The sequence below is a fragment of the Bacillus sp. 103mf genome (assembly GCF_900116295.1).
Classification (GTDB): domain Bacteria; phylum Bacillota; class Bacilli; order Bacillales; family Bacillaceae_G; genus Bacillus_A; species Bacillus_A bruguierae.
Genome location: NZ_FPAF01000001.1, coordinates 1,224,227 through 1,281,897, shown reverse-complemented (window position 1 = coordinate 1,281,897; position 57,671 = coordinate 1,224,227). Strand labels below are relative to the sequence as shown.

Annotated in this window: 53 protein-coding genes and 2 pseudogenes (2 of these 55 running past the window's edge); 42 read left to right on the top strand and 13 right to left on the bottom strand. The window is 37.6% G+C overall.

Annotation, left to right across the window (positions count from 1 at the left end):
- On the bottom strand, window positions 1-442 hold the 5' portion of the coding sequence (locus tag BM350_RS06470) for an HAD family hydrolase (protein WP_090918866.1). Its footprint begins 224 nt before the window's first position; only the first 442 of its 666 coding nucleotides appear in the window; the start codon lies at window positions 440-442; its stop codon lies beyond the left edge, outside the window.
- Between the two features lie 198 nt (window positions 443-640).
- On the opposite strand from BM350_RS06470, the gene BM350_RS06465 reads away from it, so the two are divergent.
- Complete coding sequence (locus BM350_RS06465; protein WP_090918868.1) at window positions 641-1,636, top strand: alpha/beta hydrolase family protein; 996 nt, start codon at window positions 641-643, stop codon at window positions 1,634-1,636.
- A gap of 271 nt (window positions 1,637-1,907) precedes the next feature.
- On the opposite strand, the gene BM350_RS26815 is transcribed toward BM350_RS06465, so the two are convergent.
- Both BM350_RS26815 and BM350_RS26810 read right to left on the bottom strand, forming a co-directional pair.
- The gene (locus BM350_RS26815) at window positions 1,908-2,111 is read right to left on the bottom strand and encodes a hypothetical protein (RefSeq protein WP_244547939.1); all 204 of its coding nucleotides are present in this window, start codon (window positions 2,109-2,111) and stop codon (window positions 1,908-1,910) included.
- A 453-nt stretch (window positions 2,112-2,564) separates the two neighbouring features.
- Window positions 2,565-2,726 carry a glycine zipper domain-containing protein gene (locus tag BM350_RS26810; RefSeq protein WP_170857650.1) on the bottom strand — a complete coding sequence of 54 codons (162 nt, stop codon included), beginning with the start codon at window positions 2,724-2,726 and terminating at the stop codon, window positions 2,565-2,567.
- Between the two features lie 787 nt (window positions 2,727-3,513).
- Here BM350_RS26810 and BM350_RS06460 point away from each other — a divergent pair.
- Together BM350_RS06460 and BM350_RS06455 are read left to right on the top strand one after the other, a co-directional pair.
- Complete coding sequence (locus BM350_RS06460) at window positions 3,514-5,178, top strand: M4 family metallopeptidase (RefSeq protein ID WP_090918870.1); 1,665 nt, start codon at window positions 3,514-3,516, stop codon at window positions 5,176-5,178.
- A gap of 452 nt (window positions 5,179-5,630) precedes the next feature.
- The gene (locus BM350_RS06455) at window positions 5,631-6,344 is read left to right on the top strand and encodes an SDR family oxidoreductase (protein ID WP_090918872.1); all 714 of its coding nucleotides are present in this window, start codon (window positions 5,631-5,633) and stop codon (window positions 6,342-6,344) included.
- 212 nt (window positions 6,345-6,556) lie between these two features.
- On the opposite strand, the gene BM350_RS06450 is transcribed toward BM350_RS06455, so the two are convergent.
- Entirely contained in the window at window positions 6,557-7,153 is a 597-nt protein-coding gene (locus BM350_RS06450; protein ID WP_090918907.1) for a nucleotidyltransferase family protein, read from the bottom strand.
- Window positions 7,154-7,186: 33 nt separating this feature from the next.
- Window positions 7,187-7,618 (bottom strand): annotated as a pseudogene (locus tag BM350_RS06445) (VOC family protein); the annotation flags it as partial.
- Window positions 7,619-7,697: 79 nt separating this feature from the next.
- Between BM350_RS06445 and BM350_RS06440 the strand changes: the two are divergent.
- The 9 genes from BM350_RS06440 (at window position 7,698) to BM350_RS06400 (ending at window position 17,587) form a co-directional block, all read left to right on the top strand.
- On the top strand, window positions 7,698-8,561 hold the full coding sequence (locus BM350_RS06440; RefSeq protein ID WP_090918874.1) for a YtnP family quorum-quenching lactonase: 864 nt from the start codon (window positions 7,698-7,700) through the stop codon (window positions 8,559-8,561).
- A gap of 234 nt (window positions 8,562-8,795) precedes the next feature.
- Entirely contained in the window at window positions 8,796-9,653 is an 858-nt protein-coding gene (locus tag BM350_RS06435) for an ABC transporter permease subunit (protein WP_090918876.1), read from the top strand.
- Complete coding sequence (locus BM350_RS06430; RefSeq protein WP_090918878.1) at window positions 9,643-10,689, top strand: ABC transporter permease subunit; 1,047 nt, start codon at window positions 9,643-9,645, stop codon at window positions 10,687-10,689. The genes BM350_RS06435 and BM350_RS06430 overlap by 11 nt, the downstream gene beginning before the upstream one ends.
- A gap of 120 nt (window positions 10,690-10,809) precedes the next feature.
- A complete protein-coding gene (locus BM350_RS06425) occupies window positions 10,810-11,622 on the top strand; it encodes a TrmB family transcriptional regulator (RefSeq protein ID WP_090918880.1) in 813 nt (270 codons plus the stop codon).
- A 61-nt stretch (window positions 11,623-11,683) separates the two neighbouring features.
- Window positions 11,684-12,562: a DMT family transporter gene (locus tag BM350_RS06420; protein WP_090918882.1), complete on the top strand. Its 879-nt coding sequence runs from the start codon at window positions 11,684-11,686 to the stop codon at window positions 12,560-12,562.
- Window positions 12,563-12,843: 281 nt separating this feature from the next.
- Entirely contained in the window at window positions 12,844-14,406 is a 1,563-nt protein-coding gene (locus BM350_RS06415) for a fatty acid--CoA ligase (protein WP_090918884.1), read from the top strand.
- Window positions 14,403-15,548 carry an acyl-CoA dehydrogenase family protein gene (locus BM350_RS06410; RefSeq protein WP_090918885.1) on the top strand — a complete coding sequence of 382 codons (1,146 nt, stop codon included), beginning with the start codon at window positions 14,403-14,405 and terminating at the stop codon, window positions 15,546-15,548. The genes BM350_RS06415 and BM350_RS06410 overlap by 4 nt, the downstream gene beginning before the upstream one ends.
- 18 nt (window positions 15,549-15,566) lie before the next feature.
- Window positions 15,567-16,439, top strand: a complete 873-nt coding sequence (locus tag BM350_RS06405; RefSeq protein WP_090918887.1) for a 3-hydroxyacyl-CoA dehydrogenase family protein — start codon at window positions 15,567-15,569, stop codon at window positions 16,437-16,439.
- Window positions 16,436-17,587, top strand: coding sequence for a thiolase family protein (locus tag BM350_RS06400; protein ID WP_090918889.1), 1,152 nt, complete (start codon window positions 16,436-16,438; stop codon window positions 17,585-17,587). Before BM350_RS06405 ends, BM350_RS06400 begins: the two co-directional genes overlap by 4 nt.
- 304 nt (window positions 17,588-17,891) lie before the next feature.
- On the opposite strand, the gene BM350_RS06395 is transcribed toward BM350_RS06400, so the two are convergent.
- On the bottom strand, window positions 17,892-18,203 hold the full coding sequence (locus BM350_RS06395; protein WP_090918891.1) for a PepSY domain-containing protein: 312 nt from the start codon (window positions 18,201-18,203) through the stop codon (window positions 17,892-17,894).
- 142 nt (window positions 18,204-18,345) lie between these two features.
- Between BM350_RS06395 and BM350_RS06390 the strand changes: the two genes are divergently transcribed.
- From BM350_RS06390 to BM350_RS06315, 16 genes and pseudogenes are all read left to right on the top strand, one after another.
- Complete coding sequence (locus BM350_RS06390; protein WP_090918893.1) at window positions 18,346-19,419, top strand: M42 family metallopeptidase; 1,074 nt, start codon at window positions 18,346-18,348, stop codon at window positions 19,417-19,419.
- A gap of 50 nt (window positions 19,420-19,469) precedes the next feature.
- A complete protein-coding gene (locus BM350_RS06385; protein WP_090918895.1) occupies window positions 19,470-19,979 on the top strand; it encodes a DUF84 family protein in 510 nt (169 codons plus the stop codon).
- Window positions 19,980-20,180: 201 nt separating this feature from the next.
- Window positions 20,181-20,495, top strand: a complete 315-nt coding sequence (locus BM350_RS06380; protein WP_090918897.1) for a thioredoxin family protein — start codon at window positions 20,181-20,183, stop codon at window positions 20,493-20,495.
- Between the two features lie 222 nt (window positions 20,496-20,717).
- The gene (locus BM350_RS06375; protein WP_090918899.1) at window positions 20,718-21,530 is read left to right on the top strand and encodes a DUF1444 domain-containing protein; all 813 of its coding nucleotides are present in this window, start codon (window positions 20,718-20,720) and stop codon (window positions 21,528-21,530) included.
- Complete coding sequence (ytpR, locus tag BM350_RS06370; protein WP_090918901.1) at window positions 21,527-22,141, top strand: YtpR family tRNA-binding protein; 615 nt, start codon at window positions 21,527-21,529, stop codon at window positions 22,139-22,141. Before BM350_RS06375 ends, ytpR begins: the two co-directional genes overlap by 4 nt.
- A 479-nt stretch (window positions 22,142-22,620) precedes the next feature.
- On the top strand, window positions 22,621-22,980 hold the full coding sequence (locus BM350_RS06365) for a thiamine transporter (protein WP_090918903.1): 360 nt from the start codon (window positions 22,621-22,623) through the stop codon (window positions 22,978-22,980).
- A gap of 9 nt (window positions 22,981-22,989) precedes the next feature.
- Window positions 22,990-23,820, top strand: coding sequence for an N-acetylmuramoyl-L-alanine amidase family protein (locus tag BM350_RS06360; protein WP_090918905.1), 831 nt, complete (start codon window positions 22,990-22,992; stop codon window positions 23,818-23,820).
- Window positions 23,821-24,246: 426 nt separating this feature from the next.
- On the top strand, window positions 24,247-27,738 hold the full coding sequence (locus tag BM350_RS06355) for a DNA translocase FtsK (protein WP_090948217.1): 3,492 nt from the start codon (window positions 24,247-24,249) through the stop codon (window positions 27,736-27,738).
- 61 nt (window positions 27,739-27,799) lie between these two features.
- Window positions 27,800-28,921: a nicotinate phosphoribosyltransferase gene (locus tag BM350_RS06350; RefSeq protein WP_090920548.1), complete on the top strand. Its 1,122-nt coding sequence runs from the start codon at window positions 27,800-27,802 to the stop codon at window positions 28,919-28,921.
- Window positions 28,922-29,237: 316 nt separating this feature from the next.
- The gene (murC, locus tag BM350_RS06345) at window positions 29,238-30,551 is read left to right on the top strand and encodes a UDP-N-acetylmuramate--L-alanine ligase (RefSeq protein WP_090920545.1); all 1,314 of its coding nucleotides are present in this window, start codon (window positions 29,238-29,240) and stop codon (window positions 30,549-30,551) included.
- A gap of 359 nt (window positions 30,552-30,910) precedes the next feature.
- Complete coding sequence (locus BM350_RS06340; protein WP_090920542.1) at window positions 30,911-31,324, top strand: MerR family transcriptional regulator; 414 nt, start codon at window positions 30,911-30,913, stop codon at window positions 31,322-31,324.
- Window positions 31,314-32,222, top strand: a complete 909-nt coding sequence (locus BM350_RS06335; protein WP_090920539.1) for a DMT family transporter — start codon at window positions 31,314-31,316, stop codon at window positions 32,220-32,222. The genes BM350_RS06340 and BM350_RS06335 overlap by 11 nt, the downstream gene beginning before the upstream one ends.
- Window positions 32,223-32,282: 60 nt before the next feature.
- Window positions 32,283-32,834, top strand: coding sequence for a GNAT family N-acetyltransferase (locus BM350_RS06330; protein WP_090920538.1), 552 nt, complete (start codon window positions 32,283-32,285; stop codon window positions 32,832-32,834).
- Window positions 32,835-32,900: 66 nt separating this feature from the next.
- A complete protein-coding gene (locus BM350_RS06325; protein WP_090920535.1) occupies window positions 32,901-33,311 on the top strand; it encodes a PH domain-containing protein in 411 nt (136 codons plus the stop codon).
- Between the two features lie 163 nt (window positions 33,312-33,474).
- A pseudogene (locus tag BM350_RS06320) lies at window positions 33,475-33,591 on the top strand (histidine phosphatase family protein); the annotation flags it as partial.
- A gap of 258 nt (window positions 33,592-33,849) precedes the next feature.
- Window positions 33,850-34,323 carry a histidine phosphatase family protein gene (locus BM350_RS06315; RefSeq protein WP_090919936.1) on the top strand — a complete coding sequence of 158 codons (474 nt, stop codon included), beginning with the start codon at window positions 33,850-33,852 and terminating at the stop codon, window positions 34,321-34,323.
- A gap of 47 nt (window positions 34,324-34,370) precedes the next feature.
- On the opposite strand, the gene BM350_RS06310 is transcribed toward BM350_RS06315, so the two are convergent.
- The 4 genes from BM350_RS06310 to BM350_RS06295 form a co-directional block, all read right to left on the bottom strand.
- Complete coding sequence (locus BM350_RS06310; RefSeq protein WP_090919938.1) at window positions 34,371-35,606, bottom strand: NAD(P)/FAD-dependent oxidoreductase; 1,236 nt, start codon at window positions 35,604-35,606, stop codon at window positions 34,371-34,373.
- Window positions 35,603-35,935 (bottom strand): (2Fe-2S)-binding protein, encoded by a 333-nt coding sequence (locus tag BM350_RS06305; RefSeq protein WP_090919941.1) that lies wholly within the window; start codon window positions 35,933-35,935, stop codon window positions 35,603-35,605. The genes BM350_RS06310 and BM350_RS06305 overlap by 4 nt, the downstream gene beginning before the upstream one ends.
- Window positions 35,932-36,204 (bottom strand): (2Fe-2S)-binding protein, encoded by a 273-nt coding sequence (locus BM350_RS06300; protein WP_090919944.1) that lies wholly within the window; start codon window positions 36,202-36,204, stop codon window positions 35,932-35,934. The genes BM350_RS06305 and BM350_RS06300 overlap by 4 nt, the downstream gene beginning before the upstream one ends.
- Before the next feature lie 72 nt (window positions 36,205-36,276).
- Complete coding sequence (locus tag BM350_RS06295; protein ID WP_090919976.1) at window positions 36,277-37,950, bottom strand: sigma-54 interaction domain-containing protein; 1,674 nt, start codon at window positions 37,948-37,950, stop codon at window positions 36,277-36,279.
- A gap of 206 nt (window positions 37,951-38,156) precedes the next feature.
- On the opposite strand from BM350_RS06295, the gene BM350_RS06290 reads away from it, so the two are divergent.
- The 9 genes from BM350_RS06290 to BM350_RS06250 all read left to right on the top strand — a co-directional run bounded on the left by BM350_RS06290 (window position 38,157) and on the right by BM350_RS06250 (window position 49,860).
- Window positions 38,157-39,332 carry an NAD(P)/FAD-dependent oxidoreductase gene (locus tag BM350_RS06290; protein ID WP_090919947.1) on the top strand — a complete coding sequence of 392 codons (1,176 nt, stop codon included), beginning with the start codon at window positions 38,157-38,159 and terminating at the stop codon, window positions 39,330-39,332.
- Entirely contained in the window at window positions 39,329-40,366 is a 1,038-nt protein-coding gene (locus BM350_RS06285; RefSeq protein ID WP_090919950.1) for a proline racemase family protein, read from the top strand. The genes BM350_RS06290 and BM350_RS06285 overlap by 4 nt, the downstream gene beginning before the upstream one ends.
- Window positions 40,363-41,310: a proline racemase family protein gene (locus BM350_RS06280; RefSeq protein ID WP_090919953.1), complete on the top strand. Its 948-nt coding sequence runs from the start codon at window positions 40,363-40,365 to the stop codon at window positions 41,308-41,310. The genes BM350_RS06285 and BM350_RS06280 overlap by 4 nt, the downstream gene beginning before the upstream one ends.
- A 272-nt stretch (window positions 41,311-41,582) precedes the next feature.
- Window positions 41,583-42,479 carry a 4-hydroxy-tetrahydrodipicolinate synthase gene (gene dapA, locus BM350_RS06275; RefSeq protein ID WP_090919956.1) on the top strand — a complete coding sequence of 299 codons (897 nt, stop codon included), beginning with the start codon at window positions 41,583-41,585 and terminating at the stop codon, window positions 42,477-42,479.
- Window positions 42,480-42,612: 133 nt separating this feature from the next.
- On the top strand, window positions 42,613-44,097 hold the full coding sequence (locus BM350_RS06270; protein WP_090919959.1) for an aldehyde dehydrogenase family protein: 1,485 nt from the start codon (window positions 42,613-42,615) through the stop codon (window positions 44,095-44,097).
- A 563-nt stretch (window positions 44,098-44,660) separates the two neighbouring features.
- The gene (locus tag BM350_RS06265) at window positions 44,661-46,274 is read left to right on the top strand and encodes an APC family permease (RefSeq protein WP_090919962.1); all 1,614 of its coding nucleotides are present in this window, start codon (window positions 44,661-44,663) and stop codon (window positions 46,272-46,274) included.
- Window positions 46,275-46,601: 327 nt separating this feature from the next.
- Window positions 46,602-48,428, top strand: a complete 1,827-nt coding sequence (locus tag BM350_RS06260) for a M3 family oligoendopeptidase (RefSeq protein ID WP_090919965.1) — start codon at window positions 46,602-46,604, stop codon at window positions 48,426-48,428.
- The gene (locus BM350_RS06255; RefSeq protein WP_090919967.1) at window positions 48,422-49,336 is read left to right on the top strand and encodes a phosphotransferase family protein; all 915 of its coding nucleotides are present in this window, start codon (window positions 48,422-48,424) and stop codon (window positions 49,334-49,336) included. Before BM350_RS06260 ends, BM350_RS06255 begins: the two co-directional genes overlap by 7 nt.
- Before the next feature lie 26 nt (window positions 49,337-49,362).
- The gene (locus tag BM350_RS06250) at window positions 49,363-49,860 is read left to right on the top strand and encodes a GNAT family N-acetyltransferase (RefSeq protein ID WP_090919970.1); all 498 of its coding nucleotides are present in this window, start codon (window positions 49,363-49,365) and stop codon (window positions 49,858-49,860) included.
- Between the two features lie 143 nt (window positions 49,861-50,003).
- Here BM350_RS06250 and BM350_RS06245 read toward each other — a convergent pair whose 3' ends face one another.
- A complete protein-coding gene (locus tag BM350_RS06245) occupies window positions 50,004-50,369 on the bottom strand; it encodes a hypothetical protein (protein ID WP_090919973.1) in 366 nt (121 codons plus the stop codon).
- Window positions 50,370-50,916: 547 nt separating this feature from the next.
- Here BM350_RS06245 and BM350_RS06240 point away from each other — a divergent pair.
- The gene (locus BM350_RS06240; protein ID WP_090918263.1) at window positions 50,917-51,348 is read left to right on the top strand and encodes a VOC family protein; all 432 of its coding nucleotides are present in this window, start codon (window positions 50,917-50,919) and stop codon (window positions 51,346-51,348) included.
- Between the two features lie 293 nt (window positions 51,349-51,641).
- Here BM350_RS06240 and BM350_RS06235 read toward each other — a convergent pair whose 3' ends face one another.
- Entirely contained in the window at window positions 51,642-52,757 is a 1,116-nt protein-coding gene (locus BM350_RS06235; RefSeq protein ID WP_090918261.1) for an aminopeptidase, read from the bottom strand.
- Between the two features lie 468 nt (window positions 52,758-53,225).
- Complete coding sequence (locus tag BM350_RS06230) at window positions 53,226-54,242, bottom strand: trypsin-like serine peptidase (protein WP_090918259.1); 1,017 nt, start codon at window positions 54,240-54,242, stop codon at window positions 53,226-53,228.
- 360 nt (window positions 54,243-54,602) lie between these two features.
- Here BM350_RS06230 and BM350_RS06225 point away from each other — a divergent pair, with 360 nt between their 5' ends.
- The 4 genes from BM350_RS06225 to ccpA form a co-directional block, all read left to right on the top strand.
- Window positions 54,603-55,151 (top strand): DUF948 domain-containing protein, encoded by a 549-nt coding sequence (locus BM350_RS06225; protein WP_090918257.1) that lies wholly within the window; start codon window positions 54,603-54,605, stop codon window positions 55,149-55,151.
- Between the two features lies 1 nt (window position 55,152).
- Window positions 55,153-55,479, top strand: a complete 327-nt coding sequence (ytxJ, locus tag BM350_RS06220) for a bacillithiol system redox-active protein YtxJ (protein WP_090918255.1) — start codon at window positions 55,153-55,155, stop codon at window positions 55,477-55,479.
- Window positions 55,480-55,706: 227 nt separating this feature from the next.
- Window positions 55,707-56,777 carry a bifunctional 3-deoxy-7-phosphoheptulonate synthase/chorismate mutase gene (locus BM350_RS06215; RefSeq protein ID WP_090918253.1) on the top strand — a complete coding sequence of 357 codons (1,071 nt, stop codon included), beginning with the start codon at window positions 55,707-55,709 and terminating at the stop codon, window positions 56,775-56,777.
- A gap of 304 nt (window positions 56,778-57,081) precedes the next feature.
- Window positions 57,082-57,671: the 5' portion of a catabolite control protein A gene (gene ccpA, locus BM350_RS06205; RefSeq protein WP_090918265.1), read on the top strand. Its footprint extends 409 nt past the window's final position; only the first 590 of its 999 coding nucleotides appear in the window; the start codon lies at window positions 57,082-57,084; the stop codon falls past the right edge of the window.

The window sequence follows — 57,671 nt, the reverse complement described above, 5'->3', positions numbered from 1 at the left end:
TATCGAGCGTTTGTATTTGCTGAATACTAAATGTTTCGGTAACCCAATTATCCAAATTATAATAACTTACAATTGCTTGTAAATATTCCGTTAAACCATTACTCGCTATGTAAATGGAACGATTATTTTCTTTTAAATAACTAAAAACTTCCTCTACATTAGGATATAAAGCACCTTTCCCATTTCTTATGTTTTCAACTAATCTTTCCAGAAAATAAGCATCTGTTTGTTCCCTTACTTCAATAGAATGATTAGGTAACAAAGCTTCCCAAACTTTTGGTAAAGGTACACCCATAATTTCACGGTATTTATCAATAGGGGTTACTGTATCCCATAAATTTAGTGACCGTAAATGGTTAAAAGTATCATCAAGTGATAATTCTAGAATTTTTTCAGTTTGAAATAGAGTTCCATCCATATCAAAAATCAATGATTGTAACATTGCTTTCTCTCCCTTTTTCCCATTGCCTAATAATTCACCTAATTCTTATTCAACAAATCTGACTCATCAGTTTAAGTACAAATTCTCACAATCTTTAAATAAATTTTAGCATAAATTTACAATACCCTTTCTCTTTTTTTCATTGAACTATCATATTATTTGGTGAGAAAAAGAATGTCATAACAAAAGGAGGAAAAAATGAAAAGGATTTTACTCGTGTTAGGAATTGTAATACTGGGAGCGATAGGATGGATTTTCTACCAAAATTCTTATGATTTGAAGCAAGAAGAAGTAACGATTCAAACGAAAAAAAATACATTACACGGTGCCCTCGCCTTACCTAAAGAAAAAGAAAATCCGGGATTAATTATTTTTGTTCATGGTGATGGATCTGTAAATGTAACATATGATGATGGTTATTTACCTTTATGGGAGGAATTAGCGAAAAAAGGGTATGCCTCCCTAGCATGGGATAAGCCTGGTATTGGAAAATCAACTGGAGATTGGCTAGATCAATCGATGGAAGATCGCGCAAATGAAGTAATCGAAGTGATTCAATGGGCGAAGAAAAATCTTGATATTGATCCTAAAAAAATAGGATTATGGGGAGCAAGTCAAGGTGGATGGGTTGTCCCAAAAGTAGCAAATGCTAGCGATGATGTTTCATTTAGTATTTTAGTATCACCTGCGATTAATTGGATCGAACAAGGAAAGTACTATACGGAAAAAAGTATGGCTAGTGCTGGCGCAACAAAAGAAGAAATCAACCAACGAATGAAAAACAATGAAAAAGTTTTAGAATTACTTTTGAAAAATAGTAATTATGAAGACTACCAAAACTTAACGAATGATAAAGGCGATATCTCTAAAGAAAGATGGAATTTTATTAAAAAGAATGTAAATAGCGATGCAACAAAGGATCTCTCAGAAACAAAAAAGCCTGTTAAGTTAATTGTTGGAGGCCGTGATGAAAATGTAGATGTCAAAAACACGATGGAAGTTTACAAAAAAGAAATACGGAAAGAGTTGTTATCAGTATCTTATTTACCAGAAGCAAATCATTCCATGTTGAAACCGCAATATGTAAATTCGGAATTTGGCTTGTCGGTGAAATCCATATTTGACCCAAGAGGGTTATTTGACGATGAATATGTGAAGTCGGTTAGTGAGTTTGTCGATAAAATGAATAGATGATGTAAATACAGGAAATTTTTGGGAAGGGATTGCCATATTTGTCCCTCAACTTAAGCGGTTTTCATATGATTCAAATTCCTAACTATCCTCTTTTCTTAGAGAATGATGAATTTAGTTATAGGATAACAAAACACCGTTTGAATCCTAAACGGTGTTTTGTTTATTTTCTTTCTAATATATTTTTAATTCACATAATTCTTGTCATTGGAAGTGTGTGACATTAATTATTGAGTCCATAAGAAAAATTGGCTTCCTTAGCTAACTAAAGGTGTCAGATTTTAAAGTATTCAATATCAATAAGTATGTATCCTATGAAAGTTACAAGAAGAACAAGGGTAAAAAAGATTGCTTTTTGTTTTTTACTTCCCTTTTTAAACCATCCCCATCTTTTACTATCCATATCTAACCAATAGTAATCAGCCAGAACAGCTAATATAATGAGTAAGAGATACCAAAAGATTATCAATATAATCATCTCCTTTATTAGCTACATAGATGTATAGCATCTTCCTTTTACTTCCATTTTAACAAAAATAATGCTATGTTACATTATAAATATTCTATTCATGTCAACTTTACATAATACAACCTATGGCTCGAAATTACATGTATCTCGGTTGATCATCTATTTGGTAAATAAAGTGAAACTTTAATCAGTGGGGGTTTTCTTCATCCCCCACTGATTATCAGCCCTCACCAATCGGGCGCATGCCAGCAGTCTATCTCCCACCTAACTTCTTAAGAAAAGCGGAATAAATTAGAATTTAATAATAGAAAAAAGAATCGATTTTTATCTATTCATATATAAGAATTTCCCTTTTTTGATTACCGGTAACAAAGATTATGGTAACTAAATTTTATAAGAATAACCCCTTACCATTTCAAAGGTAAGGGGTTATTCTACTGCTGTTATTTATCATAAATAAAGTTATTTCTTTCGTTTTATTTTAGAAACTCCAAATCCAATAGCAACACCAATCATTATACCAAGAGCAAGGTTATGAATAAGCAATCCGAAAGTTGTCCCCAAACACATTCCTATAGATATTCCAATTACCGTTTTTGCATCACTTTGTTTATTTTTATTCAAGAAGATATATCTCCTTTCTGCAGAATTATGAAGTGTAAGTTTTAAGTACATGATTCATTTATAGTATGGTAAAGATGAATAACAAATCATTAGTTTAATTATATAATAAGATTTGTTTACACACTCTTTATGGCACATAAAATTTTAAATAGCAATAAAAAAACAAACCCTCATAGTAGAGAGTTTGTTCTCGCGTACTTTGCTATTGAAAAAACAGTTTATGGGGAACTGCTTAATCCATTTTACCATATAGGTAATGGAAATTATGTTGAGAAAATCCAATTTTAGTTAAGAAAATTGTAAAATGACGGGAAACCCTCTTAAAAGTACAACTAAGTTCGTGATTTTTTATAAAGTGAAACTTCCATTTGTTTTAAACCTTGCATGTGGCAGAAAAAGGCCCTGACCGCTTCTATGCACAGCCAGATGCTCTCGTCCGCCTAAAAAGAAAGAGGGTTTTATGTCGATTTTTTAATTTGTGTTTATATAATTATTAAATGATATTTGATGAATTCCCCTTCTCACTTAAACCATCATTTGAATTTTTTATAGAATATTTATTTCTCAATTTATATTTATATAATATGCAAAATTGCATATTAATTATACAAACCTAGCAAACTCAACACTTTTAAGGCTTGTAGAAATAAAATTAGTAGAAATAATATGAACTATTTTACATTTTTAACAATTATCAACCTTTACACTATGTGCATCTAAAAATATAATTCTCTGTAAATTCAAATATTCTGTCAAATAAAAAGATAGAAACAAAGGAGAATGGAATATGAAAACAAAGAAACAAAGTTTAGCAGTTTTATTGTCAGCTGGTATTGTTGCCACATCAATTAGTTTACCGACATCTAGCTATGCAGCTACATCAAATAATGTGCTGTCTACAGAGAAGTATAATGAGGCTATCAAGTCTACAGAGTTTATTTCTGGACAGCTGACTACACCATCTTCAACAAAAACTGAGGATGTAGTATTTCGATATGTTGATGAAAATAAGGACAAATATAAACTGGGTACCAAAAGTGCTAAAGAATCATTCACTGTAAAGAAACAAGAAGATGATACGTTAGGAGCAAAAGTTGTTCGATTACAACAAACATATAATGGTGTTCCAGTATGGGGATCTACACAAGTTGCGCATGTTGATAATAAGGGAGTATTAACTGTTTTTTCAGGAACTGTTATTCCTGATTTAGACCAAAAATTACAACAAGCAAATCAAAAAATTTCTGCTAATGAAGCAGTGTCTCTTGCTGAAAAGGAACTAGGATTTAAACCAAACTATACTGTAGAACCAACATCTGAACTTGTAGTATATGCAAAAGATGACACAGTATCCTATGCATATCATGTTCATTTAGGATTTTTATCCCCACAACCAGGTAGCCATGATTATTTTGTTGAAGCAGAGACTGGAAAAATCCTAGATCATATTGAAGTTTTACATGCAGCAAAAAATCCAAGAAATATTACCGGAACAGTAACAACTGGGACAGGAAAAGATTCATTTGGAAATACTAGAAGCTTGAATCTCTTAAAATCTAATAATACTTATTATTTAGTAGATAAAACACGTGGACAGGGAATTTATACGTATGATGCACAAAATAAAGGAAGCGAAGATGACACTTCAGTCCTTCCAGGTGTCCTTTTTAATAATAGCACGAACAGTTTTATAAGCAAAAATGCACAAGCGGCTGTAGATGCTCATACTTACGCAGGAAAAGTATATGATTATTATAAAAAGGTTCATGGAAGAGATTCTTATGACGGAAACGGTTCTAAAATTGTTTCAACTGTTCATTTTGGACAACAGTATGAAAACGCGTTTTGGGATCCAGAGCTAAAACAAATGGTATATGGAGATGGAGATGGATCAACACGTTCATTTACAGCCGCAATTGATGCTGTTGGTCATGAACTAACACATGCAGTTACAGATTCATCATCCAATTTAATCTATCAAAACGAATCTGGCGCACTTAATGAAGCAATGTCAGATGTTTTCGGCACATTAGTTGAATATTATAATAACTCAAATCCTGATTATTTAATTGGGGAAGATTTATTCTTCCAATCGGGACAAGCCCTTCGTTCTATGAGTGATCCAACAAAATACGGTGATCCAGATCATTATTCTAAACGTTATACAGGAACGAATCAAAGCCAATTAGTACACACAAATAGTGGGATTATCAATAAAACAGCGTATCTCATTGCAGAGGGTGGTACTCATTATGGAGTAACTGTAAATGGTATTGGTAAAGATAAAATGGGCAAAATCTTTTATCGCGCAAATACTCAATATCTAACAGAATCAGCAACATTTTCTCAAGCAAGACAAGCCCTTGTACAGTCAGCCGCAGATTTATATGGAACGCAATCAGCTGAGGTTACCTCTGTAAACAAAGCATTTGATGCTGTTGGTGTTAAATAATTTTTATTTAACATAAAAAGATCCCTGAAATAATAAAAAAGTTTCTATAGTGCTAAAAAACGATATTCTTTTTGTACTTTTCTACAAAAGGAATATCGTTTTTTCATAAAATGAAAATTCTGATCATCTATTCTCATCTTACACCATTCATCTCTGAATTATTGTGTAATTTTTGTGTTTCCATCCTCAATGATTCTCTATAAAGAAGTTCATAACTTAAGGTTTTCCGTAAATAGAAAACCTTAGCGTAAGAAATTCGCACTTTTTGGTACTTGGGGGGATTAAAATTCCTTAGGTTGATAGGTATGTATGGTGATAGAAGCACATTCTTTATAAAAAAGGAACTTTCCAAAATGTAACTATGTGAATTAAATATCACTACTTCAAAAAAGGAAGCTTTGGGATTACAATAACCTCAGTAAAACAAAACAAAAAAACTGGGGGAAATGAACATGCTAAACAATAAGAAAATTGTCATTATCGGTGGAAGTTCTGGGATTGGTTTAGAAACAGCAAGACTTGCACTTATGCAAGGAGCTGAGGTCATCATTGCTAGTCGTTCTAAGGAAAAACTGCAAGGGGCAAAGGATCAGTTAAAAGGAAACGTAACAATTCATGTGCTTGATACAACGCAAGAACAACAAGTACAATCCTTTTTTGAACAAACAGGCACGATTGATCATTTAGTTGTTACCGCAGCAGAAACATCTGGAGGTTCTTTTATTGATACAGATACAGCCGCAGCACGTCAGTTATTCGAAAATAAATTTTGGGGACAATTTTATGCAGCGAAATATGGTGCCCCGAAAATTACTGGTAATGGTTCAATTACTTTATTCTCCGGAGTTGTCGCTTATAAATCTATGATTGGATCGGCGACACTTGGTGCAGTCAATGCTGCTGTTTCTAACCTTGGTCAAACATTAGCGCTAGAACTAGCACCAATTCGCGTGAATGTTGTCTCACCAGGAATTATTGATACACCGTCACGAAGCAAAATGACAGAAGAAGCACGTAACAAATTCTATACTGATTTAGGAAATAAACTTCCTGCGGGGCGAGTAGGTAAGGCAGAAGATGTAGCACAAGCTGTACTATATGCTATGCAGAACGGATTTGTTACAGGAACAGTTCTTCATATTGAAGGTGGGCATACGTTAATTTAATAGAATGGAAGACGCTATTCTTTTTAAGAGAATAGCGTTTTTCATTTTTCGACACATAAGTCGCTGCTATGCAGAACATAACAGGACCGCTCCTTGCTTGCTCCTTTTTTTTTAAACCTCGCATGTGGCAGGAAAAAGCTCTGACCGTTTCAATGCACGGTCAGATGCTCTCGCCCTCCCCTAAAAAGAAAGGGGGTTTTTATGTCGGTTTTTCAATTTGTATTTATATATATAGCGTTTAGAGGATAAAAAACCTTCACCTTACTCCATTTCTCCTGCCATTTCTTCGTAAGTACACGTTCCTCATACATGTGTGCATATTCCTTCGTTTCTTCATAACAAGGAGTCGGTCGTAGTTCTAAGTTAATGACATCTTGTACACCCCAAGGGGCAGCTAATACAATTTCATCCTGCTCGTTTAATTTCAAACCTAGCGCCGTTGCTGTTTCTGGAAATTTTGATATAGCATCTACTGAAGAAGAAAAGGGCGGCATGTTGTTAATGATGTGCATTCTTGCTTCATTTTTAACAGACCAAGGTACATTTGGCGACATATTTAGCAACTGTTTTTCGTATTTTTTCTCTTCGGATTCATCAATATTTTCCGCATCAAAATAAACAACATCAACATCTGGAAGGGGCGTTCTTTCTTCAAACCCGTGCAGAGTGTCCCATATTTTTGAGCGGACAAATCCGGCACACACCCACCAATCAGGTAAGTGTAATTGTTTAACAGTTTGTAATATATCCATCATCCACGGATCTTTTTGTACTAATTGAATGATATCTTGTTCGTTTGTTAGTTTCATAGGTATGTGTCTTTCTGTTTTTTTTGTTATGTCCTTCCATTCGCTTAAGTACATTTTATCCGTTCGATCTAATTCAAAAGGAAGGCGAGCAATTAGTTCTAAGCTATTGCCATCAGGATCATCGAAATATACAGAGGCATGTGCTTGATTTGGGAATACGATTGGTTCGATAGGCTCCATTCCAAAATCTTTTCGTGCTTGAATTCCCTTTTCTTTTAACCACTCCATTGCATGTTCTAAATCATGTAAATCTACTTGAAAGGCGATATGTCTAAGAGAAGGATGGTGCTTTGTTTGGTATTCGCTTCCTTCCCAAAGACCTAACCAGCTCTGTCCTTCTATAATCCAAAAGAAAGCTACTGTTTCATCTTTTTTATATAGTTTTAAACCTAATGATTCATAAAAAGCGATAGATATTTCTAGATTACTGACAGGAAGATGTGCTTCGTATAGTCCTTTTATCATGAAAATGGCTCCTTTTTCGTTTTGTAGACTATTTTTTCTGAATTATATGATAACATAAAAAGAAAGGGGGATACAGAAAATGGAACATTTAAAAATTGGAGATATACAAGTAACATGGCTGCGAGGAGGAAATACACATTTAGACGGCGGGGCAATGTTTGGCGTTGTACCGAAAATACTTTGGTCACGCAAATATAGCCATAATGATAAAAATCAAATTTATTTACGAACAGATCCATTGCTGCTGCAAACAAAAGATGGAAATATGCTTATCGATTCAGGGATGGGTAACAACAAGATGAATGAGAAAATGAAGCGAAATCAAGGGGTGACAGAAGAGTCATCTGTTGAACAATCGCTCGCTCAGCTTGGGCTAAAAGCAGAAGATATTCAGTATGTATTAATGACGCATCTTCATTTTGATCATGCATCTGGTTTAACGAAATGGGAAGGTGAAAAGCTTGTTCCGGCGTTTCCGAATGCAAAAATATATGTATCACAAACAGAATGGGATGAAATGAGAAATCCGAATATCCGCTCACGTAATACATATTGGAAAGAAAATTGGGAGCCAATTGTAGATCAAGTACAAACATTTACAGAAGAAGTACGTATTACAGATGATATTCGAATGGTTCATACAGGTGGACATAGTGATGGACATGCGGCTGTCATTGCACAAAGTAAAGATGAAACGTTACTTCACTTAGCGGATTTACTGCCAACACATGCACATCAAAATGTACTGTGGGTCATGGCCTATGATGATTATCCGATGACATCTATTGAAAGTAAACAAAAGTGGATGAAATACGGCGTAGAGAAAGAAGCATGGTTTACGTTCTATCATGATGCTTATTACCGTGCGGTGAAATGGGATGAAGAAGGGCATATGGTAGAAAAGTTAGAACGAAAAGAGATAGAAGTGACGAGTGAAGTGTAACGAAAGGTTGTTAATCATTAAGTACTATATAAATCCAAGTTGAAAAACGAACTTTTTTTAGGGTTGGCGAGAGGATCTGGCCATGCATAGAAGCGGTCAGGGCCTTTTTCTGCCACGTACAAGGATTAAAACAAAGGGAGACTGCATAGCAGCCGCTTATATGACAAAAAATTAACATAGATTTATATAGTTAACGTATTTAATATTGTAAATCATGATGCGAGGAGATTCAAAATGAAGGGGTTTTTTATCGAGAAATGTATAGAATTCTGCATTTGTATCCTTGTTATTATAGCTATTAGTTATGTACCATTTGTTTTTTTAGGGAGGGCCTCCCTTAGCTTTACTACCTTTTTACAAAGACTGTTTACAGCAGGGCCTGCTATTAATAACCATATGGTTATACGCCAAGTTCCGTTTTGGGACGTAATTTGGGAGCCGTATATGTATTCCGGTATTATTTTACTAGCATCTACTGTTTTAACAGTTGTGATGGCTACCGGTCTTTCTTTTGGGTACGTACTTTCTTCTTTGAAAGTGAAAAAAGCAATTGAACGATGTTTAGTGTTAATTGAATCAATTCCTGATTTGTTATTAATTTTTATGCTGCAACTATTTTTTGTTTGGCTATATAAACAAACAGGAGTTAATTTCGTAAATATTTACGCATTCGGTAGTAAACAAGCTTATTTCTTACCAATTGTGACGATGAGCCTTGTACCTGCTCTTCACTTTTTCCGGATTATGGTTTTATTTTTAGTAGAAGAACAACATAAACCTTATGTAGAATTTGCAAGGGCAAAGGGCCTAAGCAGAAAATATATTTTATTTGTTCATTTATTTCGTAATGTAATCTATCATCTATTCAACCATTTACAATCTACTTTTCTATTCATAATTTCAAGTCTGCTACTTGTAGAAGCTGCTTTCAATATAAATGGATATATGTCTTTCATTTTAAAACCATTAGCATTACAGCCTGTCACGTTCGCATGGTGGATTTTTTTATTATTCATTCCATTTTACACCATGTTCACTCTTGCTCAATTTCAAATAAAACGTACGACAGGAGGACTTGCAAATGAAAAATAGCATGTTCCGTTCGAAACGTTTTTGGATCGGCCTTTCTTTTTTCAGCGGAATTGTGTTAGCTAGTTTTTTATTCACATGGTATGGAAAAGATCTGTATTCTCAGACGCAAGTATTAATAAAAGATGCTGACGGTCACGTTTCGCATAGTGCACCGTTTAACCCTTTATTAATGCCGCCTTTTGGATCAGATCGAAGTGGATATAACCTATTCTTTAAACTTATTATTGGCGCAAAGTTTACGATTTTATTTGTATTTGGAATTTGTTTGATTCAGCTTGTACTTGGGACATTATTAGGAAGTTTCCTAGCATATACACCACCTTTAGTACAAAAGTTCATTGAAAAAGTGTGTAAGGTGTATTTCTATGTTCCGACAGTTGTTTTAGTTTATTTGTTCATGATGCCGCTAATGGTCCAAAGCGAGCAGACAGGTTTTCAGGAATCTATTGTTATTAAGCAATTTCTAATTCTTTGTATTCTTACATTGCCAAATCTCATTCTTTACATTAGCCAAGAGATTAATCTTTTTATGAAAAAAGACTATATTACAAGTTCCATTGTGCTCGGTGGTAGAAAAATGCATGTGTTTCGAAAGCATATTTGGCTCTCATTGAAAGAAATTCTTGTTATTCTTTTTCTGCAACAAGCAGTTCAATTATTTACGCTGCTCATACATATGGCCTTTTTTAAAGTATTAATTGGTGGAAGAAAAATGGTGCAGGATCCTTTCGGAGGTCCCTCTACTGCATTTTCCCTTACAAATGAGTGGTCGGGATTAATAGGATTGAACAAAAATGAATTGTTAACAGCGCCGTGGATTATATTGGCACCGTTAGTAGCTTTTACAATATCGATTTTTGTTTTAAATCTTATAATTCAAGGAATAAAAGAGCAGTATAATACGAGGTTTATGCCTATTCCACAGAAAAACCAAGATTCATCAGTGGAGGAAAAGAAAGCAGTGATGTCTGCAGAAAACTTTCGATTTGCAAATATGAAGCCGCTGTACAAAGGAAAAGATAGATCGTATGAGTAAAAGTATCGGTCTATGTTGACTGATACTTTTTCATGTTTTGAATAAGTGTCTGAAAATATAGACATTTTGATGTAAATGTTTTATAGTAGTTAATACAATAACTACTATAAAGGAGGATTTATGGAAGAAAAAGCAATTACCGAATTGCAAAAACATGGATTTTCAAAATATGAGTGTAAGGCTTACATCGGTTTATTAAAATCACCCGCCATCACTGGTTATGAATTAAGTAAGCGTTCCGGTGTTCCGCGCTCTATGATTTATGAGGTATTAGGAAAATTGCTTGATAAAGGAGCGATTCAAACGGTTCCTTCTGATCCGATTGTTTATAAGCCTGTTGAACCGAAGCTGTTGCTTGCTCGTCTGAAAGAAGAGATGGATGCGTCATTAGAAGTGTTAGAATCATTTCTTACGACGTTAGAAAGTGATCAAAAGATAGATGTTGTAACGAGAATTGTTCAGTATGAACATATTGTTCAAGAAATGCTTTCGATGATTCGGGATGCAAACAAAGAACTTTGGTTATCGATTTGGTCTCCTATTGTGAAAGACATTGAAAAAGCTGTTCGAGAGAAAGAAGGATCAATCCCAATTTTTACAGTTTTATTTGGAGCAGAAGATAAGACGCTAGGGCACACGTATCATCACAACTATATGGCACCGGACATTGTTAGTAAACGGATGGGTGGGTATTTGACGATTCTCGTTCGAGATGAAGAAGAAGCTTTAATTGCTAAGTTTAGTGACAGAGGTTCAGAATGGGCTGTGAAGTCAACCGATCCTGCGCTCGTTCTAATTGCTACCGAATACATTCGGCACGACATTATGGTAGAAGAAATTACAACTGCGTTCGGTCCTGAAAAGCTTGATAGTCTATGGAAGACAAGAGAAGATTTAATTCATGTCATGACAGGAAAAAACAGCTTCGTATAAAGCTGTTTTTTTAGCACAAAACAATAGTCGTTATAACTATGACTACTTTAGGGGGGGTTACATGTACGCGAAATTAAAATTTGTCGTCTCTATGGCTATCTTTGGTTCCATCGGTCTATTTTCAATCAAAACAGGTCTCCCATCAATTGAATTGGTTTTTGTGCGTTGCCTCTGTGCAAGTATTCTATTAGGGGGGATATGGTTTTTTCGCACATTCACAACAAAACAGCAGCATGAAAACTTTATTCCACGCCGGGAGTATGTACTTGCTTTACTATGTGGTCTATTCCTTATTATAAACTGGGTCTTTTTCTTTCGCTCCATTGAAGTCATGCCCATTACTGTAGCGATATCGATTTATCATTTAGCACCTGTTATTGTACTTCTTTTCGGTTCTGTTATCTTTAAAGAAAAAATAACAGGAACAGGATTGTTCTTTTTCTTTATTTGCTTTATAGGCACATTGTTAGTTGGAGGGATTCATCAACATACAAGCGTTTCCGAATTTTTATCTACAGGTGTACTGTGGGCGTTTGCTGCAGCATTATTCTACGCACTTACTTCCATCACAGGAAAGGGAATTCAAACACTTAGCCCATTGTTAACAACCGTTATTCAAACGAGTCTCGGTGTAATCTTATTGATTCCATTTGTGGATTGGTCAAAATTTATGCATCTTACCGCTGAAAATTGGTTGTATATCCTTGTTACAGGATTTATTCATACAGGATTTGTGTTTTATTTATTCTTTAGTAGTTTACGAGAATTAAAGGCTCAAACAATTGCTATTTTAGTCTTTGTTGATCCGATAGTCGCAATCTTACTAGATGTTACGATTTTACATTACCGTCCTGATCTGTATCAGCTTCTCGGTATTTTTCTCGTGTTTGCGGGAATGAGTTATTCTCCGAAAAAAGAACGACAATTAGCGAAAGCTTAAATTTTACACGTGTAAAATCTGTTCAGAGTTTGTTTATCAAGGATTGTTTATATATAAATACGAGTTAAAACTCTTTCTTAACGAAGCATTTGATGAACAAGTCAAATGCTATTTGTTTATCTTTTCTAACTATCAAAGCGAATCATAGTTGTCTCTATTTGTCGAAAAATTCACCTGTAAAGTATTCTGAAAATTGTTATAATATTTCTCGAGCTATCTTGTTTAATAGGAAGATAATTTTAAGAAATAAAAGCGTTTTAATGAATAGGGGGGAAGATGTCGTGTATATGACCATTGGGAAACTATTGGAATTAACGACCGGAAGTTATCCGAATAAGGAAGCGATTGTTGAACCTGAAAAACAGATTCGCTGGACGTATGCAGAGTGGAATGAGCAAGTAAATAAACTGGCTCATGCGTTTCAACAAAGCGGGATCCGAAAAGGTGACTGCGTTTCGACATTTCTTTTTAATAGTAGACTACTAGCGACGACATGTTTTGCTTGCGCAAAAATTGGAGCTGTATTTAATCCCATCAACTTTCGGTTAAAACCACAAGAACTTGCCTATATATTAGAAGATGCTTCTCCTAAAATCGTACTTTTTGAACAGCAACTATCCTCTCAAATACAAAGCATTCATACACAATTTCCTCACATTCAGTTTTGGTATATCGATCAAAATGAACCAACATTTTCTGTTTCATATGAAGAAAAAATATGTAGTGCCACGCCGCATTTTGAAACAGTAGAAGTAAAGGAAGATGATATTTGTTCCATTATGTATACGAGCGGAACAACAGGACATCCAAAAGGTGTACTTCATCGCCACCGGGAAATTCTTGATCAAAGTTTGATAGGCGTTGCTTATTTACATTACACGGAAAATAGCCGCGGCCTTGTGGCAGCACCGATGTTTCATTGTGCGGAGCTTCATTGTTGTTTTATTCCGAGGGTGCATAGCGGTGCGACAAATATCATTCTTCATCATTTTGATACAAAGCTTGTCTTGGAGACGATTCAAAATGAAAAGGTGACTGTTATGTTTGCTGCACCGACAATGTGGAATATGCTGCTGCAGGAAGATTTATCACAGTATGATTTATCATCGCTTCAATACGGCTTATACGGAGCAGCTTCGATGGCACCTGCACTTGTAAAAGCTTGCGATGAAAAGTTAAATGTTTCATTAGTACAAGCTTATGGAATGACAGAGATGGGACCGGCCGTTACATTTTTACGTGAGCATGAGCAGCTTTCGAAAGTAGGTTCAGCTGGAAAGGCTGGGTATAATCATGAAATTCATGTTGTTCGTCCGAACGATGATGGGCCGTCTGAGCCGGATGATGTGTTACCTCCATATGAAATTGGAGAAATTATTATGAGAGGCCCATGTGTGATGGCGGGCTATCACAACAATCAAGAGGCGACGGAAAAGGCTTTATATAAAGGATGGTACCATTCAGGAGATTTAGGTTATGTAGATAGGGATGGATATTTATATGTAGCCGACCGAGTTGATGATATGGTTGTGAGCGGCGGAGAGAATATTTATCCACGCGAAGTAGAGGACTTTTTGTACACGCATGAAGGTGTGTTAGATGTTGCGGTGCTTGGAGAGAAGGATGACCTGTGGGGGCAGCGCGTCATTGCGTACGTTGTTTCGAAGGACGGGTCTCTTACAGAAGAAATGCTCGATGAATATTGTAAACAAAGCGATAAACTGGCTGATTATAAACGCCCGCGTATGTATGTATTTACGGAGCAACTGCCGAGAAATGCAAGCGGGAAAATTCAAAAGTTTATTTTACGTAATCAAGGGTCTGAGGTGAAAAAAATACGATGAAGCATGCCTATTTAGAGGAGGAGCATCACATTTTCCGTGAGGCTTTCCGTAAATTTTTAGAAAAGGAAGCGTATCCGCACTATAACCAATGGGAGAAAGATGGTATCATTCCGCGGTCTCTCTGGAGGAAGATGGGAGAGAACGGCTTTCTTTGTCCAATGGTAGAAGAGAGGTACGGCGGGGCTGAAGCTGATTTCGGATACTCTGTAGTAATTAATGAAGAACTAGAAAAGGTTGGTTCAAGTTTAGTAGGAATCGGTTTACACAATGATATTGTCGTTCCATATTTGACGGCATATGGAACGGAAGAGCAAAAGAAACGATGGCTTCCAAAATGTGTGAGCGGTGAATATATTACTGCCATTGCGATGACAGAGCCAGGAGCTGGTTCTGATTTAGCTAGTATTCGTATGGCGGCACGCAAAGAAGGTGATCACTATGTTGTGAATGGTGAAAAAACATTTATTACAAATGGTATTCATGCGGATTTAGTCGTTGTTGTTTGTAAGACAGATACAACTGTAAAACCGGCGCATAAAGGGATTAGTTTACTCGTTTTAGAAAGAGGAATGGAAGGGTTCAAGAGAGGGAAAAAACTCGAAAAAGTTGGATTGCATAGCCAAGATACAGCCGAACTTATTTTTGAAGATGTGAAAGTTCCTGTTTCGAATTTGCTAGGAGAAGAAGGAAAAGGTTTCTACTATTTAATGGATAAATTACAGCAAGAACGCCTCATTGTTGCAATTGCGGCAATAACAGCAGCGGAAGTGATGCTGTGTTTAACAAAGGACTATGTAAAAGAACGAAAAGCATTTGGGAAGAGTATAAGTGATTTTCAAACTGTCCAATTTAGACTTGCCGAAATGTATACAGAAATTGAAATTGGCCGCACATTTGTGAATGAATGTATTACAGAGCATATGCAAGGCGAAAATATTGTGACGAAAGTGTCGATGGCAAAGTGGTGGATAACAGCTATTGCAAAGAAGGTAGCGGCAGAGTGTATGCAGCTGCACGGCGGGTATGGGTATATGGAAGAATACGAGATTGCAAGAAGATACCGAGACATTCCAGTAAGCGCTATTTATGCGGGGACAAATGAAGTTATGAAAAATATTATTGCGAAAAGTATGGGTTTGTAATGAAAGGGGAGGAAAATGATGATTCAAAATATTGCGGTGATCGGTGCTGGGATTATGGGAAGTGGTATTGTTCAGGCATTAGCGATGGGCGGAAAGTGCGTAAAAATGTATGATGTCTCAGAAGAAAGTATACAAAAAGCATATAAAGGGATTACAACAAGCCTAGAACGTTTTGTGAAAGCTGGGCGGATGAGCGAAGAAGAGAAAGAGCAAGTGCTTGCAAATATCATGTCTACTATAACGCTAGAAGAAGTATGTAAAGATGTAGAGCTTATTATTGAAGCTGCTCCTGAAAATTTGCAGTTGAAAAAAGAGATTTTTAAACAGCTAGATAGCTATGCTTCCGAGTCGACTATTCTTGCGACAAATACATCTGAATTAAGTGTAACGGCGATTGCAAGTGCGACAAATCGCTCAGAGCAAGTGTTAGGGATGCATTGGTTTAATCCAGCACCTGTTATGAAACTGATTGAAATTGTGAGAGGAGTTGATACAGCGGAACATACAATACAAGTAGTGAAAGATTTAGCAGAAGAGATTGGAAAAGAAACCGTTGTTGTGAAAGACATGCAAGGGTTTGTTACCTCGAGAGCGGTTGCGGTGCATTTGTTAGAGTGTATGCGTATGTATGAAGAAGGGATAGGAAGTAAAGAGGAAATTGATAAGGCAATTAAACTTGGCTTGAACCATCCGATGGGGCCATTTGAGTTAGCGGATTATGTTGGGTTAGATACGATGCTATTTGCAAGTCAAGGCTTAAGTGAAGCGTTTGGTGATAGATTCCGCGCTCCGCAAACACTTGTAAAACTTGTAGAAGCAGGACATCTTGGAAGGAAAACAGGAAAAGGGTTCTATCATTATGAAAAAGGGAAAGTAGGAGAGAAAATATGAATCGAGAAGTTGTAATTGTTGAAGCGGTACGTACGCCAGTTGGAAAAAGAAACGGTGCGTTTCGTGAACTTCATCCAGTGCAACTTGCAGCAGTTGCACTGAATGAGGTGACGAAGCGTGCAAATATAGAAAAAGAAATGGTAGAAGATATTGTCATGGGGTGTGTGACACCAATTGCTGAGCAAGGTTTTAATATTGGTAGACTTTCTGCTTTAGAGGCAAATTTTCCAATTACAGTTCCTGCCGTAACAATTAACCGTCTTTGCGGTTCGGGGCAACAAGCGATCCATTTTGCGGCGCAAGAAATTAAATCTGGTGATATGGATATTACCATTGCTGCTGGTGTTGAGCATATGACAAAAGTACCAATTTTAAGTGATGGCAATGCGAATACAATTCCGAGTAGTCTTCATGCAAAATATGAATTTGTACATCAAGGTGTATCAGCAGAAATGATTGCTGAAAAATATGGAATTACAAGAGAGCAGCTAGATAACTATGCCTATGAAAGCCATCAGCGCGCACTACAGGCAATAGAAGCGGGATACTTTAAGCGGGAAATTGTCCCAGTAAATGGGATAGATAAAGAAGGCAATGCAATACTTGTTATAAATGATGAAGGACCAAGAGCAGACACTTCTCTTGAAGCATTAGCCAATTTAAAAACTGTATTTAAAGAGGACGGATCGATTACAGCAGGGAATGCGAGTCAAATTAGTGACGGAGCAGCGGCTATTTTGTTAATGAATAGCGAAAAAGCGAAAGAATTAGGGCTGAAAGCGCGGGCGCGGATTGTGAATCAAGTTGTTGTTGGTTCAGATCCGACAATGATGCTGGACGGCGTCATTCCAGCGACAAAAAAAGTACTGCAAAAATCAAACTTAACAATTCATGATATGGACGTAGTAGAAATTAACGAAGCATTTGCTTCTGTTGTTCTTGCATGGCAAAAAGAACTGGAAGCAGATTTACATAAAGTAAATGTGAACGGCGGTGCCATCGCATTAGGACATCCGCTTGGAGCAACAGGCGTGAAATTGATGACATCCCTGCTTCATGAATTAGAAAGAAGAAACGGAAAATACGGCTTACTTACGATTTGTATCGGACATGGGATGTCAACGGCGACAATTATTGAAAGAATATAACCATAGATTCATGTCGTATATTGTAAACTCGCCAATATATAAAGACTTTCTGTTGATACATTGATGTTATAAGTAAAAGGGTGCAGAAATAAATCTGCACCCTTTCTATATAAATCCATTTTGATTTTTTGACAGATAGATTGCTGCTATGTAGAAACAAAAGGAGTCTGCTACTTGCTTTCTCCTTTTGTTTGAACTTCGCATGTGGCAGAAAAAGGCCCTGACCGCTGCTATGTATGGCCAGATGCTCTCGCCCATCTAAAAAGAAAGGTTTTATGTCGGTTTTTTAATTTGGATTTATATATTAAGCAACTTTTACTTCTAAGATTGTACCTGTTTTTGCATCTACTAAAAATTCAAATCGTTCTTGTACATCATGTAATAATGTTGTAATACCGCCGCGGTATACATCGTAAGTAACATCATATTTTTCAAACGTCTCGGGAACCATATGTACCCAAGAACCTGTAATTTCACCCTTATGACTTAATGCTTGTTTCACCATTTTTAATGCTTTTTCAGAAGAAATGTGGGACTGTTCTTGTACTTTGTTTGCAACAACATACCCAGCTGCAAATCCTAAACCAACACCCGCTAATAAGCTTTTCCAGTTCATACATTCACCTCTATCTTATTAAAGTTTCTCTTCATAAGTATAAATCAAATTACATAAAAAAAGAAGAAACTAGAAAGATTTCGAAAATTTCGTTACAATGAAAAGAGTGATTCTATTACTGGATTGAAGGAAGGATACCGCGATGAATAAAGAGACAATGGAACTATTTCGTACGTTAACAGAACTGCAAGGTGCTTCAGGATTTGAGCATGATGTGCGTCGCTTTATGAAGCAAGAACTGAGCAAATATTCAGATGAAATTGTACAAGATCGTTTAGGGAGTATCTTCGGTTTAAAGAAGGGTGACGAAAATGGCCCGCGTGTTCTTGTAGCTGGTCATATGGATGAAGTTGGCTTTATGGTAACGCAAATTACAAAAAACGGAATGGTTCGTTTTCAAACATTAGGTGGCTGGTGGAGCCAAGTATTACTAGCACAGCGTGTACAAATTATGACAGACAACGGTCCGATTATCGGTGTAGTAGGGTCTGTTCCTCCGCACTTATTAAGTGATGAACAACGTAACAGACCAATGGATATAAAAAACATGTTAATTGATATTGGTGCAGATAGCCGTGAGGAAGCACATGAAATTGGTGTGAAACCTGGTCAGCAAATTGTGCCAATTTGTCCGTTTACACCGATGGCAAATCCAAAAAAAATTATGGCAAAAGCTTGGGATAACCGTTATGGCTGCGGCCTTGCGATTGAGTTATTGAAAGAGTTAAAAGATGAAAAATTGCCAAATACACTATATTCTGGTGCAACTGTACAAGAAGAAGTTGGCCTTCGCGGTGCACAAACAGCTGCGAATATGATTCAGCCTGATATTTTCTACGCGTTAGATGCAGGACCAGCGAACGATGCATCAGGAGATAAAACACAGTTTGGTCAAATTGGAAAAGGTGCTGTACTTCGCTTGTATGATCGTTCTATGGTAACACACCGCGGCATTCGTGAATTTATTTTAGATACAGCGGAAACACATAACATTCCGTATCAATACTTCGTATCACAAGGCGGTACAGATGCAGGACGCGTACATACAAGTAACTCTGGTGTACCATCTGCTGTGATTGGTGTATGTGCTCGTTACATTCATACACATGCTTCGATTTTACATATTGATGATTATGCAGCAGCGAAAGAATTGCTGATTCAATTAGTAAAAGCAACAGATAAAACAACATTTGAAACAATTAAAGAAAATGTTTAATATGGAAAGGCCGAATGCGGCCTTTTCTTTTTAAATTTTGAGGTGAAAACATGAAAGTAGCAGTTGGATCAAAAAACAAAGTGAAAGTAAATGCGGTTCAGCAAGTACTTACAGAAGCAGAAATTGTTTCATTGTCTGTCCCGTCTCATGTGCCCGCGCAACCATTTTCTGATGAAGAAACGCTGCAAGGTGCAAGTAACCGGGCAAAATTAGCATTAGCAGAAGGAAAAGCGGATATTGGAATTGGTTTAGAAGGCGGCGTGATGCATACAGACCATGGCTTGTTTATGTGTAACTGGGGTGCTTTAGCGACGAAAGAGGGTAAGCTATTTACCGCAGGCGGAGCACGTATGAAACTGCCAGATGAGTTTATTCAGCCTCTTGAAGAAGGAAAAGAATTAAGTGAAGTGATGGAAGACTATACGAAGCAACGTGACATCCGCAGCAATGAAGGAGCAATCGGTATTTTTACAAACAATTATGTAGATCGGACGGACTTGTTTGTGCATGTTGTGAAGCTATTGGTTGGACAATATATGTATGACAGAAGCAAAGCATAAACCTTGCACTGCGAGCAATGTATGGTAGTATATAAATACAATTTATAAACCACCTTTTTTAGGGGGGCGAGAGCATCTGGCCGTGTGTTGAAGCGGTCAGGGCCTTTTTCTGCCACATGCAAGGGTTAAATCAAAATCAATTTAAATATAAAGTAAGATTAAATTAGTAAATACATACTTCTTTTTAGGGAGGAAATATAAATGAAATCATTAGAAAGTATGGAGCAATTTCAAGAATTGAAAAACGAAGAGAAAGTGATCTTTTTATTCTCAGCAGATTGGTGTCCAGATTGCCGCTTTATCGATCCATTTATGCCAGAAGTGGAAGAAAAATATAGCGAGTTCTCTTTCTATTATGTAGACCGCGATGAGTACATCGATTTATGCATCAAATTAGACGTATTTGGTATTCCAAGCTTTGTCGCTTACAATAAGGGAGAAGAAATTGGCCGCTACGTAAACAAAGATCGTAAAACACAAGAGCAAATTGAAGAGTTCATTGAAGGTTTAAAATAAAGTGAAACTTCCATCAGTGGGGATTTTTTTCATCCCCACTGATGGTTAGTTGAACCAATCGGGCTTTTACGGACAGTTATCCCCCGCCTATCTTCTTTGAATCTTGAGTGGGGGTTACTGTCCGTTAATGCGGGGTAAGCTGTTTCCAGTTAATTAGAATGCGAAAAACAACCTCTATCTTCATATGTGGAGGTTGTTTTTTTCGGAAGGGAGGTAAACGATATGAAAATGACGAGTAAAAAGATGAAAGACGAATTGATGAAGCGCCTTGCAAGGGCAGAGTGGAGCTTTCAGTACGATAGTGAAAAGGAAACACTTCGCATTGAGCAAACAAATACGAAAAAGGGAATTACGGTTTCTCTTCCAGGTATTGTAGCGAAGTGGGAGGTAAAGAAAGAGAAGGCAATTGAAGAAGTTGTCTATTACGTAGAAGAAGCCCTCGTTGCGATGCATAAAGAAGTAGCGAGTACGGCGAAAATTTTGCCTGTTATCCGTTCAACTTCTTTTCCGAAAGAAGCAGAAAAAGGAAATCCGTTTGTCATAACGGAACATACAGCAGAAACACGTATTTACTATGCATTAGATTCAGATAAAACATACCGCCTTATTGATCAGCGTTTGCTGGAGCAAATCGGGATGACAGAAGAACAAGTGCGTGAAATGGCATTGTTCAATGTGCGCTCTTTACGCACTGATTTTAAACGAGATGAGGTCGCTGGAAATACGTTTTATTTCTTAAATACAAATGACGGGTATGATGCAAGCCGTATTTTAAACGATTCATTATTACGAGAGATGCGTAAACAAATTTCAGGTGATATGGTTGTTGCAGTTCCGCACCAAGATGTATTAATTGTTGCTGATATCGTGGACAAAATCGGTTATGATATTATTGCACAAATGACAATGAAGTTTTTTGCAGAAGGTCATGTTCCGATTACATCACTTTCATTCGTATATGAAGATGGTAATTTCGAACCAATCTTTATTTTGGCGAAAAATCGGAAGGAACGAAGTGAAAAAGAGAAAGGATGAACAAAGTGAACGTTTTTTATAACCTTGAAGGTATTGGGGATACACTAATTGTTGCCCTACAAGATATTACATTAGAAAACCGCACATTTGAACGTATTGGAGATGTAGCACGCGTTTTCGATCGCGAAAGCAATGTAACAGCAGGATTTAACATTTTTAATGCTTCTTCTTATATGGAAATAACAGAAACAGGTAATCTTACATTAACGAAAGAGCTTGTTGAAAAGATCAATGAAATTTTAGCGAAGAACGATTTTACAGAAAAAGTAGAAGCGGATCTTTCTCCAAAATTTGTTGTTGGTTACGTAGCAGAAAAAGAAAAGCATCCAAATGCGGATAAATTAAATGTGTGTAAAGTAGAAGTTGGTACAGAAACATTACAAATCGTATGCGGTGCACCAAACGTTGATGCAGGCCAAAAAGTAGTTGTTGCGAAAATCGGTGCAGTAATGCCAAGTGGTATGTTAATTAAACCAGCAGAGCTTCGCGGCATTCCATCTTCTGGCATGATTTGCTCAGCACGTGAATTAGAGCTTCCAGATGCTCCGCAAGAAAAAGGAATTCTTGTACTTGAAGACAGCTACGAAGTTGGACAAGAGTTTAAGTTTTAAATATATGATTGTAAAAAATAGAGCTGACTACAAAAGGCACGTAAGTACCTTTTGTGGTTAGCTTTTCTTTTTGTATGTCCATCGATATATTGGCGATTCTCACAATATATCGACCGTTCTTTAAAATATATCGGCGATTCTCACAATATAAAGACTCTTCAACAATGTTCGACACACTTTACAACCGCGATACACAAATATGGGAGAGTGACTTTAATCCTAAACGTAAACATATGGAGAAAGCTTGTACGCAAATGTATTGAAAAGGTCCGGGAGACGGACTTTTTCTTATGTATAAGCTCTTTTTTTGGAATATATACATCCATTTGGATTTTTTAACAGATAAGTTACTTCCATGCATGTCCAGATGCTCTCGCTCATCCTAAAAAGAAAAGGTTTTTTGTTTTGTTCAGGAAAATAATTGTATTTCTAGATTGAATTAGGTAAAATCTAGAAAAATATGAAAAGAGGTATACTGTATGATGCAGCATCCAAAAGTTTACGAACTGTTTCAACTCATTCAAACTTCTCGTATTCATGATATTGAATTGCAATCGTTAGAAATTTACCTATTTCATAAACAAGAATTTGAAGGTGGGCAAATTGGTTACCGGTATGATAAGAAAGGAAATTCATTAGTAGGAGCAAGAGAAGGAAATTGGCAAGAAAGCTGGTTTGTGATTGGGTATGAGACGGATCTTGGTGATCCTGTTTTTGTAGATATACAGAATTTACATGTGTATACTGCAGAGCGGGGGATGAGTACTTGGAATCCTGCTTGTATTGCGAATCATGTAGATGAAATCATAGAGCAAATAAGAAATTCTTTTCATAGATAGGAAGATAATATGAAGTACATAAAAAAGGTTTTTGTAACGATAATAGCTGCACTTTGTATGATAGGATGTACGAAGGAATCTGCTAAAACATCAACTAAGCAAGAGGAAAAGCAGCCTCCTCATGTTGAAAATCCTGTACAAAACAATGAAACGAAAGCTGAGCAAGTGAAAGAAGAGCCAGCACCTGCTCCTGCCAGGGAAAAAACAAAGTTCATTGTATGTATTGATCCAGGTCATCAACGAAAAGCGAATTTGGAATTAGAGCCAATTGGCCCAGGGGCAACGAAACAAAAGTATAAAGTAACAGATGGAACGACAGGAGTTGTAACGAAAAAACGAGAGTACGAACTAAACCTAGAAGCTGCTGTTCTATTAAAAGAGATGTTAGAGGCAAAAGGCATTGAAGTAGTCATGACAAGAACAACGCATGATGTGAATATAAGTAATAAAGAACGAGCGGCAATTGCTAATGAGCATCATGCGAATTTGTTTTTACGAATTCATGCAGATGGTTCGGAAAGTGCAGCAGAAAAGGGTTTTGCGGTGTTAACGCCGTCAAGAGAGAATGCTTTTACAAAAAACATTTATCGAGAGAGTTTAACCGCTTCTGAGTTCATTGTGAATAAAGTGAAGGAAAATAGCAATATACAAGTAAATGGAATTAAATTTCGTGATGATTTGTCTGGGTTTAACTGGGCTGAGGTACCAGGAGTTTTATTAGAACTAGGGTTTATGTCAAATCCGGAAGAAGATAGAAAACTATCAGATGTGGATTATTTACGTTCTTTGCTGCAAAGTGTGGCAGATAGTGTTGAGAGTTATCGAGTGAGTAAAGGGTAAATTTTTTCTTAGCTCCATTTCATCCCGCTATTTTTGGGCAGTAAGACCCCCACTTCAAGATTCAGAGAGAGTATTGTCCAGTTCCAGTGGCTAGAATGTTCGGTGGCTTCGCTTCTTCCTACGAGGTAAAATACACCTCTTTGTCAGGGGCGTGGGCGTCCTGCGCTTCTGAGCGAGCCGCTTCCGCTTTTCTAAAGAAGATAGGTGGGGGATAACTGCCCGTAGAAGCCTGATTGGGCAGGCTAACCATCAGTGGGAGATGAAAAAAACTCTCCACTGATGGAAGTTTCACTTTCTATGGGGCAGTTTTTATTTGATAATATTTTTTATTTTTCTGTAAATGAAATGAAAGTAATTTCATCTGCACTTTTTTCTGAATGCTGATACAATAAAGGGTGTTACTATTTAGTAGAAAGAGTGGTAAGCATGTTAGATTGGATGAAAAAGCTTTTTAAAAAAGAGGAAGAAAATGAAGCACCAGCATTAAGAGCAATAGAAACACCTGCAGAGAAAAAAGTTACTTCTCAGATCCCTCGTGTAAACTACTACTCTAATAAACGACAAGATGAGCTGCAAACGTCCAAGTCATATTCGGGTGGTAAATTCCGTTTTCCGTTAATTCCTGATGATGGATTTGACGAGAGTACGCAGGAATCATTTCGTCTAGAAAAGCCAGCTATACAAGAAAGACCGATCAGAGAACGGCACCGATCAAGACGAGTAGAAGAAGTGCAAGAAATGACATATATGGAACCAAGTATTGAGAAGGTAAAATCTACTTCTAGAGATGAAAGTAATCGAAGACCGTTCCGTCCATCAGAAATGGTTTCGCCCATTTTTGGATATAACCGTCCAAAACCAAGACAAAAAGCAAATGAGGAAAGTAACCAACAGCAGCAAGAAGATATTGAAATATCAATGGAGGGAAAATCAGTTGTTGATGCGTGGTTAGAGAAGAATGGCTATATAAGTTCGGGTTTATCACAAGATGGATTAACAGAACAAAATCAAGCTGAACCTACCATTGTCAAAGCGAATGCAGAACAAACAGAAAGTAGCAAATCGATTGTGGATACGTGGCTAGAGAAAAATGGAGCAACGTTACATAACCATGAAGAAGAACAGCTGGATATGTCTGAAGATGTTATCGTACGAAATGAAGATTTTACTCAGCAAATTCATATATTTGAAAGTGAAGTACAAAAACCTACTGTTATAGAGACAAGCTTTGAAATGAATGAAGAAATTGAGAGAATAGAAGAGTCTGTTACTGAAGAAGTAATGAGTGAAGTATCTTTCATAACAGAAGAACCAGTTATGGAAGAAGCGCCAGTGGAAACAGAGGAATCAGCAGAGATAGAAGAGTCAACTGAAGAAGAATTACAGGGAAAAGTAATGAGTGAAGTATCTTTCATAACAGAAGAACCAGTTATGGAAGAAGCGCCAGTGGAAGCAGAGGAATCTGCGGAGATGGAAGAGTCAACTGAAGAAAAATTACTAGAAGAAGTAATAAGTGAAGTATCTTTCATAACAGAAGAACCAGTTATGGAAGAAGCGCCAGTGAAAGCAGAGAAATCAGCAGAGATAGAAAAGTCAACTGAAGAAGAATTACTGGAAGAAGTAATGAGTGAAGTATCTTTCATAACAGAAGAACCAGTTATGGAAGAAGCGCCAGCGGAAGCAGAGGAATCTGCGGAGATGGAAGAGTCAACTGAAGAAAAATTACTGGAAGAAGTAATGAGTGAAGTATCTTTCGTAACAGAAGAACCAGTTATGGAAGAAGCGCCAGTGGAAGCAGAGGAATCAGCGGAGATAGAAGAATCCGCTATAGAAGATAAAGATTTTGAGCTAGTGGTAGAAACATCTTCAGCAATGGAAGACTCTGATATGCAAGAAGAAACAGTTGAAATTGAAGAACGAACAGAAGAAATTTTAATCGTAGAAGAATCTGTTATTCAAGAGGAAACATCTGTAGCCGAGGGATTTTCAGAGATAGAAGAATTTACTGCGAAAGAAGAAACATTTGAAGCTGAAGTATCCGTGGAAACAGAAGAAGCGGTTGCCAAAGAGTTTGATGAAGTACCGGAAGCAGAAGGTTTCACTCAAGAACAAACGGCAGAATTTGTTCAAGCTGATGAGCAAACACAACAAGCTGTACAAAGCTTTGCAAATGTACGAATAGAAGAAACGCAAGACGTAGCTAGGAAACAGCCGGAAGTGAAAATGGAGCAAAAACAAAAGGTGATTGAAGAACCAAAACGTGAGAAAAAGCGTTTCGTTCCGTTTAATGTGGTGATGTTGAAACAAGATAAACGTATGTTGGAAGAAAAGCGTCGTGTAGCAATGGCGGCGCAACCCGCTCATACGCAACAAGTGATTGAGCAAAAACAAAATATTAAGCCACCAGTAGAAAAGCAGCCAGTGCAAGAAGAAATGACGCACCGAGTTGTTGCAGAAACAGCGCAAGATGTTCGTAATGTTTTACAAGCGCCGCCAACATACGAGTTTCCGCCATTAACACTTTTAAATATCCCAAGTCACCCAGCGACAAATGCCGCTGAATGGTTAGAGGAACAAAAAGAGCTGTTAAATACGACATTCCATAATTTCCATATTGGTGCAAAAGTTGTGAATGTGACGCAAGGACCAGCTGTTACTCGGTTTGAAGTGCAGCCAGAGCCTGGTGTAAAAGTAAATAAAATTACAAACTTAAGTGATGATATTAAACTGAACTTAGCTGCTCGTGATATTCGAATTGAAGCGCCAATTCCGGGTAAAAATGCGGTTGGAATTGAAGTGCCAAATAAAGAAAGTAAAGCCGTATTCCTTCGAGAAATTTTACGAAGTCCAGTCTTTACGAAAAGTGAATCACCACTTACAGTCGCACTTGGTCTTGATATTTCAGGAACACCGATTGTTACGGATATTCGAAAAATGCCGCACGGTTTAATTGCTGGATCGACAGGGTCAGGAAAAAGCGTATGTATTAATGCAATTTTAACAAGTATTTTATATAAGGCGAAGCCACATGAAGTAAAGCTGATGTTAATTGATCCGAAGATGGTGGAACTTGCGCCGTATAATTCTGTACCGCACCTTGTTACACCGGTTATTACGGATGTAAAAGCAGCAACGGCAGCCTTAAAGTGGGCAGTAGATGAAATGGAACGCCGTTATGAATTGTTTGCGCATGCAGGTGCGCGTGATTTACCACGTTACAATACAATTATGAATGAACAAGAAATTCCAGGGGAAACGTTGCCGTATATCGTCATTGTGATTGATGAGTTAGCTGATTTAATGATGGTTGCACCAGGGGATGTAGAAGAAGCGATTTGCCGCATTGCTCAAAAAGCAAGAGCTTGTGGAATTCATTTATTAGTAGCGACACAGCGTCCATCTGTAGATGTAATTACAGGATTAATTAAATCAAATATTCCAACGCGAATTGCTTTTACAGTGTCATCGCAAGTAGACTCTCGTACAATAATTGATATTGGCGGAGCTGAGAAATTACTTGGACGCGGTGATATGTTGTTTTTAGATAATGGAACGTCAAAACCGGTTCGTGTGCAGGGGGTATACGTTTCAGATGAGGAAATTGAAAAGTCTGTTGCGCATGCGAAACGTCAAATGAAGCCAAATTATTTATTCCAGCAAGAAGACTTATTGGCAAAAACGGAACAACAAGAGTCTGAGGATGAGCTGTTCTTTGAGGCATGTCAATTTGTTGTGGAACAAGGGGGAGCGTCCACGTCTTCTGTACAGAGAAGATTCCGTATTGGTTATAACCGTGCCGCTCGTCTTATTGAAGAAATGGAAGCGCAAGGAATTATTTCTGAAGCACGCGGAACAAAACCAAGAGATGTCCTCATTACAGAAGATGAATTTGCTGCGATGCAGGATATACATGTATAAGAAAAGGTTTTGCTGTATACTAAGAGAAAACGTTGGATAGTAAAGTAGGGAGTATAGCGACATGAAAGAAATCGAACTAAAATTACAAGGTGAAATAAAGCGACTGACAAATAAGACGTTCAAGTTTGATGAGCGCGTTGGCGAAGGATGGTTTTCAGCGGTTTATTTCTTAAAAACTCGTGATATTATTAAAGAATTTCGAGCTGGAAGCGTTGTGACAATGCAATTTTTCCAAAAGGAACATGCTGTATTATGTGGAACAGATGAAGTGCTTGCTTTATTACAAACATTTGCGGAGCATCCTGAAGAGCTTGAAATTCACTCTTTAAAAGATGGAGATAAAGTAAGTCCGTTTGAAACGGTATTAACGATTCGCGGACCGTATGAGTATTTCGGCTATTTGGAAGGTGTCATTGATGGTATTTTAGGACGCCGCACTTCTGTGGCAACAAATGTATATAACGTTGTACAAGCTGCGCGCAGCGTTCAGAAAGAGAAGCCTGTTATTTTCATGGGCGACCGTGATGATCATTATACGCAACAAGCGGGCGATGGTTATGCTGCTTATATCGGCGGCATGAGCGCACAAGCAACGCATGCAATGAATGAATGGTGGGGCAGAAGCGGAATGGGAACAATGCCTCACGCTTTAATTCAAATGTTTAATGGTGATGTTGTAGAAGCGGCAAAAGCATATCATAAAAAGTTTCCAGAAGATGAGTTAGTCGTACTAATCGATTACAATAACGATGTAATTACAGATGCACTTCGTGTTGCTCGTGAGTTCGGATCAGAACTAAAGGGAGTACGTGTAGATACATCTCGCACGATGATTGATCAATACTTCATTCGTCACCCAGAAGTACTTGGCACATTTGACCCGCGCGGTGTGAATCCATCTCTTATTTTTGCACTTCGCAAAGCATTAGATGACGAAGGATTCCAGCACGTGAATATCGTAGTAAGCGGCGGCTTTGATGAAAAACGAATTCGTGAGTTTGAAGCACAAAATGTTCCTGTTGATATTTATGGTGTCGGCAGCAGTTTATTAAAAATGAACATTGGCTTCACAGGTGATAACGTAGAATTAAACGGAAAACCAGAAGCGAAAGCAGGACGTAAATATCGTCCAAATCCGCGTTTAGAACGAGTTCAATTACAAGCAAGAGGAGACGCGGAATAAAGTGAAATTCCCATCAGCGCGGGAATTCTTCACCCCCACCAATCTTCTTTATTTCTCTCTGAATGTTAAGACGGGAAATAACTAATTTTAAACAGTAGAATAAACGGAAAAACTGGTAGGGAATTGACCCTATCAGTTTTTCTGTTATCATAGTATAACGGATTGTTTTTTGCTATAATAAGTTTGTTATGGACTTATACGGAAGCTTGGACGTGATTATAAGAAATCCGTGATGATTACCAAAATAAGAAGAAAATCATATACTGTCTTATAGATAGACCGTTGGAATAGTTCGAAATGTTGGAGGTTCTTTAAGATGACAGTTTACCATTTTGTAGGAATTAAAGGGACAGGGATGAGTGCTTTAGCGCAAATTTTACATGATATGAAGCACACTGTTCAAGGTTCTGATGTAGACAAACGTTTTTTTACGCAAACAGCGTTGGAAAATCGTGGGATTTCTATCCTACCTTTTGATAAGAAGAATATTGAAGAAGGACAAGTGATTATTGCAGGAAATGCATTTCCAGATACGCATGAGGAAATTGAAGCTGCAAAAGAACTAAACTTGCCTATTTATCGCTACCATCACTTTTTAGGTGATTTTATGAGCAAGTATACGAGCATTGCTGTAACTGGTGCTCACGGAAAAACATCAACGACAGGATTGTTATCTCACGTGATGCAAGGAGCGGGCCCTACATCTTGTTTAATTGGTGATGGAACAGGAATGGGAGTAGAGGATAGTAAGTATTTTGTATTTGAAGCGTGTGAATATCGCCGTCATTTCTTGTCATATCATCCAGATTACGCAATTATGACAAATATTGATTTTGATCACCCAGATTACTTTGCGGACATTAATGATGTATTTAGTGCGTTTCAAGAGATGGCGCTGCAAGTGAAGAAAGGGATTATTGCGTGCGGTGATGATGAAGAACTTCAAAAGATCCAGGCGAAAGTACCAGTTATTTTCTATGGATTTGGCGAAGATAATGATTTCCAAGCACGTAACATTCAAAAACGAACAGATGGCACTGGATTTGATGTCTTTGTTCGTAATACGTATTATGGGACGTTTGACATTACAGGTTACGGCAATCATAGCGTACTAAATGCATTAGCAGTTATTGCTCTTTGTCATTATGAAAACATTGATGTCGAGGTTGTGAAACAGCAGTTAACAACATTTGGCGGCGTAAAGCGTCGTTTCAACGAAAAGGTAGTAGGTGAGCAAGTAATTATTGACGATTACGCACATCACCCAACAGAAATTACCGTGACAATTGAAGCAGCTCGTCAAAAACATCCAGAACGTGAAATTGTAGCAGTATTTCAGCCACATACATTCTCTAGAACACAAAAATTCTTAGATGAATTTGCAGAAAGCTTACGTAAGGCAGATCAAGTATATTTATGTGATATTTTCGGTTCTGCGCGTGAAAATAGAGGAGAATTAACAATTCAAGACTTGCAGCAACGCATTGATGGTGCAGAGCTGGTTACAGTTATGACGACAGAAGTATTAAAGAAACATAAAAACGGCGTACTTATTTTTATGGGCGCTGGTGATATTCAAAAGTTTGAAGCTGCTTACGTAAAGGAAGTGCAAGTAGCGGAGAAGAAATAAGAAAATGAAAAAGACGTGTAGAGATGCACGTCTTTTTTGTATGTGAAAAATAAAAATCTTTATATGTATTTTGCGTAATACGTGATTTGTAGATGAGGGAATAGTTTTATAAAATTAGGTTGCGCAGTAAGAAAAGTGGGAGGGAAGAAATGTGCAGCAAAGGCTAGTTAATTTGAAAATTGACTTCGCTTTTAAACAGTTATTATAGTTTTGATAGGTGCATGTACTTATTGAGCTCACATATGAATAATAAAAAAGGTTGTTCTAAAACTGAATTTTTTAGACAACCTTTTTTATTATTGACCTAGAGTTAACTCTAGGTTGTAAGATGAAATTGTGGAGATTAAGGGGGAGATATGATGTATACAATTGGCAAAGTTGCGGAGTTAACGGGAATGAGTATTTATACACTTCGTTATTATGAAAAGTTAGGATTAGTGTCGCCGCCAAAACGAAATCGCGGTATTCGTCAATATACAGATGGAGATGTGCAGTTTTTACAATTTCTATATTCTTTAAAACAAACGGGAATGTCATTAGAGGAAATTGCAGAGTTTGCAAGTGACGGTTGTATTTTAGAAGAAATTAAGCAAAGAAAAGAAGAAGTGCCTTCGAAAATAAAAAAGCGCATTTCCATTTTAAAAGGTCATTTAAAAAAGATAGAAGTTCAAAAAGAACAATTAGAACGGGTAATTCAACTTACAGAACAAAAATTAGAGATTTATCATGATTTTTTAGGAGAAAAGCACTTGGAGGACGATGATGAAAAATAAAGTGTATTTACAGTTGCTTGGATTTGCATTATTTACTGGTGGAACATTTAACGTTTCCAAATATGCAGTACAATATTTTTCAACTGCTCACATTGCTGCGTGGCGTTTTGGCATAGCGGCATTTGTTATGTTAGGTATTTTAGTAATTAGAAAAAATTTAAAATGGGGAGAGTGTAAACAGAATATTGGTTACTACATGTTACTTGGGATAGTTGGTGTATTTGGGTTTAATTTCTGTTTCTTTTTAGGAATGAAAAGTACAGAGGCTATAAATGGCTCACTCATTATGGCTACGAATCCGCTTGTTACAACGATATTAGCGAGGCTGATTTTACAAGAAAAAATAGTGAGAAGGCAAGTAATCGGAATGGCATTTGGATTTATTGGTGTAATACTTGTTATTACACAAGGGTCATTCTCTGTTATACAGAATTTATCTTTTTCCATAGGAGATTTGTTTATTGTATTGGGTAATGTTTGCTGGGGATTATATAGTGTATTAAGTAGAAAGCTTATTAAAAGTGGAAGTCCTATGCACACAACGACATATACGATGATTGTCGGAGCAATTGCTTTTCTCTGCGGTTCTTCTTTACAGAAAAATATAGTGCCTATTATGGATGTTCCTCTATTCGCTTGGCTTTCCATCTTATTTATGGCTATTGGAACGAGTGTATTCGGCTATTTATGGTGGAATAACGGGGTGGCTCAAATTGGGGCCGCAAAAACATCATTGTTCTTTAACTTAGTTCCGGTTGTAACGATGATTATTTCTTTTCTAAATGGTGTACATATAACTTCGGCACAAGTACTCGGAATGATTTTGGTAATTAGCGGTGTTCTTCTTTCATCGGGATTTTTCACATTAATTGCTGAAAAAGAAAGTGTAAACCTTTAATTTTCATTAACAATTTCTAACTGTAAGTGTTAGAATAGTTAGAAAAAAGGGGATGGAGAAATGTTTACACTAAGAGTCGATGAAGAAATCGAACTACAATTGTTAGAAAAACAGCATAAAGATGAACTGTACAAATTAGTGGACAGTAACCGAGAATATTTACGAGAATGGCTTCCGTGGGTTGATCGCACGAAAACAGCTGAAGTGTACAATGAAATCTTTTCAATGTGGCTGCATCAATTCGCAGATGGAAATGGCTTTCAAGCAGGTATAAGGTATAAAGGAAAGCTCGTTGGGATGGTTGGTACTCATCCGGTAAATTGGGGAAAGAAGGCGGCGAGTCTTGGCTACTATCTTGCAGAAGAAGCAAGCGGAAAAGGTATTATGACACGAAGTGTAGAGGCTGTGCTCCGTTATGCTTTTGAAGAATTAAAATTAAATAAAGTTGAAATTCATTGCGGGGTAAAAAATGTAAAGAGCCGTGCAATTCCAGAGCGACTCGGCTTTCACTTAGATGGAATGATGCGTGATGGAGAATGGTTATATGATTATTTTCATGATATTGCGGTGTATAGTATGTTAGCAAGAGAATGGGAGGAAAGAAGCGTATAGAAGGGAGCTTCTTTTTTCCGAATTTACCGATAATTAGTAGTATAATATGGATAAGGAGTGATAAAGATGGAATTTCAAGTGAAAAAAAATCCAATTATAATACTGTTTACTGTAATTATGCTGCTACTTGTCGTAATCTCTCCTATTATATCATTCACGCTGAATGAAAAGGGGTGGCTAGCAGGACTTGTGGTAGGAATATTATTTCTAGCTGCCGAGATTATTTCTATTTCTGAAATATTTGTGTTTCAACATAAAATCGTTAATGGTGAGCTCGTAACAGGGCATTGGTTAACAAAGAAGAAAATTCCGCTTGTAAGTATTCGAGCGATCCGGTTTGTTGGAAAAAGTAAGAGAAATTTAGAAATTACGTACGGTGATAATTTTGAAGTACATTTGATTACAATGCCAAAAGAGAAGGAAAAGTTCATGGAGCTGCTTTTGCAAGGAAATCCTTATGTGAGAATAGAAAACTAAGTAAATAAACCCTTTTCTTTTAGGTGGACGAAAGCATCTGGCCGTGTATAGTAGCGATCAGGGCTTTTTTTCTTTAAAACAAAGGGAGAAAGCAAGTAGCGGTCATTCTTTATTCTGTAAAGCAGCTGATATAAACTGATTTTGATAATTTGGAGGTTTTCACATGACTAGAATAGGAATCATTCGTCACGGAAGTACACCGTGGAATAAAGAAGGAAGAGCACAGGGGAGTTCAGATATTTCCCTTGATCAAGCTGGAATAGCAGATGCATATAAAGTGAAACTTTAATCAGTGGGGGGTTCTTCATTCCCCACTGATTATTAGTTGAACCAATCGGGCTTTTACGGGCAGTTTATCTCCCACCTAACTTCTTAAGAAAAGCGGAAGTGGCTCGTTCAGAATGTGAGGGGGATGGAGCTTCTGACGTAGAGGGGGTTTTTTACCTCGTAGGAAGAAGCGAAGCCACCGAACATTCTAGCCACTGGAGCTGGACAATGCTTTTGCCGAATTTTGAGGTGGGAGTATTACTGCCCGTTAATGCGGGATAAACTAGCAGGGCGTTTGCGTAAGGAGAATTGGGATTTCATATATTCTAGTGATCTATTAAGAGCAAAGCAAACTGCTGAGATTATTGGAGGGGAAATTTCGAATATCCCTCTTTATTTGGAACCTAGACTTCGTGAAGCAGGCGGAGGGCAAATTGAAGGGACAACGGAAGAAGAGAGAATTTTAAAATGGGGAAAGAATTGGAGAGAGCTGGATTTAGGGATTGAGAGTACTGATAGTGTGATAGCGGGAGGTCTTTCGGTCATTGAAGAGATTGCATCTAAACATGGAAATAAGAATATATTAATTGTTAGTCATGGTGCATTTATTAGACACATTCTAAAGGAATTAGTCCCTCATTTACATATGGCAGAATCTCCAAAAAATACGTCCTTAACGAAACTTATTAAATTAGAGAATAGTTGGGATTCAGAATTATATAATTGCACCGTACATTTAAGATAGAGGAGGGCAAGCGCCCTCCTCTATCCATGTCCTTTTTCCAAATAGAGTTACACAATTTTTTTAGAGGCTTTGTTATTTGAATAGAGACGTTCCCAAAGTTCGTTCATTTTGCTTCTGCCACTATCAATCTCAGGATTGAATTGGATTGCAGCTTGCTTACGAATTGTCCAGACATTTTGCATTGCTTGTTGTAGTTTCTGATCAATTGTGCCGAGTCCTTTTCCGGCATGTTTAGCGATAGATAATCCAGCCGTTGTCCCTTGGGCCATGGCAATTTTTCCGCTTTCGATGCCAGTAATATTACCAGCGACAAATAGCCTATCAAGAGGGGTTTCCATCGCTTCTGAATGATGAGGTACGTGGCCGCCAAGTTCAGGAATGTATTGAAACGGGCATCCGGCAACAGCAGCAAGCTCTGCTAGCGGATATAGGCCGCCTGCAATGCAAACGAAGTCTGCATTGTAAATCGTTTCAGATCCCTGAATAATATTGCCGTTTGCATCAATATCAGCGATACGTACCCCTTCCACTTGGTCCTTACCGATAATTTCGAGTGCTGCTTTCCGAAGCTGGAGAGGCGTACCATTTACTTTCATGCCGTTTTTTGGATAAAAATTTAAGCCGATTTTTCTCATCCAGTCACTTTTCATGAAACGACTTCCCATGCGTAACAGCGGCGATGGAGCGAGATGTGATGCATGTAAGAGTGATTTCATAACTTCTTCAGGTTCACCTGCTTGTTTACTAAGGGCGCTTTTTTCCGGAAGGACAATGCGATCAATTGTTATGCCAGCTAATTGTAATTCATTTAAAATCGCAAATGATAAAATATTCGCTCCGATAATGATTCCTTTTTGGCCGACTTGGACGCGGTGCACATTTGTCATGACTTGCGCCGCGCCGATTGACATGACACCAGGAAGGGTCCAGCCCGGCAGTGGGATAGGGTACTCAGCGGCTCCAGTAGCTACTAGTACAAATGGTGCTTCTAGCGTACCCACACTTGTATGCACATTCCATAGGTTATTTTCTTTCGTTAAGTTGTAAACAGATACGCCGCAACGAATATCGATCGCTAATTGCTGTGCTTTTTGATAAAGGCGTTTCGATTCTTCAATTCCATTCCACCACTCACCAGAAGGCTCTTGATGAAGTTGTCCGAGTAATCTGCCGCCTGGCTTTATAAATTCATCAATAACGGTCACTTTGAGGCCGAATTCCGCCGCAGCAATAGCTCCTGCTAATCCGGCTGGACCTGCTCCAATTACAATTACATCAATCATCGCTTTTCCACCATCCTTCTTACAATATTCGGATGCTGTTTCCCGCTTTCAACGACCATATCTTGCTGGGCGACTGTTAAGCAAGCTCTTACATTTGGTTGCTGATTGACAGTTACACGGCACTCTAAGCAGTGGCCGATGTTGCAATAAATTCCTCTAGGTGTCCCGCTATCTTCGTGAACGCGTAGTGTTCTTACTTCATTTGCTAAGAGAGCAGCGGCAATTGTTTCATTTTCATACGCTTCATATTCAACTCCATCAAATTGAAAAGAAATACGTTCTCTATCATCTAAATTCCCTAAAATGGGATGATTCATAATTCTAGTCATTGTTTTTCACCTACTGTTCCAAATGTCACCGGCCGAACTGGGGGCTGGTATTTTAACGGAATTTCACTAGGTGACACATTTGGGATGACGCTTTCGATAATGCTATCTAATGTTAGGCGGCACGTACGGCCTCCGCAAAAGCCCATTCCTGCTCGTGTTCTTAATTTTAATTCTCTTGCTGTGCATTGATGTTGATTTGCTGTTTTACGAAGTTGTCCGTAAGTAACTTCTTCACAACGGCAAATTACAATGCTATCTTTGTTCCCCATTTGAATTCCTCCTCCATTGTCGTTCATAAAAATACTATGCAAAAAATGTGCCAATATAGAGGAGGAAGAGGATTAATTTAAGCCAAGCCGCTTTAATCGATTATATAAAGTGGCTCTTGTGATACCAAGCTGTTTTGCACACTCTAATTTATTTCCATCTAATAGATGTAACGCTCTTTCAATTACTTTTTTCTCGTGCTGATTCATTTCTTCTTGCAATGGTAAGATGGTGCAATCATTTTCTAGAAGTATACGAGATGCAGTCTTTAGTGTGTCTTCAAATCTAATACTTTTTGTATGGAAGGGTAAATACTCTCTTTTTATTACACCATCTGTTGCAAATACGATAAGCCGCTCTATGCTATTACGCAGTTCGCGAATATTACCGGGCCAATTATAACAAAGCAGTTCATGCATGACTTCTGGCGGGAATTCATGAATTGGCCGCTGATAACTCAAAGAAAAATCATGTAAAAAATAATGAGTTAATTCAATAATATCTTCTTGCCGCTCTCTTAAAGGAGGGATGTGCAAACTAACTACATTTAGCCGGTAATATAAATCTTCACGGAACAGTCCTTGTTTCATTAATTCTTGTAAATCACGATTTGTGGCAGCGATGATACGGAAGTCGATGTTGATTTCTTTTTCTCCGCCGACCCGGTAATATTTCCGCTCCTGCAGCACGCGTAGAAGCTTTACTTGCATTTCGAGCGGCATTTCACCTATTTCATCAAGAAATAATGTTCCTCCTTTTGCTAGTTCTATTTTTCCTTTTTTTCCTTTACTGTCAGCACCGGAGAAGGCGCCCCGTTCATATCCGAATAACTCACTTTCAAATAAAGATGCTGGTATCGCACCGCAGTTAATCGAAATAAAAGGTGCTTTTGGTTCCTCGCTCGCTTCATGGATTGCTTTGGCAAACACCTCTTTTCCGACACCGCTTTCGCCCAATATAAGAACAGTGGATTTCACAGAACATACTCTTCTAGCTAAATCCACTGTTCTTTGCAGAGCGGCACTTTTTCCTTTAATGGAATAAAAGGGATCAGATGAATCCTTATATTTTGCTACTTCTTGTTCTAAACGGTGTACTTCATTGGACATATTAAATAATTTTTCATTCAGTACAACTTGATTTGTAATATCCGTTTCGGAAACGACTGCACCGATAATCTGATCGTTAAAATAAACGGGGTTAGAGTTAATTAAGACAAATAAATCAGACTGAGGCTGATGGTGCTGTCCTACAATCCTTTTCCCTTTATGTAGAGATTGTAAGATTTCTAGATTTTTATAGTCAAAGAAATCGGTAATTGGTCGTCCGATTATATCTTGCCGTTTGACTGAGAATATTTTTTCAGCTCCTTCTGTCCATGTACGAACACGCTCCTTATCATCAATGACCGTGACGGAAGAATCTGTCGTTTGAATGACGGTTTCATAAAATGCCTTTAATTGATTGTAAGAGTTATGAAGAAGATGAATGATTTGTGCTGCTGTGATACATCCTAATGGATTTTTGTTTGTATCAAGAATAATAGCTGTGGAATGATGACGAAATGCCTGAAGTAAGGTGAATAATAAATCGTCCTCGTATACGACTTTGCATGGAAGTTCAGGCGCTTTTGGTGTTGAACGATAATAAAATTCCCCGTTTTTCTGTTCGATCTGCTGTGTATCGAACGGTGTATCTATTAGAAGATGTTTTATTATTTCCTTTATTGACGGCAATGAAAACATAATGATCCCCCTTCCGCACTGTAAAAAAATATTAACACTGTAAAGGGAATTATACACTTATTTACAAAAAATTTAAAATGTTTCGTAATAAGGTGAGGTTTTCATCAGCACGGAAAGAAATAATGATCCATTTTGCAAGTTTCACATGAATTGGCACACGAATTGCATTTTAGGTAATGAGGCCATTTCATCGAGAGGAGGAATGCCATGTGAAACATTGTGACGTGTTAGTCATTGGCGGAGGAATTATTGGCTGTTCGATTGCTTATTATGTATCCAAATACGGAAGAGACGTAACGATAATTGAAAAAGGAGAATTTGTTAGTGGCACGTCTTCACGATGTGACGGCAATATTTTGGCGATTGATAAAGATCCAGGTTTCGATAGTCAGATGTCGTTGTTTAGTCAAAATTTAGTGGATGAATTAAGTAAAGAGTTAGAGCATCCATTTGAATATCGTGCTCCGGGAAGTATTCTTGTTTGTGAAACAGATGAGGAGATGGAAGCGGCACAAAAATGGGTAGATCGTCAAAAAGCCGCCGGTTTACCATTTCGAATGCTGGACCAGCAGGATATTCGGCATGAGTCTCCCTTTTTTGCGGATGATTTATTAGGGGGACTAGAATGTGCCACTGATTCCACGGTCAACCCTTATCTCCTAGCTTTTTCACTTCTGGAGGAAGCAAAAAAACTAGGGGCCAAAGCTTTTAAACATACAGAAGTGAAACAAATGAAAAAAGAAGAAAGTGGTTCATTTGTTGTAGAAACGACAAATGGAGTTTTTACTGCGGATCATGTCGTCAATGCGGCTGGAGTATGGGCACCTAGAATAGGCAAGATGCTTGATCTTTCCATACCGATTGAACCGAGAAAAGGGCATATTATCGTTGCTTCGAGGCAGCAGCATGTAGGATCTCGAAAAGTAATGGAGTTTGGCTACCTAATTTCTAAGTTTGGTGGAAAGCGCGTTGTTGATCCACTAACTGAAAAATACGGAGTCGCTCTTGTCTTTGAACCAACGGAAAGTCAAAACTTTTTAATTGGAAGCAGCAGAGAATTTGTTGGCTTTCATACGGCAGTAAACAATGAAGTCATTAAATGTATCGCTAACCGAGCAATCCGGTTTTATCCGAAAATGGCGGATATGATGGTAATTCGTTCGTATGCAGGATTACGTCCATGGACGGAAGATCATTTGCCAATCGTTTCACGCGTGGATACAATTCCAAATTATTATATTGCGGCGGGACATGAAGGGGACGGCATTAGCCTCGCAGCAGTAACAGGGAAAATAGTAGAAGAACTCATTAACGAAAAAGAAACGTCTATTCCCGTTGATCCGCTTAGCTTTAACCGATTTACAGAAAGGATGTTGAGTAGATGAGGGCACAAAGAGTCTTTACAACAATTGATACACATACAGGCGGGAATCCAACGAGAACACTAATTAGCGGGCTTCCAAAATTAGTTGGAGAAACAATGTCAGAAAAAATGCTCCATATGAAAAAGGAATATGATTGGATTCGTAAATTGTTAATGAATGAACCACGCGGTCATGATGTTATGTCTGGTGCTTTATTAACGGATCCTTGCCATCCAGAGGCTGATATTGGCGTGATTTACATAGAGACGGGTGGATATTTACCGATGTGTGGACATGACACGATTGGTGTGTGTACGGCTCTAGTTGAGTCTGGATTAATTCCCATTCAAGAGCCCGTTACTTCCTTAAAGTTGGATACGCCTGCTGGACTCGTCGAAGTGGATATTTCAATAGAAAATGGAAAAGCAAAAGAAGTGTCTTTTTGTAATATCCCAGCGTTTCTTTTAAAAAGCATTTCCGTTGATGTTGAGGGAATTGGGCGTATAGATGCCGATATTGCTTACGGAGGGAATTTTTACGCAATCATTGATGCGAAATCGGTTGGATTGGAGTTAATTCCAGAGAATGCTTCTCACATAATTGAAACAGCAATTAACATTAGAAACATCATTAATGAAAAAGTTGAAATCGTCCATCCGCAATATTCGTTTATTAAAGGGTTAACTCATGTTGAGTTTTTCACTGAACCAACTCATGAGGAAGCAGATGTGAAAAATACAGTGATTGTTCCTCCAGGAGGAATCGATCGTTCTCCATGTGGAACGGGTACCTCTGCGAAATTAGCTGTCCTATATGCGAATCAAGAAATTTCAATTGACGAAGAATTTGTTCATGAAAGCATTGTCGGTTCTTTATTTAGAGGACGCGTATTGGAAACGACAGATGTGGAAGGGGTTGAGGCTGTTGTAACTCAAATTACAGGATCCGCTTGGTTAATGGGGATGCACCGATTCTTCTACAATGAGGAAGATCCACTTAAAGAAGGCTTTCTGCTCATTCCGCCAATGGAGCATGAAACGGAGGACGTGAAATGAAAATTCAGAAGACGTATTCAACGACAGATGTGCACGTAGCTGGGGAAGCGTTTCGTGTTATTAAAGATGTGCCATTCATTCATTATCAAAATTTGGAGCAGTTAAATGAGCAGTTTATGCATGTGTTTGCAGATGATATCTACCTTTTATTAAACGAACCACGCGGGTTTGCTGGGTTGAATGGTTGTCTTGTTGTTCCGACGATTAACGAACAAGTAGATGCCGCAGTATTATTTTTAAATCATGAAGGAACGGTGCCGATTCATTACGGCGGCATTGTTGCTGTAATTACAACTTTACTGGAATGTGGTCATTTGCAGCCGAGAGCATCAAATGAATATAAAATCGAAACGCTCAAAGGTATGATTTTAGTCACCGCTATGATGGAGAATGATGAGGTAGTTTCGGTGATGATAGAAAGTGAAGCGTGTCAAGTAGTAGAAACAAACATCTCTCATCCGAATTTCAATACACAGTTCTCCCTCGTGCAAGCCGATCAATTATATGCAGTGTTTGAGAAAGGTGATATTGCCGCAGAAATTTGTGTGGAGGAACTGTCTGAATTGAAGAGATGGGGACAAACGATGCATCAGGCTCTTGAGTCGAAATTTCCAGTAAGAGGTATCATTTTAATGGATGATTCGCATGTAAACGAGGGCCGAATTAAAACAATCACGTTTCGTGAAGACCAGTATATCGTTCGCTCTCCCGGCTTTGAATCGACAAAGGCGTGCTATACAAGTTTACTTGCTAAAGGGAGATTGGATATGGAACCGCCATTTGTAAATGAAAGTATTTTCGGTAGCACTTTGACCGTACAAGTAGCCAAACAAACAGAGAATGGATACAAATTCGCTTTAAAAAGCCGCGGTTTTATTACCGGAATGCAGATGTTTGTATTAGATCCGACAGATCCGTTACCTGCTGGATTTTTACTAAAATAATGGGAATATAACAGTGTATCTCTATGCGAGATTTAAAGATTAATAAAAACGATTGTCTATATAAATACAAATTGAAAATCCCCTTTTTTAGGGGAGGCGAGAGCATCTGGCCATGCATAGCAGCGGTCAGGGCCTGTTTCTGCCACATGCAAGGTTTAAAACAAAGAGAGAAAGCAAGTAGCCGTCATGCTTTGTTTTGCACAACCGCGGCTTGTATGTTGAACAATCAAAATGGATTTATATAGTAAAAAAATATTAAGGGGGAAATAGAAATGACAACAATTAGAGGAGCTTATCCAGTGTTAATTACTCCAATGAATGAGGCGCAGGAGATTGATTGGGGCGGTGTGAAAAATAATGTGAACTACTTCGTAGAGCAAGGCGTTGCAGGTATTGTAATTAACGGAAGTACTGGAGAGTTTGTAAGTTTATCAAAAGAAGAAAAGTTCCAAATGGTTGAAACTGTATTGAAAGAAGTAAACGGCCGCATTCCGGTTATTGTAGGCACAGCAGCTGAAACAACAAAAGAAACGATTGAATATACGAAACAGGCGGAGGCACATGGTGCAGATTGTGCACTCATTATTAATTCTTATTACTGTAAACCGAAAGAAGAAGAGATTTATTTCCACTTTAAAAAAGTATCAAATGCAGTGAATGTACCGATTATGTTGTACAACAATCCGTTTACATCTGGCGTTGATATGAGTACAGAGTTGATGCTGAAAATCGGAAAAGAATGTGAAAGGGTTACTCACATTAAAGAATCAAGTGGAGATATCCGCAAAGCAAGAGATCTTGTTAGACAAGGAAAAGGGGATATTGAAATTTTCTGCGGCTCAGAAGATTTAGTTATGGAGTCTTATTTAGTCGGGGCAACAGGTTGGGTTTCTGTTGCAGGGAATATTGTGCCAAAGCTTGTTACGCAAATGTTTAATCATTTCCAAAAGGGTGAATTAAAAGAAGCTTGGGAAATCAATGATCGTATTTTACCGCTTTGTACATTCCTTGAGGAGTCAGGAAAATACGTGCAAATTGTGAAACGTTCGATGGAATTAAGTGGGCAGGCAGGAGGACCTTCTCGTTATCCTCGTTTAGGATTGACACTTGAGGAAGATCAAAAACTTAAGGATATTTTATCAAGTTTAACGGCTGCTTCACGTGTGTAAAATGAAAAATCCATCAGTAAGGGGGTTCTTCATCCCCCGCTGATAGTTAGTTGAACGAATCGATCTTCTTAGGATTTGGTAGGGTTTTACTGACCGTAAATAGCGGGATATAAAATGTAAAGGGGAGAGGAATATGTTAACTGCACAGATAGAATTAAAGCCGAGGGTGAAAGCTTTTTTAGAAGGGAATATTGAGCTCTTTATCGATGGGAAATTTGTATCAGCTCTAAGCGGCAAAAAGTTTGAAACTTATAATCCGGCAACAGAAGAAGTACTTGCTTTCGTAAGTGAAGCCGGGGAAGATGATGTTAATTTAGCGGTAAAGGCTGCACGCCGGGCATTTGAAAAAGGGCCGTGGCCTGAACTTAGTGCGGCCGAAAGAGCACATTTAATTTACAAGCTGGCTGATTTAATTGACGAACATAAAGAAGAACTAGCTCAATTGGAAGCGCTGGATAATGGAAAACCATATCAAGTAGCACTAGAGGATGATATTCCGGCAACGGTAGAGCATTACCGTTATTATGCTGGCTGGGCAACGAAAATACTTGGTCAAACAACCCCGATCTCAAAGGACTATTTAAACTATACACGTCATGAACCGATTGGTGTTGTCGGCCAAATTATTCCATGGAACTATCCGTTAGTGATGGCTGCGTGGAAAATGGGAGCAGCACTTGCGACAGGATGTACAATCGTCTTAAAACCTGCTGAGCAAACACCGTTATCTCTATTATATACAGCACAGCTTTTTAAAGAAGCTGGCTTCCCAGATGGCGTCGTGAATTTCGTCCCTGGATTTGGTCAAACAGCAGGAGCAGCGATTGTCAATCATCATGATATTGAAAAAGTGGCTTTTACAGGTTCGACTGATACTGGCAAGTATATTATGCGCCAAGCAGCTGAAACGATCAAACATGTGACGTTAGAGCTTGGAGGAAAATCACCAAATATTATTTTAGAAGATGCAAATATAGAAGAAGCAATTACTGGTGCTTTTAACGGTATTATGTACAACCATGGTCAAAACTGCAGTGCAGGATCTCGCGTGTTCGTTCATAGAAAACATTATGAAACAGTGGTGGAAGAATTAGCGAAACGCGCGAACAATGTAAAACTTGGTGCAGGAATGGAAAAAGGTACTGAAATGGGACCTCTTGTTTCGAAAAAGCAACAAGAGCGTGTGTTACGTTATATCGAAAAAGGAAAAGAAGAAGGGGCAAGAATTGCAGCTGGTGGTGAGAAAGTGTTTGAAAAAGGATACTTCGTTCAACCAACTATTTTTGCTGATGTTACAGATGAGATGACAATCGCAAAAGAAGAAATATTTGGTCCAGTAGTCGCAGTTCTGCCATTCGATACGGTTGAAGAAGTGATTGAAAGAGCGAATAACACTCCATTTGGACTCGCTGCAGGTGTATGGACAGAAAATATTAAAACTGCACATCAAGTGGCGAATCGCTTAAAAGCTGGTACAGTATGGATTAATGACTATAACTTAGAAGACGCTGCAGCGCCGTTCGGTGGCTATAAACAATCAGGTATTGGACGTGAAATGGGATCTTATGCACTCGACAACTATACAGAAGTAAAGAGCATTTGGGTGAACTTGAAATAAAGTGAAACTTCCATCAGTGGGGGCTTACTGCCCGTTAATGCGGGATAAAAATTGAAAATAGACATAAAAAAACCTTTCTTTTTAGGTGGGCAAGAGCATCTGGCCCTGCATAGAAGCGGTCAGGTCCTTTTCCTGCCACATGCAAAATTTAAAACAAAGGGAGAAAGCAAGTAGCGGGCATGTTTTATTCTGCATAGCTTATATGTCGAAAAAATTAAAATGCATTTATCTGTAGATGCTAATTGAAAAACTGACAAAAATCTTTCTTTATCATGTGGGAGAGAGTATCTGGCCGCGTGTAGAAGCGGCCAGGTCCTTTTTCCTGCCACATGCGAAATTTAAAATAAAGGGAGAAAGCGAGTAGCAGGCATGTTGTGTTCTGCATAGCAGTGATTTATATGTCGAGAAAATTAAAATGAATTTATATATTTAGAGGGTATTCTATCTACTAAACGTTAAGGGGAATTTATATTGTCCTTCTAGAAAATTATGAAACAATGGCAATAGTCTCTCTTGAAAATACTGAAAATTAAGAAAATGATACAAGAGAGGAGAGGTTAGGGATGGCTAACAAAGGCAAGTTTAAAAGAGAAATATCACTACTGGATTTAGCCTTTATCGGTTTTGGCTCTATGTTTGGATCAGGCTGGTTGTTTGCTGCTAGCCATGTTGCAGGAATAGCAGGTCCGGCTGGAATTATTTCATGGGTCATTGGTGGAATCGCTATTTTGTTATTAGGACTTGTATATTGTGAACTTGGAGCATCACTTCCGCGAGCTGGAGGAATTGTTCGCTATCCTGCATATTCTCATGGCCCGATACTCGGATATTTATTAGGATTCATTACTCTTATTGCATTTTCAAGTTTAATTGCAATTGAAGTAGAAGCGGCTAGGCAATATGCTGCTGCTTGGTGGCCGAGTCTGACTCAAGAAAATTCTACATTGCCGACTGTAAGCGGCTGGCTTATGCAATTTGGGCTGCTCGTCATTTTCTTTTTATTAAATTATTGGAGCGTAAAAACATTTGCGAAATCAAATTTAATCATAACTATCTTTAAATTTTTTGTACCAGCGTTAACAATTATTGTATTGTTACTGTATTTAAACGGCGATAATTTTTCAAGTGCTGGTTTTGCACCGTTTGGGTTTTCTGGTGTACAGGCAGCCATTTCTGCCGGCGGTGTTATTTTTGCTTATTTAGGACTGACACCTATTGTATCAGTTGCAAGTGAAGTGAAAAATCCGCAAAGAACGATACCGATTGCTCTTCTTTTGTCTGTAATTTCTTCACTGATTGTTTACGTTCTTTTGCAAGTTGCTTTTATTGGCAGCATTCCAACTGAAATGCTTAGCCAAGGCTGGGCAGGAATTAGTAAAGAATTTAGTTTACCATTTAAAGATATTTCTGTTCTCTTAGGACTGAGTTGGATGGTCTATTTTATCGTTTCCGATGCCATTATATCACCGAGCGGAACGGGAAATATTTATATGTCTGCTACTCCTCGTGTTGTATACGGCTGGGCTCAAAGCGGAACTTTATTTAAAATATTTTCTAAAGTTGATGCCAAATCAGGGATACCAAGATCTGCACTTTGGCTTACATTTGTCCTTTCTGTTTTCTGGACATTGCCATTTCCTTCATGGGAAGCATTAATTAATGTTGTTTCTGCAGCGCTTGTATTAAGTTATGCTCTCGCGCCGATTACAACGGCGGCGCTTAGAAAACGGGCTCCTGAACTAAATCGTCCATTTTTAGTAAAAGGAATGTCAATCATTGGACCTCTTTCATTTATCATTGCCTCATTAATCGTGTACTGGTCTGGTTGGCAAACACTTTCTTGGTTATTATCTTCACAAGTTATCATGTTTGTAATCTATCTATGTTGCAAAAAATGGGCACCAACTTCACAAGTATCTTTTGCCCAGCAAATCAAATCATCGTTATGGCTCGTTTTTTACTACATTGCCATAATGGTAGTGTCGTACTTCGGTATGTTTGGCGGGGGAAAGGGGTATTTAACCTATTCAACAGATTTGCTAGCTGTTAGTATTGTTTCTTTGGTTAGCTATTACTGGGCGATTCATACTGCTTTGCCAGTTGTAGATTTAGATGATGAAGATGAAGTGGAGAGCACTGATTATTTACAGGTAGAGAATGCGCCGGTTAGTAAATGATATTTGTATAAACGCAAATTGAAAAAACGATCTAAAAACCTTTTTCTCTTTAGGTTGGCGAGAGCATCTGGCCATGCATAGCAGCGGTCAGGTCCTTTTTCTGCCACGTGCCAGGGTTAAACAGAGGGAGAGTGCAGATCATTTCTTTTCAGTATAACAATGACTTGGATGTTGATAAATCAAATGGGTTTATGAGGTTCTAGTTCGAAAAATAAAAACAAAGAAAAGGAAGAAGCGTACAGAGAGGCGCTTCTTCTTTTTTCTGAATTTACTAATATTTTTGTGGTATAATATGGATAATAATGGTTTTTTTAGGGGGCGAATGCATTGCGTGAGGCTTTACAACAACGTTGGAGTTTGGAGGGAATTTTCCCAGGAGGAAGTGAGTCTTCTGAATTTAAACAATTTCTCATAGAACTAGAGGAAGATATTTTTAAAGAAACAGCGACAACAATAGAAACGAAGGAACTGGAAGCAATAAGTGGATTCGAACGGTGGATCGAACAAATGAATCGAATTCAAGAGCTATCTACTCGCTTGCTTGAGGCAACCCACTTTGTGGAATGTTTGAAATCAGAAAATGTTGAAGATGAGAATGCGATGATATTAAGTGAAAAAGTAAGGGGTATTTCATCACAATTTGAGATCGTTATAAACGATTTTGAACAAGCGTTGGTACATATACTGGACGAGATTTGGGAGCAGCTATTGCAACTGGAACAAATAAACCCGCTTGCTTATCCACTGCAAGAAAAAAGAGAAAAGGCGAGAAGGAAATTACCAGTAGCACAGGAAAAGTTGATTCAGGATCTTTCTATTAATGGATATCATGCATGGGTCAATTTATATAACTCTGTCACTGGAAAAACGAAGATTGTTTTAGAGGAAGAAGGACAAAGGCAATACCTTAGTTTTGGACAAGTCTATAATCTATTACATTCATCTATCAATCACCATAGTAGAAGGAATCTCGTAAATGCCTTACATCATGCAGGTGAAAAAGTGGCTGAGACATGCGCAGCAGCTTTAAATAACATTGCTGGTTTTCGATTGCAAGTATATAAACACCGGGGAGTAGATTCCATTTTAACAGAACCGCTTCGCTACAATAGAATGTCACAAACAACGCTTGATTCTATGTGGGAAGCTGTCAATCAAAGTAAGCCTATCATAACTTCATATTTAAAAAGAAAGGCACGTTTACTAGGATTAGAAAAAATGGATTGGTTCGACATGTATACGCCTATAGGCAAAGTAACCAAGACTTATACATATGAAGAGGCTGCTGAAATAATCCTTACTGGTTTTCACTCTTTTAGCCCTAAATTAGCGGATTATACAGAAAGAGCATTTCAGGAAGGCTGGATTGACTCTGAAAACAGAGATACAAAAGCAAGTAGCGGATTCTCAGCTAGATTTCCACTAACAAAGCAATCGCGCATCTTCATGAATTTTCAAGGAACACATAATAATCTCGCTATACTTGCCCATGAATTAGGACATTCTTTTCATCAAGGAATTATTTCAAATGATGTTCCTCCATTTGCCCAGCAGTATACGATGGCTGTTAGTGAAACAGCTTCTACCTTTGCTGAGACGATTATTTTAAATAAGGTCATTCAAGATATTTCAAATGAACATGAAAAACTGCTCCTTCTAGAGGCAAAGATACAAACTGCGCTTAGTTATTTAATAGGAGTACAGGGAAATTTTATATTCGAAAAAGATTTTTATGAAATCCGAAAAAAGCGGGTTGTAGGAGTAGATGAATTGAGCCAGTTGATGGAGAAGGCTCAACAGTATGCGTTCAATGATTATCTTGTTTCTTATCATGATCTTTCATGGATTTGGAATCGTCATTTCTATTTCACAGATAAACCTTTTTATAATTTCCCGTACACATTTGGTTTTCTATTTAGCCAAGGGATCTACGCGAATGCTCTTCAAGAAGGACATTCCTTTGAAAAAAAGTATATAGATTTGCTTCGAGATACTGGGAGAATGACTGCTGAGCAATTAGCTTTTCAACATCTTGGTTTTGATTTAACAAAACAAGAATTTTGGGAGAAAGCAATGCAAATTGTTTTACAAGATATAAAAGATTTTCTTGCTTTAACAGAGAAGTCTCTGAGTGAGGAGGGAATGAAATGCTGAATGTAGCATCAAAAACAGAAGAGTTAAGAACGAAACTACAAAACATATTAACTAGCGAATATAAAGAGTGGGGAATTAAAAGTTTGGAAGTAGCAGGAAGCGGTGTACAAAATGTTGTGTTTCGAGGAGATTCAGAAACAGGTTCTTTCGCTTTTCGTGTACCATGGGAACGTGAAGTTGCTAATATAAATGAAAATTTATTTAGCAGTCGCCTTTCATTACAAAAGGAAGCAAAGCTTTCAGAGTTTTGTCATTCTCAAGGAATTCCTGTGCCAGCTGTTCATGGACTGCATCTTTCTGAGGAACTTGATTTTCTAATTTCAGACTATATAGTTACTGACTCCACTCCGATTTCTTCTTACAAAATTGGAGAATTAGCCAATAAGCTTCATCATATGCCGATTGAAGATTTACATTATGAAAATGAAAATGGACAGTCGACAGAAAAGCATATAGCAGAGCGCCTTGTTAGAAGGCTACAATCATTTAACGAAATTACTTCTTTACGTATTCCATTTCCAAAAGCAGAAGAAATTGAAGCAATTTTAAAGGAGGGGGAACAGATAAAGAGGCTGCTTCATATGGATATTCGACCTGCCAATATAATTGGTCATGGCGGAGAAATTCAGGCAATCGTTGACTGGGATAATGCTCTCATTGGTCATCCGCTTCTCGAACTGATGAGAATAGCGGAAGTGAATGAAGTGAATTGGAGTGAATTTAAAGCCGGGTATAAAGATGAGCATATTTTTGATTCTCTTCCTCAAAGTGTTTGTCTGTTTTACAGGCTTGATACGGCGTTGATGCTTGCGAACCTTTTTATCGCTCAGCTTAAAATAAAAGAGAAAGGGCTGTATTATAAGGAACGCGTCGAAACAATTAGTAACGAAATACATACATTTTTATAATTTTAGTAGAATTAGGAGAAAAGAACATGGATATAAACTTAGAAATTGAAAAAGTAAAACTAGAGAACAAAACAGTTTTAAAGAATTTGACGGAACTATATAAATACGATTTCAGCGAATTTGATCCTGAAGATGTGAATGAGCACGGTTTGTATGAATATATGTACGTAGATCATTATTTTACAGAGGAAGGTCGCTTTCCATTTTTTATAAAAGTGAACGAAAAATATGCAGGTTTCGCATTGATCCGAGAGATCGAGGAAAATGGTCGTACATACTATTCGATGTCAGAATTTTTTGTAATGAAAAAGTATCGGAAAAATGGTGTAGGAAAACAAGCAGCTATCCAATTGTTTTGTAAATTCCCTGGGGAATGGGAAGTTGCAGAGATGGAAGAAAATACTCCAGCTCAAGCGTTTTGGAGAAAAGTCATTTCTTTATACACAAATAATGAGTATCGAGAGATTAGGAAAGCAGATTGGGATGGTCCAATTCAAGTGTTTCATTCGAGCGGGAGTATGTAAGTGTTGTAAAGTGATAATAAAGTTATTTAATTTCGATATAAAAATATAAGAGCCTTGCTACATTTTCTTGTAGTAAGACTCTTTAAAGTTGTTTAATTTTTATTGAACGAAAGCAACCGTTATACTCTATTTAGTTAGAAAAGTTATTTGTTACAAAAATTGTCAATTATTTGAATAGCTAGTTTCAACGCTTTTATTCTTCTTTCTAAAAGCGTTCTTTGGGGACTACTAGCCTTTGACTTATCATAAATGGTCTCAATTGATGGAAGCAAACCAGTAAGAACATTGCGAGCTTCTGCTAAATCTTCCTGGGTGTAATGATGGGGTCTTTGATTCCAAACGTTTTCTAGCATTGCTAAGCCGATGCAAACAGCTTTGAGTCGTTTCTTTACTAAGGTAGTATTTGCGCCTTTCTGAGTCATCTGTGACAAGGCATTTTCGAGTTTACTAATTGTCGATTGTAAAGATTTTATTGATTCCAATTTATCTACATTTGATACGTTTTCCATATTAGTACTGTCCCTTCTTCGTTTCTGAATTATTTTGCTTGATACTTGATAAAATCGTTAAGAACTCTTATTTCACTCGCAATATTTTAACATAAATAACTAACTCTCTTTGAGAGGGATTCTCAACAATCTGGCCCAATTGTTGAACACAAGTTAACTAACACTATTCAACTAACCTGCCTGTTAGTCCAATAAGAATTAAAGAAATTGTAACTACTCAGTCACTCTATGAAAAACCGATAGAAAAGCATTTTTTTAAGTGGTCGAGAGGGACTGGCTATGTATAGAAGCGGTCAGGGCCTTTTCCTGCCACGCGCAAAGTTTGAAAACAAAGAAAGGCAGCGAGGTGTAGGTCCATTTTTATCTTCATGGCAGCAATTATAGGTAAGCGTACTTTTGCTGGAATTATACTCCTTACCAAACTTCTAAATGAAATGTATGGCTGAGTAGTTACAAGAAATTTATTATTTTTTAAACGACTTTATTGTAAATTAAACAACTTTTTTGTCACTTAACAAGTGTTTCTATACATTATGGGAGGAATATCATGGTACTACAAAGAGTAAGCTTAATAACAATTGGTGCGTATAACTTGCCGGTTCTTCGTACGTTTTACAAAAGTTTAGGGTGGGAAGAAACGGAAATCAGTTCAGATAATTACGCTGCTTTTAAAACGGCAGGTGTTATTCTTTCTATCTTTCCTATTGAGGAATTAGCAAAGGATGCTGGAGTCTCAATCACTCAAAGTGTAGAAACTTTTCGTGGTGTAACTTTTGCTATTAACGTAGATCATCCTGAACAAGTCGATACGACAATTGCAGAAATTCGAAAAGTAGGCGGAAGAATTTTAAGGGAGCCAAGCGATGCTTTCTGGGGAGGACGAACAGCATATTTTGCTGATCCAGAAAACAATCTTTGGGAGGTTTCCTGGAACCCAGATTCTGTATTTGATGAAAGAGGGGCTATGCTGGCTTTCTAATTTATTTAGTACATCTACTATCGGGTGCGTTCAAGAAAAAATTAACAGAGTCTTATATATAAATCCAATTTGTTTTTTAACATATAGATTGGTGTTATGAAAAAAAGGAACCTGCACTTGTTTGCTCTTTTTGGTTTTCGCTGCGCATGTGGCAGAAATAGGCCCTGACCGATTCTATGCATGGCTAGATGCTCTCGCCCACCGAAAAAGAAAAGGGTTTTTTATGTTAGTTTTTCAATTTGTATTTATATAATAAAAAGGTGAGCACAACAACCTGTGCTCACTTTTGTTTTTTATTTTAAGTTTTCAGGATTTAACGCTTCTAATTCAGGTACAACGAAGCGGCCGTCTTTACGGATTAATATGTCGTCGAAGTAAATTTCTCCGCCGCCGTATTCAGGGCGTTGGATACATACTAAATCCCAGTGGATGTTAGAGTTGTTGCCATTCCACGCATCGTCGTATGCTTGTCCAGGAGTGAAGTGGAAGCTACCGTCGATTTTCTCGTCGAATAGAATATCACCCATTGGATGTAAAATGTATGGGTTTACGCCGATTGCGAATTCACCAACGTAGCGTGCCCCTTCGTCTGTGTCGAAAATTTTGTTAATGCGTTCTGTATCGTTTGCAGTTGCTTCAACAATTTTACCGTCTTTAAATGTAAGTTTTACATTTTCGAACATGTAACCGTTGTATGGAGATGGTGTGTTGTAAGAAACTGTACCGTTAACAGAATCGCGAACAGGTGCAGAGTATACTTCGCCATCAGGAATATTTAAATGACCAGCACACTTAACTGCCGGGATGTCTTTAATAGAGAATGTTAAGTCAGTGCCAGGTCCAACAAGACGTACTTTATCTGTTTTGTTCATTAACTCAACAAGATTGTCCATCGCTTTATCCATTTTCGCGTAGTCTAAGTTACATACGTCAAAGTAGAAGTCTTCAAATCCTTCTGTGCTCATTTTTGCAAGCTGTGCCATAGAAGCGTTTGGATAACGAAGGACAACCCATCTTGTTTTTGGAACACGAATGTCTCTATGTACTTTTTTACCTACTGTGTTTCCATAAATTTTCATACGCTCACTCGGAACGTCAGCTTGTTCATTTACGTTATCACCAGAGCGAAGGCCGATATAAGCATCCATATCTTTCATTACGCTTGCTTCATACGCAGCGATTTGCTCGAAATGTTCTTCTGTTGCGCCCATCATTAAAGAGCGGTCTACTTGATGATCTTTTAATAGTACGAATGGATAGCCACCAGCTTCATATGCAGCTTTTACAAGTGCTGTTACTAGCTCTTTTTGTAAACCGAAGTTTTCAATTAATACTTTTTCGCCCTTTTGTAAACGAATAGAGTAATTAATTAAATTTTTTGCTAATGTTTCAATACGTGGGTCTTTCATATGTAAAGCCTCCCTTATATATGTATCCTTCCTTATTGTAACCTACTTATCTGAATTTGTTTAATAATTTATCAAAATATTGGCAAGAAAATTATAAATGTAAAACGTGAAAAGGGTAAGTGGTAGATAGTTGTTATTTCCTGTCCTAAAACGAAAAAGAGTAACCAGTATGTATTTCTGGTTACTCTTTTTTTATATAAGCTATTTTTGGGCAGTAAGACTCCCACCTCAAAATTCAGCGAAAGCATTGTCCAGCTCTAGCGGCTAGAATCTCCGGTCGTTTCGCGCCCTCGGACGAGGCAAAAAGCGCCTCTCTGTCAGAGGCGTGGGCATCCTGCGATTCTGGGCGAGCCGCTTCCGCTTTTCTAAAGAAGTTAGGTGGGAGATAAACGGCCCGTAAAAGCCCGATTGGTGAGGGCTAATAATCAGTGGGGGATGAAGAAAACCCCCACTGATTAAAGTTTCACTTTATTTCATTTGATCAAACATTGTTTTAACATCTTTAGAGTTGGGAGTTGCATACAAAGTTGGTGTGCCAGAAGTTGAACGCCGAGATGTCACTGCAAAAACATAACCAAGATCTTGATTAATTCTTTCTCTCAACCAAGGCCCTCCACTAGCTCCTCCATTCATACCACAACTCATGGCGGCATCGCTGCTAAACCATCCTCTACTAGTTGTAGGTCCGTCGCAATAATAAGCTATCTGTCCATCATATGGTTTTTCGGCGGGCCAACCAAAAATACGAACGTCTGGTTGCTTCGTACCATATCCAGTCGAAAGTCCGTTCCCTCCAATCGTATTTACTAAGTCTTTTCCATTCCTTTGGAAAACAGTAAAAAATGCTTGGTCGTAGCTAAAATTACTATCATTTATCCAGGCGTTGAATGTCCGAGCGTCTTTCCAGTTCCAAATACCATAAGGTGTTGAACCATTACGATATGCCGGAGCAAATGCAATATTTGAGTGCCATCCTTTCCCTTTTCCTCCATGGACACAATGGCCTGCTGTTATAACAAGATTTTTATAATTATTATTAATTGAAGAAGCAGAACAAACATAATCTTTTCCGCCATATGAAAAAAATACTTTTCCTGCTGTAGATGGAACAACTACATTTGCTTCGTTTATGTTATTGTTAGTTTCGGGTAGAACGGGATCAGAAATATTAGTAGGCTCTCCTATTAAAGAAGATTCAAATTGCTCTGGATTCGTTTCTTTTTTTTCATCATTTTTAATTTTGTCTGCTGGAATTGCATTTTTCATCTTTTCTTTTGTCCAATAGCCGGCAGGATCTTCTGTATTTTTGGGATCTTGAATAGTAGGTGGGATTGTTGGAGCAGTTTTAGATTGGGTAAGAGAATCGTTATTTCTTAAAGTAGCATTTTCATCATTGGATGTTGCAAATGCTAAATTAGTACTTAAACATAATGTGAAAATTACACTAAATATAGTTCCAAAAACCAAAAAATGTAGTCTTTTCATAAACGCCCCCTTGGATATATTTGGTAATCGCGGCCACAATCATATCATATTTCAATTCGTTATTCACTATGAAAACAAATTGAAACATTCGCATAAAATTTTTTGTTTGTATGTAGTCCCTTTCATGACCACATATAAAGAAAAAACGAGTGAAGGCCACTTTTGTTTTACATAGCAGTGACTTATAGGTTCGAAAATTAAAATGGATTCATCTTGCATTCCCATTTCAAGGTATTTAGGAAACAAAGAAAATATGTGGGGGACTGGCATGTACTTAATTGGGCGGAAGGTTCACTTTATTTCAATGAAAGGTAAAATTCATAGCCAAATATGGAACAATTAGAATGAAATAGAAAATGATTGTATAATAGAAAAAAGAATAAAAAATATAAAGGAGTGGTTCGTATGCAAATTCTTTTATACGTCGGTGTAGCCATTATCGCAATTGCGTTTGCCGTATTAGTTGTATATGTATGTAGAACATTAGTATCTGTTCAAAAAACGTTAGAAAATGTCGCAAGTACGATGGAGGGCCTGGAAAAACAAATGCAGGGCATTACAGTGGAAACAGAGCAACTTCTTCATAAAACAAATGCATTAGCAGATGATATTCAAAAGAAATCACAGTCGCTAAATAAAGTGATGGAAGGTGTAGAGGGAATCGGAACAACGATTCATTCCCTAAATACACGATTACGCGGCGTTTCTGATTCTGTTGCACATCAAGTAGAAAATAATGCTGATAAAGTAGCGCAAGTAGTACAATGGAGTAATGCGGTCATTGATGTGTACAATCGCTTCCGGACAAAAAAGAAAGAAGATGAAGTAGAGAAGTTTGAAAGAACAGAGAAAAAGCCGAAAAAAGAAAAGAAAGTGCCACGGCTTCCGATTCGAATGAGAGGTGAATAATATGAATATGACAAAGATTGAAACAATGGAACAATTCGAAGGAATAACAGCAAGTAAAGAGCCATATATCTTGTTTAAACATAGTACAACATGTCCAATTAGCCACGGTGCTTTCACAGCGTTTCAAGAATATCGCAGTGAAGAGCAAGCTGTGCCAGCATATTATTTATATGTACAGGATGCACGTCCTGTTTCCAATAAGATTGCTGAATACTTTGGAATTAGACATGAATCGCCGCAAGTATTATACATAAAAGATGGTAAAGTTCTCTGGCATGCATCACATTGGAACATTACAAAGCAAGCATTAAAAGAAAATATGAAATAAGGAAAAGCAAGCAAACACGCTTGCTTTTCTTTATTTTCTGAAAATAATATTGACGGGCTATATATTTTACGATTAAATGAAGGGGAAATAACGATTCCATATGCATTCTCGTGCGATGTGTATGAAGTGACATCTGCATATGTATCATATATAATAAATTATCTTATGAATGATATTTATATTTACTTATTAGTATACATATAAAACTTGAAAGAGGTGGCTTTATTATGGCATCACAGGAGTTAGATCGATTACGTTCTCAAATTGACGAAACGAACTTACAAATTTTAAAGTTATTAAATGAACGCGGTCGGCTTGTACAAGAAGTCGGCAAGTTAAAAGAAGTACAAGGTGTGAAACGTTTTGATCCAGTACGTGAACGCAAAATGCTCGATTTAATTGCGGAAAATAATGATGGGCCATTTGAAACATCAACGCTTCAACATTTATTTAAACAAATTTTTAAAACAGGGTTAGAGTTGCAAGAAGATGATCATCATAAGGCCCTTCTTGTATCCCGTAAGAAAAAGTCAGATGATACGATTGTTGACATTAAAGGTGAAAAAATTGGTGATGGCAATGCGCATTTTATTATGGGACCATGTGCAGTTGAAAGCTATGAACAAGTTCGCCAAGTAGCTGAGGTAATGAAAGAACAAGGCTTAAAACTTATGCGCGGCGGAGCATTTAAACCACGTACATCACCATATGATTTCCAAGGTCTTGGTATTGAAGGATTGAAAATTTTACGCCAAGTAGCAGATGAGTATGATTTAGCTGTTATTAGTGAAATTTTAAATCCAAATGATATTGAAATGGCGCTTGATTACGTAGATGTCATTCAAATTGGTGCACGTAATATGCAAAACTTCGAGCTGTTAAAAGCAGCTGGTTCTGTGAATAAGCCGGTATTATTAAAACGAGGATTATCCGCAACAATTGAAGAATTTATGTATGCGGCAGAATATATTATTGCACAAGGAAATGGCGATATTATTTTATGTGAGCGCGGTATTCGTACGTATGAGAAAGCAACGCGAAATACGTTAGATATTTCTGCTGTACCAATTTTAAAGAAAGAAACGCACTTGCCAGTTGTTGTTGATGTAACACATTCAACAGGACGCCGTGATTTATTATTGCCAACTGCAAAAGCGGCAATGGCAATCGGTGCAGATGCAATTATGGCAGAAGTACATCCTGATCCAGCTGTAGCACTTTCTGATTCGGCGCAGCAAATGGATATTCCAGAGTTCAATGCATTTATGAATGAATTAAAAGCATTTCGTATGAGATAGTAAGCGGATAGCTTACTGTCTACAAATAGTGGGATAATGGCTTCGAAAATCTATGTAGCTGTGTGCTGCATAGATTTTTTTCTGGAAAATGGGTATTTTTATATTAAAAATATGAAAATATAAGAAAAGGAACGAATTTTTTCGAAACTTTTTCGGGAAAATATTGTTTCAATCCTTATTTGTATCGTATCATTAGTGAAAGGGCTCGGAAGTGACATCTTTAAGTAGAGTGGATGTCTTTTTTTCATTCAAGTTAACTGATACATATTATATAGATGAATTTTATAAAGGAGTGTGTGAAAAGATGAACGTAACAATATATGATGTAGCGCGTGAAGCAAATGTCTCAATGGCAACAGTATCACGTGTTGTGAACGGTAATCCAAATGTAAAACCAACAACAAGAAAGAAGGTATTAGAGGCGATTGAGCGCCTTGGTTATCGTCCAAATGCAGTAGCACGCGGATTGGCAAGTAAGAAAACAACAACAGTTGGAGTTATTATTCCAGATATCTCTAACACGTTTTATTCAGAACTTGCACGTGGTATTGAAGATATCGCAACAATGTACAAATATAACATTATTTTAAGTAACTCTGACCAAAATAAAGAAAAAGAATTCCATTTATTAAATACAATGCTTGGGAAACAAGTAGATGGTATCGTATTTATGGGAGAAGATATTACAGAGACTCACGTAGAAGAATTTAAAAAATCTCCTGTTCCAATCGTACTTGCGGCATCGTTTGATGAGCAAAATATTACACCATCTGTAAATATTGATTACACACAAGCAGCGTATGATGCAATGAAGCATTTCTTAGAGAAAGGTCATACAAGAATTGGTTTCGTATCTGGCCCTTACGTTGATAAAGCAGGCAGTGCGAAAAAATT

What these genes read in the sequence shown, in the direction of transcription:
- BM350_RS06315 (WP_090919936.1), top strand. Translation starts at nt 33,850, where the DNA reads ATGCGGGATAAACTAGCAGGGCGTTTGCGTAAGGAGAATTGGGATTTC.
- BM350_RS06230 (WP_090918259.1), bottom strand. Translation starts at nt 54,242, where the DNA reads ATGAAAAGACTACATTTTTTGGTTTTTGGAACTATATTTAGTGTAATT.
- BM350_RS06440 (WP_090918874.1), top strand. Translation starts at nt 7,698, where the DNA reads ATGGAACATTTAAAAATTGGAGATATACAAGTAACATGGCTGCGAGGA.
- BM350_RS06385 (WP_090918895.1), top strand. Translation starts at nt 19,470, where the DNA reads ATGAAAGTAGCAGTTGGATCAAAAAACAAAGTGAAAGTAAATGCGGTT.
- BM350_RS06235 (WP_090918261.1), bottom strand. Translation starts at nt 52,757, where the DNA reads ATGAAAGACCCACGTATTGAAACATTAGCAAAAAATTTAATTAATTAC.
- BM350_RS06410 (WP_090918885.1), top strand. Translation starts at nt 14,403, where the DNA reads ATGAAGCATGCCTATTTAGAGGAGGAGCATCACATTTTCCGTGAGGCT.
- BM350_RS06460 (WP_090918870.1), top strand. Translation starts at nt 3,514, where the DNA reads ATGAAAACAAAGAAACAAAGTTTAGCAGTTTTATTGTCAGCTGGTATT.
- BM350_RS06400 (WP_090918889.1), top strand. Translation starts at nt 16,436, where the DNA reads ATGAATCGAGAAGTTGTAATTGTTGAAGCGGTACGTACGCCAGTTGGA.
- BM350_RS06325 (WP_090920535.1), top strand. Translation starts at nt 32,901, where the DNA reads ATGGAATTTCAAGTGAAAAAAAATCCAATTATAATACTGTTTACTGTA.
- BM350_RS26815 (WP_244547939.1), bottom strand. Translation starts at nt 2,111, where the DNA reads ATGATTATATTGATAATCTTTTGGTATCTCTTACTCATTATATTAGCT.
- BM350_RS06340 (WP_090920542.1), top strand. Translation starts at nt 30,911, where the DNA reads ATGTATACAATTGGCAAAGTTGCGGAGTTAACGGGAATGAGTATTTAT.
- BM350_RS06455 (WP_090918872.1), top strand. Translation starts at nt 5,631, where the DNA reads ATGCTAAACAATAAGAAAATTGTCATTATCGGTGGAAGTTCTGGGATT.
- BM350_RS06420 (WP_090918882.1), top strand. Translation starts at nt 11,684, where the DNA reads ATGTACGCGAAATTAAAATTTGTCGTCTCTATGGCTATCTTTGGTTCC.
- BM350_RS06350 (WP_090920548.1), top strand. Translation starts at nt 27,800, where the DNA reads ATGAAAGAAATCGAACTAAAATTACAAGGTGAAATAAAGCGACTGACA.
- BM350_RS06380 (WP_090918897.1), top strand. Translation starts at nt 20,181, where the DNA reads ATGAAATCATTAGAAAGTATGGAGCAATTTCAAGAATTGAAAAACGAA.
- BM350_RS06435 (WP_090918876.1), top strand. Translation starts at nt 8,796, where the DNA reads ATGAAGGGGTTTTTTATCGAGAAATGTATAGAATTCTGCATTTGTATC.
- BM350_RS06390 (WP_090918893.1), top strand. Translation starts at nt 18,346, where the DNA reads ATGAATAAAGAGACAATGGAACTATTTCGTACGTTAACAGAACTGCAA.
- BM350_RS06305 (WP_090919941.1), bottom strand. Translation starts at nt 35,935, where the DNA reads ATGACTAGAATTATGAATCATCCCATTTTAGGGAATTTAGATGATAGA.
- BM350_RS06360 (WP_090918905.1), top strand. Translation starts at nt 22,990, where the DNA reads ATGAAGTACATAAAAAAGGTTTTTGTAACGATAATAGCTGCACTTTGT.
- BM350_RS06270 (WP_090919959.1), top strand. Translation starts at nt 42,613, where the DNA reads ATGTTAACTGCACAGATAGAATTAAAGCCGAGGGTGAAAGCTTTTTTA.
- ytpR (WP_090918901.1), top strand. Translation starts at nt 21,527, where the DNA reads ATGAACAAAGTGAACGTTTTTTATAACCTTGAAGGTATTGGGGATACA.
- BM350_RS06245 (WP_090919973.1), bottom strand. Translation starts at nt 50,369, where the DNA reads ATGGAAAACGTATCAAATGTAGATAAATTGGAATCAATAAAATCTTTA.
- BM350_RS06355 (WP_090948217.1), top strand. Translation starts at nt 24,247, where the DNA reads ATGTTAGATTGGATGAAAAAGCTTTTTAAAAAAGAGGAAGAAAATGAA.
- BM350_RS06310 (WP_090919938.1), bottom strand. Translation starts at nt 35,606, where the DNA reads ATGATTGATGTAATTGTAATTGGAGCAGGTCCAGCCGGATTAGCAGGA.
- BM350_RS06280 (WP_090919953.1), top strand. Translation starts at nt 40,363, where the DNA reads ATGAAAATTCAGAAGACGTATTCAACGACAGATGTGCACGTAGCTGGG.
- murC (WP_090920545.1), top strand. Translation starts at nt 29,238, where the DNA reads ATGACAGTTTACCATTTTGTAGGAATTAAAGGGACAGGGATGAGTGCT.
- BM350_RS06215 (WP_090918253.1), top strand. Translation starts at nt 55,707, where the DNA reads ATGGCATCACAGGAGTTAGATCGATTACGTTCTCAAATTGACGAAACG.
- BM350_RS06300 (WP_090919944.1), bottom strand. Translation starts at nt 36,204, where the DNA reads ATGGGGAACAAAGATAGCATTGTAATTTGCCGTTGTGAAGAAGTTACT.
- ytxJ (WP_090918255.1), top strand. Translation starts at nt 55,153, where the DNA reads ATGAATATGACAAAGATTGAAACAATGGAACAATTCGAAGGAATAACA.
- BM350_RS06365 (WP_090918903.1), top strand. Translation starts at nt 22,621, where the DNA reads ATGATGCAGCATCCAAAAGTTTACGAACTGTTTCAACTCATTCAAACT.
- BM350_RS06250 (WP_090919970.1), top strand. Translation starts at nt 49,363, where the DNA reads ATGGATATAAACTTAGAAATTGAAAAAGTAAAACTAGAGAACAAAACA.
- BM350_RS06465 (WP_090918868.1), top strand. Translation starts at nt 641, where the DNA reads ATGAAAAGGATTTTACTCGTGTTAGGAATTGTAATACTGGGAGCGATA.
- BM350_RS06255 (WP_090919967.1), top strand. Translation starts at nt 48,422, where the DNA reads ATGCTGAATGTAGCATCAAAAACAGAAGAGTTAAGAACGAAACTACAA.
- BM350_RS06430 (WP_090918878.1), top strand. Translation starts at nt 9,643, where the DNA reads ATGAAAAATAGCATGTTCCGTTCGAAACGTTTTTGGATCGGCCTTTCT.
- BM350_RS06395 (WP_090918891.1), bottom strand. Translation starts at nt 18,203, where the DNA reads ATGAACTGGAAAAGCTTATTAGCGGGTGTTGGTTTAGGATTTGCAGCT.
- dapA (WP_090919956.1), top strand. Translation starts at nt 41,583, where the DNA reads ATGACAACAATTAGAGGAGCTTATCCAGTGTTAATTACTCCAATGAAT.
- BM350_RS06265 (WP_090919962.1), top strand. Translation starts at nt 44,661, where the DNA reads ATGGCTAACAAAGGCAAGTTTAAAAGAGAAATATCACTACTGGATTTA.
- BM350_RS06240 (WP_090918263.1), top strand. Translation starts at nt 50,917, where the DNA reads ATGGTACTACAAAGAGTAAGCTTAATAACAATTGGTGCGTATAACTTG.
- BM350_RS06375 (WP_090918899.1), top strand. Translation starts at nt 20,718, where the DNA reads ATGAAAATGACGAGTAAAAAGATGAAAGACGAATTGATGAAGCGCCTT.
- BM350_RS06425 (WP_090918880.1), top strand. Translation starts at nt 10,810, where the DNA reads ATGGAAGAAAAAGCAATTACCGAATTGCAAAAACATGGATTTTCAAAA.
- BM350_RS06335 (WP_090920539.1), top strand. Translation starts at nt 31,314, where the DNA reads ATGAAAAATAAAGTGTATTTACAGTTGCTTGGATTTGCATTATTTACT.
- BM350_RS06285 (WP_090919950.1), top strand. Translation starts at nt 39,329, where the DNA reads ATGAGGGCACAAAGAGTCTTTACAACAATTGATACACATACAGGCGGG.
- BM350_RS06450 (WP_090918907.1), bottom strand. Translation starts at nt 7,153, where the DNA reads ATGAAACTAACAAACGAACAAGATATCATTCAATTAGTACAAAAAGAT.
- BM350_RS06405 (WP_090918887.1), top strand. Translation starts at nt 15,567, where the DNA reads ATGATTCAAAATATTGCGGTGATCGGTGCTGGGATTATGGGAAGTGGT.
- BM350_RS06330 (WP_090920538.1), top strand. Translation starts at nt 32,283, where the DNA reads ATGTTTACACTAAGAGTCGATGAAGAAATCGAACTACAATTGTTAGAA.